Consider the following 57,671-nt stretch of genomic DNA (forward strand, 5'->3'; position numbering starts at 1 on the left):
TAGGCATGTATATTCAAGCTATTCCGGATAGTGTCGTTAAGTTGGCGAATAGCCTGGATTTTCCGCTCATTGTCTTTCAGGAAATAGTACCGTTTGTCGGGATTACACAGGATTTGCATACCGAAATTATTCATCAGCAGTACGATATATTAAAACAGCTGGAAGAATACTCGCAAAAAATAAACAACTATGTGTTGAAAGTAAATGACAAAGTGAGAATTTTGCAGTATATGCAAAAATATTTAAACGTCGACATTTATTTTGAAGTGAACAAGGGGACAAGCCTCGCGATCCCTAATAAAAAGACAGAAAATTGCAAAAACAAAATCGATAGCTTAAACAGCAAGCATAAAGCAGCCATTGATATGAATTTATTTGATCAATTGTACGGAACGGTATATATATATTCCGAAAAAAGGGAAATCACCGAATTGGATATATTGATTTTGGACCGGACAGTTGTTACATTGTCCCAGTTTGTTTTGAGAGATTTATATATTGAGGAAAAGCTTGAAAACGAGAACCGCAAATTTTTCGAGAAATGGCTGGACGGTGAGAACAGCGACAACGAGATGCTTTATTTTATAGATGAAATCGACCAGAAATTGAAGCAAAACGGATGGATGGTTATGATTCACCAGCTGAGAAGGAAAAATATTAAAAACGATTTAACAAATTATAAAATCAATCTTCGCCAGGCATTGCAAAAAGAAGGTTTTTATACATTCATCGTGGAGCAGTCCCAATACTTAATCTTTATATTAAGCGATTTAGCGCAGGAGGCAACATATAAAGAGCGGATGAAGCGCGCGATGAATGAAATCATCAATCAATACAGACTGGATACGCTCATCGCTGTCGGCAAATATGTCGGCCATTATAATGAACTGAAAGAAAGCTATCAAACAGCCCATGATTCATTGCAAATCAGGATGAAAAATATGGAACTTTCCTATTTTTACGATGAATTGGTCCTTTATCATATGGTGAAGGTTTTGCAAAATAACAATAGCCTTATGCAAGCAGCAAAGGAAAAGATTGAAAAGCTAAGTCGGTATGACAGCAGGCATAATACGAACTTGATTCAAACGTTGGATATATATTTTCAGTGCAATGGATTGAAAAAGGAAACGGCCGAGAAATTATTTATTGTTCGTCAAACGCTTTATCATCGCCTTGAAAAAGTTGAGCAAATCATCGGCAATGATTTTATGAATTATGAAAACCGATTATGTTTGGAAATCATGTTATTAATGACAAAGCATAAATATTATGAGGAGCAAAAATTACCTTAATGTGAAATGCATGCAAAAAATGATTTTACACAATGTATAATGCCCTAACAAGTCTCATAAGCGAAAATAGAGGTAAGTTAAGAAACCAAGGAGGGAAATATATGAGCCAATACGTAGAGTATAACTGGAAGGCAAATGACGAAAAGCATGTATGGCATTCGATGAAGCCTTATAACCCGGATGCAACGTTTATAATTGAACGGGCAGAGGGGGCTTGGCTGACAGACATCGATGGCAATAAATATTTGGATGCTATGGCAGGGCTATGGTGTACGAATATTGGTTATGGACGAAAGGAAATCGCGGAAGTAGCTTATGAGCAGATGCTTAAAAATTCATATACACCGCTATCGTATGGGCATACTCCGGCAATTTTGCTGAGTCAAAAAATCAGCGAGCTGCTTGGCGATGAATATGTCGTTTTTTATTCAAACAGCGGTTCGGAAGCAAATGAAGTCGCATTTAAAGTAGCCCGGCAATACCATCAGCAAAAAGGTGAAACGAACCGCTATAAGATCGTCTCCCGCTACCGTGCGTATCATGGGAATACAATGGGCTCCTTAGCGGCAACGGGTCAAGCACAGCGCAAATATAAATATGAACCGCTTGCCCCTGGGTTTTTGCATGTAGCACCACCTGATCAATATCGGAACCCGGAAGAAATTCAAAATGGGGATGCGACGACATTGCCTAGTGTGAAGAATCTGGATCAAATGATGACTTGGGAAATGTCGGAAACGATCGCCGCTGTCATTATGGAGCCCATTATAACGGGTGGCGGTGTCATTGTGCCGAATGATGCCTATTTGAAAGGTGTTCAGGAGGTATGCGAGAAGCATGGTGCATTATTGATCATTGACGAGGTCATTTGTGGCTTCGGTAGAACAGGAAAGGCGTTCGGGTTCCAAAACTACGGGATTAAGCCTGATATCGTAACGATGGCAAAAGGATTGACAAGTGCGTACATGCCATTGTCTGCGACTGCAATCCGCCGGGAAATCTACGAACAATTTATGGCTGAAGGAGATTATGAATTTTTGCGCCATGTGAATACATTTGGCGGTTCACCGGTCGCTTGCGCAGTTGCCTTGAAAAATATTGAAGTGATGGAGCGCGAAAACTTATTTGAGCAGTCAACCCGGCTTGGGGAAGCACTCAAACGGACTTTAGCGGAAAATTTGAATGATCATCCATTTGTGGGCGATGTTCGAGGAAAAGGTTTATTAATAGGCATCGAGTTAGTTGAAAACAAAGAAACGAAAACCCCGCTTGATGTTCAGAAGGTGAATGCTGTTATCGCCTACTGTAAGCAAAAGGGGGTAATCATCGGCAAAAATGGTGTCACTGTGGCGAATTTCAATAATGTATTAACATTATCGCCGCCGCTTTCCATTACAGAGGAGGAAAAGGATTTTATTGCAAATACATTTATTGAGGCGGTTAACAGTATTAAATAAAGGAGGACATTCATAATGACAGAAGCAGTTTCGGTAAAGAGATTGACGCATTTTATAAATGGGGAATTGGCCGAGGGGAAAAGCAGGATCTATTCAAAGGTGTATAATCCTACTACCGGTGAAGTGATTGCTGAAGTGCCGATAGCAACAGCCGAAGAAACACGTGAAGCAATCGCAGCTGCAAAGGAGGCTTTTCCGGCATGGCGGGATTTATCTGTTGCAAAGCGCGCGGAAGTATTAATGCGCTTCCGTTATTTGCTCACGGAAAATTTGGAGAGGCTATTGGAGATCATCTGTACAGAAAGCGGGAAAACATTGGAGGATGCACGCGGCGAAGTTACACGAGCGCTGGAGTCGGTCGATTTGGCTATAGGGGCTCCCCACCTTGTAAAGGGCGAATATTCGGTGAACGTGGGCGGCCAAATTAATGCCTACTCGGCTAAATATCCTTTAGGTGTCGTAGCGGCCATCTCGCCATTCAACTTCCCGATAATGGTGCCGTTAGCGCAAACATCAATGGCGATAGCAGTAGGGAACGCGGTCATTCTGAAAGCTTCTGAAAAGGTGCCGATGACTTCTTTGTTTGTAAGCGAGCTGTGGAAAAAGGCAGGTTTGCCGGATGGGATTTGGACAGTGGTAAACGGCAGTAAAGATGCAGTAAATGAGCTGCTGGAAAACCCGACTGTTCAAGCCATTTCATTTGTCGGCTCTACGCCTGTTGCAAAATATATTTATGAAACGGGTTCAAAATACGGCAAGCGCGTTACTGCTTTAGGTGGCGGGAAAAATAATATGGTCGTCATGCCGGATGCGGATTTAGAGCAAGTGGCGAATGCGTTTATCGGTGCTGCATATGGCGCAGCTTCCCAACGATGCATGGCGATTTCCACAATTATGCCGGTTGGTGAAGAGACGGCTAATCGACTCGTAGCGATTTTGAAAGAGAAAATCAGCAACTTGAAAGTAGGCAGCTATAAAGAAGAAGGCACGGATTTTGGTCCGGTCATTTCGAAAGAGTCGAAAGAAAATATTTTGAAAGCGATCGATTTAGCTGAACGTCAAGGTGCAACGGTTGTAGTTGACGGCCGTGAACTGGATGTCGTGAAAAATTCGGAAGGCTTCTTTGTAGGGCCGACATTGCTGGACAATATTACGAAGGAGATGGAGATTTTCGATGAGGAAGTTTTCGGCCCGGCTCGAAATGTCGTGCGCGTAAACTCACTTTCGGAAGCTATTGATTTCATTAACGGTCAGGATCTGGCGAATGGCGTCACGATTTTCACGAATGATGGTGCGGCAGCACGCAAATTTACAACGGAGATTGATGTGGGTATGGTCGGCGTCAATGTGCCGATTCCAATTCCTGTAGGCTATCATAATTTTGCGGGCTTTAAAGGTTCGCGCTTTGGTGAAGGGCATATGTTTGGTCCGGATCAGGCCCGATTCTTTACAAAAACAAAAACGGTATCAGAACGCTGGCCGGATACAACGGAAAAAACAGCATCGACATTCGCATTTCCTAGCAATAATTAAAATACATGCAAAAAACAGCCTGATTCCGGATGTGGGGACGAGGCTGTTTTTGGTTTTATTAACAGTCGAGGGTACTTTTATTAGAACAATGCGGGCTGATATTAGAAAAAGCAAGCCGGTTATTAGAACAGTTGGGCGGATATTGATTTGGGCTTGGTGGAGGCGGGTTTATATTTTTATTAGAATATTAGCTAAGGATATTAGAAGAAGGGTGCTGGTTATTAGAACAGTTAGGGTGTTTATTAGAAAATGGGGAGGTAATGTGGTTTCCGAATGCCGATTTAGACGGGTGAATAAAAGGGTTCATAGTTTAAATAGAACACTGACAGCGGATATTAGAAGAAACGTAATGGATATTTGAAAATCGGGAGGGGATATTAGAACGTTGCGGACACATATTAGAACAAGAGAACGATATATTAGAAAATCGTAACTTTATTAGAAAAAATAAAAATATATTAGAACATCCGCCGAATATATTAGAAAACTTCCGACAGCAGCCTCCTCTTATTAGAAAACAGAAAAAGAAATACATTATGTTAGAAAAACTTACATATAAACAGCGTATTTCCTTATGAGCTTTAACATTTTGTCTAAAATATTTTCGAAAAAAATTACCTTTTGTATATTAATTTCAGTCGGAATATTCAGTAAATTTATGTATATGCAGGGTTTACAAAGGTTTTATTAACGAAAAATATTTTATTTAAATTTTTTTCGTTAATTATAAATTATGTTACTAATTATTACATATAATAATATATATTAAATTATATGCTTAAAAACTAGTAAATATTCTCAAAAGTTAGTAGTACTAGGATGTGCTTTGGTTTTTCATTTTTTCAAAAGAAATTATTAGAAAAACAGGAGGGTTCGCTATGAAAAAAGTAATTACCGGGGGAACAATTGTTACGGCTACTGATACCTATAAAGGCGATGTGCTAATCGAGGATGGGGTTATCCAGCAAATTGCAGCATGTATTAAAGACGTGGATGCAGAAATCATTGATGCAACAGGAAAGCTTTTATTCCCTGGGGGGATTGATCCGCATACCCATCTCGATATGCCGTTCAACAATACGGTAACAGATGATGACTGGGAGTCGGGGACGATTGCTGCGGCATTCGGGGGAACGACTACGATTATTGATTTTTGTATTAGTGCGGGCTCGCCGACATTGATGGATGCAATTGATACTTGGCATGCAAAATCAAAGGATAAGGCCGTAATTGATTATGGCTTCCACTTAATGATTGGCGATTTAAATGAGCAGCGCCTGAAAGAATTACCGGAAGCATTAGAAAGGGGTGGGATTAGCTCGATTAAAGTATTTCTGGCTTATGCAAAGGAATTTCAGGCTACGGATCGTACATTATTCCAGGCGTTTAAAGTCGGAAGCAAATTGGGCGCAACAATTATGGTGCATTGCGAAAACGGGTCTGTCATTGATGAGCTTGTGGAAGAGGCAAAAGCAAATGGTCAAACTGAGCCAATCTATCATGCATTAACTCGTCCGCCGGAAGTTGAGGGAGAAGCGACAAAGCGTGCGATAGAGCTGGCGAATTTGGCGGGTGCGCAACTTTATGTCGTGCATGTAACGTGCAAAGAAGCTGTTGATGAAATCATCTCCGCACGCAATAAAGGCTACAACGTTTTAGGGGAAACGTGTCCGCCGTATTTAGTATTGGACCAAACAGCGTTGGAAAAGCCGGATTTTGAAGGGGCGAAATATGTATGGTCACCGCCATTGCGCCCTGTAGAGCATCAGGAAGTATTGTGGAATGCATTAAAATCAAAGCAGCTTCAAACAATCGGATCGGACCAATGTTCATTTAGCTTCAATGGCAAGAAAACATTAGGGAAGGATGATTTTTCGAAAATCCCGAATGGAGGACCATTTATTGAAGATCGCTTTTCCGTGCTGTATTCAGAAGGGGTAGTGAAAGGCCGCATCACGGAGAATGAATTTGTTGATATGATTTCAACACAGTCAGCAAAGATTTTCGGCTTGTTCCCGAAAAAAGGGACGATCGCGGTCGGTTCGGATGCGGATATTGTATTGTTTGACCCAACAGTTAGACGGACAATCTCAGCTGAAACACACCATATGAATGTAGATTACAACGCATTTGAAGGGTTGGAGGTCACAGGAGAACCGGTAAGTGTGCTAGTGCGCGGTGAATACGTCATTCAAGACAAAAAGTTCGCCGGCAAGCTTGGAAGCGGCCAATATATTCGCCGCGAAGTAAAGGGCTCAGCTAAAGTAACTTCATAGCGCTGAAAAGTAATAACAAATCAAACTGGAGAGGATTGTTATGAAATGAGTAATAGCTTAGCAAAAAACTTTGAAGAAATATTTGGTGGATTAACAACATACTCGGCAACCGTTGAAGCGAACCGCTGCTTGTATTGCTATGATGCGCCCTGTATTCAAGCATGTCCAACGAGCATTAATATTCCAAGCTTTATAAAGAAAATAGCTTCGAATAATATGAAAGGTTCAGCGCGTGTCATTATGGAATCAAATCCAGTAGGAGCAAGCTGTGCGCGAGTATGTCCAACGATCGAGCTTTGTGAGGGGGCTTGTGTGTTGAACAGCGAGGAAAAACCGATTCAGATTGGTCACCTGCAGCGCTATGCAACGGATTGGCTGCGCGGTTCCAATGTGAATCTGTTTACGCCAAAACCCGCAAACGGCAAGAAAATCGCAATTATCGGAAGCGGGCCTGCAGGATTATCTGCTGCAAGAGAATTGGCGCTATTAGGATATGGTGTGACGATTTACGAAGCAGATGAAAAAGCAGGTGGCTTAAATTATTACGGCATCGTTTCTTTCCGCCTGCCGCAGGATGTTGTGGAATGGGAAGTGCAGCAAGTGCAAAACCTCGGTGTTGAAATAAAGACAAACACGAAAATCGGGGAAAATGTATTGGTTGACGAGCTTCTTGCCGATTTTGATCGCATCATCGTGGCGGTTGGAATGGGGAGGGTGCCAATGCTGGGCATTGAGGGAGAAAACTTAGAGGGTGTATATGATGCGATTGATTTTGTGAAAGAATCAAAAGCTACGTTCACAGATAAAGTGCAAGGCAAAAAAGTAGTGGTAATTGGTGCGGGCAATACAGCGATTGATGCCGCAACATGTTCGGTCAGATTGGGCGCGGAGCAAGTTCAGATTGTTTACCGCCGCACATCAAAAGAGATGACAGCCTATGATTTCGAATTTGATTTTGCCAAGCAGGACGGCGTTGAATTCAGATGGCTATCACTGCCGAAGCGAATCCTGGGCGACGAAAACGGCAAAGTAGTCGGTATGGAATGCGTAAAAATGAAGCTCACTGGCATCGAAAACGGAAAAGGCACTTTAACTGAAATCCCTCATTCTGAATTTGTAATTGAAACAGATGCGGTCATCCGGGCAATCGGTCAATCAAAGCAGCATGAGCTAATCGAACATTTAGGGTTAGCGAATACACGTGGTGTGATCGATGTAGATATGAACAGCTTAAAGACATCGAATCCGAAAATTTATGCTTGCGGCGATGTTATTTACGGCAATGGGTACGGTGAAGCGACAGTCGTATCCGCGGCACAGCAAGGGAAAGATTCGGCATACGCAGTTCATTATGAACTAAACGCAAATTCAGAAATTGCATAGGGGGAATTCAAATGGCAGATTTAAGCATAAATTTTGCTGGTATTAAGTCACCTAATCCTTTTTGGTTGGCATCGGCACCGCCAACAAACTCCGGCTATCAAGTGCAGCGGGCGTTTGAAGCGGGATGGGGCGGCGCAGTGTGGAAAACGCTGGGGGACCCTATTTTAAATGTTTCTTCACGTTTTGCAGCCGTAAGTTTTAATGGTCAAAAGGTGGCGGGTTTCAACAATATTGAGCTCATCACGGACCGTCCGTTAGAAGTGAATTTAAAAGAAATTTACGAAACGAAAAAACGATTTCCAAACAATACGATCATCGCTTCGTTAATGGTGGAGCCGAAAGCTGAAAAATGGCATGAAATTGTGAAAAAAGTCCAGGATGTCGGGGTAGATGGCTTCGAATTAAACTTCGGCTGCCCACATGGTATGGCGGAACGTGGCATGGGTGCCGCTTCGGGTCAAGTGCCTGAACTGGTGGAAAAGCAGACATATTGGGCGAAAGAATATGCTGAAGTACCTGTCATCGTCAAACTGACACCGAATATTACGGATATTACTGTAACAGCGGAAGCGGCCGTGCGCGGCGGTGCAGATGCGATTAGTATGATTAACACAATCAACAGTTTAGCAGGGGTGGATTTGAACTCCTGGAATACAATTCCTCATGTCGGCAACAAAGGCGCGCATGGAGGATATTGCGGTCCGGCGGTTAAACCGATTGCCCTTAATATGGTGGGCGAATGTGCAAGAAATCCTTATGTGAACGTGCCAATTTCGGGAATTGGCGGAATTTCGAATTGGCAGGATGCTGCTGAATTTATATTGATGGGTTCTACAAGTGTACAGGTCTGTACAGCGGCGATGCATCACGGCTTTAGCATTGTAGAGGATATGATTGATGGATTGAGCAATTATTTGGATGAGAAAGGCTTGCGGTCAGTTATGGATTTAGTCGGAAAAACAGTCCCGAAATATTCTGATTGGGGTGATTTGGACTTAAATTACAAAGTGGTTGCAGAAATCAACAATGATATTTGCATTAATTGCAACAAATGCCATATTGCCTGTGAAGATACTTCCCATCAATGCATCGATCTGTATTCGGAAAATGGTCGTCCAATGCTGAAAGTACGTGAAGAGGACTGTGTAGGCTGTAATTTATGTTCAATCGTATGCCCTGCGGAAGGCGCAATTACGATGAAGGAATTGCCACATGCACAACCGCCAATGACGTGGAATGAAAGACAGTCATTAATTGCGGGATTCGCCGCCCTCAAGTAGTATCCGCTAATTGGCTTTGTAAAATCAAATAAGGTGAGGTGGAGCGATGCCAGAATTAAAAGGTTCAAGCAACAATTATTTGAAATCACCTGATTTACTTCCTATTGCACACGAGAATCGCAACATTGGGATGCTCGGTTTCGGCGTAATTTGGGTAGGGATGGCCATTGTATTAGCCGCATTTGCGATTGGTGCGGGTGGAATCATTAATTTAAGTATGCCGATGCTAATAGTAGCGACATTGGTAGGGTCAATTTTGATCGGTATTTTCATGGTCATTATCGGCGATATCGGCGTTGAGCACGGATTGTCGTTTCCGGTTTATATGCGTGCACCATTCGGAACGATCGGAACACATTTGCCGTCATTTGCCCGTGCGTTTACGGCATCATGCTGGTTTGGTATTAATACGTATTTCGGGGCGTTGGCGATCAATGGGATCCTGAATATTATGACAGGCTTCGACAATTGGTTTGTATGCTTTCTTGTATTTGCGGTATTGCAGCTATTCAACGTTTCATTAGGCATTAAATCGATCGAGCGTTTCGCGGATTTTGCTGCACCGATCATCATTTTCATTTCGATTTGGATGTATTTGCAATTATCCGCTGAAGCGAAAGAACAAGGAAAAGCGGTATGGTCTTGGGTCGAAGCGCCGCAGACAGGCTTTGAGCAGTTTACTGCATTTATGATAGTCGCAATGGCGATCATGGGCTTCTGGGCCACTTTGGCTGCGGATATGCCGACACTTTCGCGTTTCTTTAAGGCGCCGAAAAATGAACGGAACTGGTTCAAACGGAATAAAACACAATTATTAGGTTCGCTCGTTGTTCAGCCTATTTTCAATACGCTAATGATTGTTATCGGTGCGGTATGTTATATGGCAACAGGTTCTGGTGATCCAATCAATGCGCTGCAGCAAGCGGCGGGCGGTATTGTGCTCGTTATGCTATTATCGATGATCGTATTGGCTCAATGGTCAACGAATACTTCCGCCAACGTCATTCCGGCAGCAACTATTTTTTCGAATATCGGCGGACCGAAAGTACCGTTCTGGGTAGGTGTAGTAATTGCCGGCATTGTAGGGACGATTGTTCAGCCATGGAGTTTGTTTGATATTTTAAATAGCGTTTTGCTAGTTGTAGGCGGAATTTTATCTTCCATTGTCGGCATTTTATTTGCTGATTATTATTTGCTTCGTAAGCGACGTGTAAATGTAAGGGACTTATATGAGGTGGACGGACAATATCGTTATTTAAAAGGTGTAAATGTGGCAGGAATCATCGCTTGGGTGCTTGGCGGACTGATCGCAAATATTTGGCCGTCATTTTCTTCGCTCGTTGGCTTCTTTGTAGGAGCGGCAATCTATTACGTACTGGCGAAATTCTGGTGGTTCAAAAAGTATCCGCAAGCTGAAATCGTCAATCCTAGCGATGACGAATATTTGGGCATTACAGCGGGACGCAGCTGGGAAATTGATGTGAAGCCCGAACCGATCGGCGTTCAACAAACTGCTTCTACAGATTAAATGGAAACGGGGTGCTATGATGTCGGAATTTCAGTTTGTAGAAAAGGAAATCCAGCAAATTGACGAGCTGCTTGCTGAAAACTATATTTTTAAAAGCATACACGAAAATCTAGAAGGGGCTTTCGTTACTTTTATAAATCCGGAAAACAATGAAGAGCGTTTGCTGCATATTAGAATGGCGGATACGAGAAAATATTTCTCTGCTAGACTATATGAGCAATTAAATGGTTTAAATTTGAATAGGATATATACGAAGTAAATCCTGAAATCTGGAATATTTATTAGGATGCTCGGATAAAACGGGTTCGGTGTTTGTACTGGACCTGTTTTTAATTTTGCCTTCACAAACCTTGAAGGCTAGTAAACAAAAACGGCTGCTTTGCGTAATACTTCGACAAGGATTTACATATTGTAAAAAGGATACAATGGACGGATTGTATTGATTTTCATTCAAACTTTCAAAATGAAGTGGAGGTCTTTTATGGGGGAAGGGAAAGGGACATTTCAAAAATGGAAGAAAAAAGTGAACGAGAAGGTCACTACAATCAGCAGCAAAACATCTCTTGCGGTCGATCGATCTAAAGCGCGAAAACAAATTGGCGTGATTGAAGAAGAGATAAAGGTGCTCAAACAGGAAATTGGGGAAATCGTCAATATGAACCGGAATAGTCTTTTTTCAGTTAGCATGGTGAATTATCAGCTTGCTCAAATTGAGACGAAAGAAAAGGCTATTGCGCTGCTGGAACAGGAAATTGAAGAATTGAATGAACGCAGTAAATTAGCTGGCATCGAGGAGGAAGAAATAGGCGGAACTGTTGAAAATGGCATGAAACAAGACATGCAGGTTTCACAAACATATACTTGTGCAAACTGCAGCGAGCACTACAGAGAACCTATAAAGTTTTGCGGAGAGTGTGGCTGCAAAATGAATTGATGCGGGCTTAAAAAGTAGCGTTGTTAAGTTCTGTATGCTAATAGCTTGCCCAACTTTCTCAGTGCATAGAAAGTTGGGCGTTTTTATTGCATGATTTTCCATGGAAAAGCTGGCCGCAAAGAATCATTCCAATCCTTTGAGCCAGCATTTTCCCGTAGCGGTCCATACTGCCGTTTCTACTTACGATGTTCTACAAGGTCAATTGCGCCCAATACGATATGGGCCAGGCCGAAACCGAAAAGAGTATTGGCGACCATTTTGTTCGTGCCATTTTTTTGTTTCATGACATACCCCGCGGCAGTAACAGCTGATCCAAGTACAGTCGGAATTAAACCTTCACGAATATTGCTCATAAAAGTCCCTCCTTCATCGTAGTAGGTGTATTAACACCATTACTATTGTTTGTCGGTTAGGGGGAGTGTATTCTTATATTTTTCTTTTTCTGCAAGTAAATACTGGATAACTGTAAATTAAATGTATTAATATCGGTTTATGCCAATTATTATTGAGGGGTTAATCGACACATCCGGTCAATGCTTTTTAATCGAAAATCAGTTCGGCATGTTTTTCGCCTGTTGCGCTTGGCCGTACATATTGAGCATCGCATTCATATCCTGCTGTGAAAGCTGAGGCACTTGATAATAGCCTTTTTTGTTTTGATACAATGACAGCTCGTATGCCATTTCAACGCAATTTGGCACAGAGTCCTGCAGCACGCGGCGTACAACAGGATTTGTGCATTCCAATGCAGCGGCAGTCTTTCCTGTGGCGCCCACTTTATGACAGCTGAGCAGGAAACCTGAAATAACCGCATCGTTAATCTCGTTTGCCGAGGTAATCGGTTTTTTCGGTTCACCTGGTTTCAGGCCATATGTCGTGTCATTTCCAAGCTGCATATTATAGCTGCGTGTTGGATGCTGCGGGTCATGGCCTGTTTTATACGCTTCCATCGTAATATTATATTCGTCAAGCATAAACGGGTATTGTCGATCCATAATAGATAGGAGCTCGGGATCCTGCACTTGGTCGCGCAGCAAAACAAATTGATTCAATCCGCCAATCATAGCGCTTAATACTTCATGTACATCCAGTAATTCATGTGCGCCATGATTCATTGAAAGGGGCATTTGGTTGTCTTGAGATTGGGATGATTGGGTAAACATTAAGTAACCTCCATAATAAGAAATTTTGTACGTTCTTATTGTGAGAAACAAAAAAAAAAATATACGCTTTTTTGAAAAAAGAGAGGATGGGGCAAATGTTTAGAAAAAATGAGCGAGGAAGTGCCGTTTTAATTGCGCTTATTGCGATTGTCGCGATAATTGTTATCGCAGCAATGCTAGTAGTGCCGAAATACAACAATTTAGTATCAGGTGAAGAAACGGTGGATGCAGCATGGGCGCAAGTAGAAAATCAATTAAAGCGCCGATTTGATTTAATACCGAATTTAGTTAATACAGTAAAAGGGTACGCTGCGCATGAGGAAGAGATTTTCACGCAAATTGCGGAGGCACGCACACAATACGGCAATGCCAATACAGTTGAAGAGGCGGCAGACGCAAACAATGATTTAGCTTCAGCTTTATCACGATTAATGGTTGTAATCGAGAACTACCCGACATTAAAGGCGGATGTGCAATTTACACGCTTAATGGATGAATTGGCCGGGACGGAAAATCGTTTGGCTGTGGCACGGAAAGATTATAATGATACGGTCCAGCAATTTAATAATGATGTTCGCCGATTTCCGGGAAATTTGATCGCAGGCATGTTCGGCTTTGACCAAAAAGATTATTTTGAAATTAAAGACGGTGTGGAAGAAACACCGGCTGTTGATTTTGGAAAAGGCGATTAAATTAATTTAAAAGTATAATGCAGAAATTTGGCTATCATCATTAAGCATGTTCATAAATAAGAAATGATCGAAGTAATCAAGGAGGTGTCGGCATCGTCCGTAGCTTCTAAAGGGGGACTGCATATGAGAGTGATCGTCTCGCTATTTTTATTGTTAACGCTATTACCGCTTCAGGCAATGGCGGTCATACCTGAAAAACCAGCCTACAACTCATACGTCTATGATTATGCAAATGTATTATCCGACGATGTCGAACAAAATCTCATTCAATCCGCAAAAGCGCTGGAAGGCTCGACAGGCAATGTCATTGTAATGATGACAATCGATACAATCGGAGGGCTGGATCCATATGAATTCGGCACAGAAACGATTCGGAAATGGGGAATCGGTAATTCAGAAACCGATAATGGCATGCTGATTTTTGCCACGACTGAGCAAGGACCAGAGAAAAATGATGTTTGGATTACGGTCGGGGGCGGCTTGGAAGGCGACTACCCCGATGGGAAGCTTGGCGGCATGATTGATGAGTATATGATGCCATATTTAAAAAATGGGGATTATACAAATGCCTTTGCGAATATTTTTTCCGTTTTTTATGAGGAAATGGGTGGTGAAGCGGGAGGCGCTGATTTAGTGAAGCCTGTTTCATCGGATGATGGAGAAGGCATTTCGATAGGGGTCATTATATTTATTATTATTCTCTATCTCATCATTTCGAAAATAGGCGGTGGCGGCGGTCCTGGCGGGCGTCGCAGAACTGCGCGACGTGTATACCGCAGTGGCGGATTCCCGGGAGGCTTTGGCGGAGGTTTCGGCAGCGGAGGTTCGTCAGGAGGCTTTGGTGGCTTCGGCGGTGGCGGCTCATTTGGCGGAGGTGCGGGCAGGAAGTTTTGATCGCTGATTTAATGGCATCTTACTCTTTTTCGGTAAGATGCCATTTTAATGTGGCGATTTTCCGATAAATTTCAAAACATCAAAGTCTTTTATTTCCAACTAGAATTTCGTTGGCTATAATAATGCGAAAAGGGGGAAACGCCATTGATCGTCAAATTTTATTCAAGACCGAACTGCGAGCTCTGCGTGGAAGGTTTGCACACATTGAAAATTGTGCAGGAAGACATCGACTTTGCAATCGAACAATATAATATTGAAGATGATGACGAAATGCACGAAAAATATATGATCATGATTCCGGTCGTTGAACGAGACGGCAAAGTGATCCAATACGGGCAGCTTGATTATGCGACATTGTATGAGGCGCTAGCGGATTAGCTGCTTCCGCCTTTTGTAAAATATTCGTAAATATGCTAGGCTATGTGTTGCAAATCATTATTATTCAATTTATAATAAAGGCAGAAATTATTTTTTTGTCTGCTGTGGGACTAAAAATAATTAAGTGGGGCAAAATATGTCCAACAAACTCAAGTAGGTGATTTTTTGGACAATGTTTCTTTTTTTGAAGCAGAGCGTAAATTAATGCCTGAAATCGATGCACTTTTTCAAAAAAGGTTTCGTGTATTAAAGACATTAGCGACATTTGGGCCGATTGGCAGACGCGCTTTAGGAGAACAGCTTGATTTAACAGAGCGCGATATCCGCAACGAAACAACCGTATTAAGCGAACAGCAATTGATTTCGATTCAGAAAAAGGGCATGATTTGTACGCCAAAAGGGTATGAAGTATTGGAACAGCTTTCCGAATTGTATCGGGAACTGTCGGGTATTGTGGCAATGGAACAACAGCTCGCTAAACGGTTTGGCATCGCACGCGTAATCATAGTTGCAGGCGATGTTGAACAAGATATTGCAGTAATGCAGCAGCTAGGCAAAGAAGCTGTACAAATACTTCTGCAAAAAGCGGAAGGCAAAGACAAAATTGCCGTGACAGGCGGAAGCAGTGTCGCTTCGATGAAAGAATATTTAACGCCGAGTACAGTGCTCAGCGATGCAAAGTTTATTGCAGCCCGCGGCGGTATGGGCGACGAGATGACATTCCAGGCAAATACTGTCGTCTCAAAATTTGCGAAAAGATGCGGCGCGACATATCGGACATTGTTTTTGCCGGAGCATTTAAGCGAGCAGGCGTATGAAGCGATGAAGCATGAGCCGATCATTGAAGAGATGATGACAATGTATGACGAGGTAGATATTGTCGTGCATGGTATTGGCGCAGCACAGGAAATGGCGCTTCGTCGCAATAGTTCACAGCAGGAGCAGCAAACGCTCGAACAAAAAGGAGCAGTTGGCGAGGCTTTTGGCTATTATTTTAATGCGGAAGGCGACATTGTTCATCATATTCGTACAATCGGCATCCAACTTGAGCAAGTGAATAAAGCACGAAACGTGATCGCGATTGCAGCAGGGCTAAACAAGGCGGCTGCCATTCAAGCGTATTTCAAAAACGCTGCAGCACAAACGATTTTAATAACAGATGAACAAACCGCAAAAACAATCATTAAGAACTAAAGTGTTTTTAAAAGTATGTCCATTACACATACTGTTTAAATAATAAAGATATTGGAGGAATTACACATGGCATTACAATTAGCAATTAACGGATTTGGTCGAATCGGACGTTTAGTATTCCGTGAAGCTTTAAAGCACGAGGAATTTGAAGTAGTTGCGGTAAATGATTTAACGGATGCTGGACAGTTGGCGCATCTATTAAAGTATGACTCGGTACATGGAGTTTATGATGCAGACGTTCAAGCAGAAGAAGATGCATTTATCGTAAACGGCAAGCGCATTCAAGTGCTTTCGGAAAAAGATCCTGCAAAATTACCATGGGGTGACCTTGGTGTAGACGTTGTTTTAGAATGTACTGGCAGATGGCGTTCGATGGAAGAAGTATCGAAACATATCGAAGCCGGCGCAAAAAAAGCGATTCTTTCAGCACCAGCAAAAGGCGATATGCCAACATATGTAATGGGCGTTAACCATAAAGATTATGACCCATCGCAAAATGTCATTTCAAATGCTTCTTGTACGACAAACTGTTTAGCGCCGCTTGCAAAAGTATTGGATGAAAAATTCGGTATCAAGCGTGGTATGATGACAACGATCCACTCTTATACAAATGACCAGCGTATCCTTGACTTCCCGCACTCTGACCCGCGTCGTGCACGTGCAGGCGCAGTATCAATGATTCCGACAACTACAGGTGCAGCGGTAGCAGTATCAAAAGTATTGCCGCAATTAAAAGGCAAACTGGATGGCTTCTCGATGCGTGTTCCGACGCCAAACGTTTCATGTGTTGACTTAGTTGTTGAATTGGATAAAGACGTAACTGCAGATTCAATCAACACGGCATTAAAAGAAGCATCAGAAGGCGACTTAAAAGGCATTCTTGCTTACAACGAATTACCGTTAGTATCGATTGACTATAATGGTAACCCGGCCTCATCAACAATTGACGGCTTATCAACAATGGTAATGGAAAACCGCATGGCGAAGGTTGTATCTTGGTATGACAACGAAATCGGCTACTCAACTCGTTTAATGGATTTAGCATTGTATATTGCAGCACAAGGAATGGAAGAAGCGTAATCATTCAGTGCTAGGCGGAAAATCTATTGTGACATACTTTTTCGTAAACGAAGAAAAAATGTGACATATTAATTGTTATTCAACATAAAAAGTATAGCCTTTAATAGGTATACGCCTTATAATATATAAGGGTAAAAGAGCGGCAGGGACTTACCCGACCGCTCTTTTTTTCGGATAATATATAAGGGCATTACAAGACAGCCTTACCAAATTTTGATACTATTTGAACAAGCGAGCATTATAAATCAAATAACATTTTAGTTGAAGAATGATGAAGGAGGATTTTCTTTATGTTTTTAAAGAAATCAATGAATGATGCAGATGTAAAAGGGAAACGTGTATTTGTACGGGTCGATTTCAATGTGCCGATGGAAGAAGGCAATATTACGGACGATACGCGTATTCGTGCAGCCATTCCAACAATTGAACAATTGGTGAATGCAGGAGCTAAAGTGATTTTAGCATCCCATCTCGGCCGCCCAAAAGGCGAAGTGAATGAAGATATGCGCTTGACAGCTGTGGGCGCACGCTTATCTGAACTGATGAACAAGCCTGTGAAAAAGCTGGATGAATCAGTCGGTGCGGAAGTTGAAGCGGCAGTAAACGGCATGCAGGACGGAGACATTATTCTTCTTGAAAACGTGCGCTTCCATAAAGGGGAAGAGAAGAACGACGAAGCATTGGCGAAGGAGTTTGCGAAATTGGCGGACCTTTATGTAAACGATGCATTCGGGGCGGCTCACCGCGCACATGCTTCCACTGAAGGCATCGCAAAGCATGTACCGGCTGTATCTGGCTTGCTAATGGAAAAAGAGCTGGACGTATTAGGGAAAGCATTATCCAATCCGGAACGGCCATTTACGGCGATTATCGGCGGTGCGAAAGTGAAAGATAAAATAGGCGTCATCGAAAATTTATTGGACAAAGTGGATCATTTGATTATCGGCGGCGGCCTCGTATTTACATTCGTAAAAGCGATGGGGCATAATATCGGAAATTCATTGCTTGAAGAAGACAAAATCGAGCTTGCGAAAGGTTTTATCGAAAAAGCGAAAGAAAAAGGCGTTCAGCTGCACATGCCTGTCGATGCAGTCGTGGCAAACGAGTTTTCAAAAGATGCGGCTACAAAGGTAGTGGGAATTGATGCGATTCCTTCCGGCTGGATGGGGCTTGATATCGGACCGAAAACAGCGGCAAACTATGCTGAAGTGATTAAACAGTCAAAGCTTATCATTTGGAACGGGCCAATGGGTGTGTTTGAAATGGAAAAATTCGCAAATGGCACGAAAACAGTCGCTGAGGCAATGGCGCAAACAGAAGGCTACACAATTATCGGCGGCGGAGATTCAGCGGCAGCGGTGGAAAAATTCGAAGTTGCATCACAAATGGACCATATTTCAACAGGCGGCGGTGCATCATTGGAGTTAATGGAAGGCAAGGAATTGCCAGGCATTGTAGCGTTAAACGATAAATAACTTAACTGTTTTCAGTATGTTACCGCACTGATACAAGTTAGGCCCCTGGCGGATATAGTGGATTTAAATGCAATTATGCAGGGGGATAATTGATTAAATGGAGGGATTCTGAAATGCGAAAACCAATCATAGCAGGAAACTGGAAAATGTATAAATCATTTGATGAGGCGGTTGATTTTGTCGAGGAAATTCAACAGGCGATTCCTTCTCCGGAAAAAATGGATGCAGTCATTTGCTCACCGGCACTTTATTTGCCGACTTTAGTCGTGGCGGCGGAAGATTCGTCGCTTGCCATTGGCGCACAAAACATGCATTTTGAAGATGAAGGTGCATTTACGGGAGAAATTAGCCCTGCAATGCTTTCGAATATCAATGTCGATTATGTTATTTTGGGGCATTCGGAGCGTCGCGAACTATTCAATGAAACAGACGAAGCCGTGAATAAAAAAGTGCGTGCAGCATTGAATCATGGCATCGTGCCGATCATTTGCTGTGGCGAAACATTGGAAGAACGTGAAGCCGATAAAACGGAAGCGAAAGTGGCAAGCCAAGTTACGAAAGCTTTAGAGGGCTTTGCAGCAGTTGAGGTAGAGCATATGGTCATTGCCTATGAACCGATTTGGGCGATTGGAACAGGGAAAACCGCAACTGCCGACGATGCCAACAAAGTATGCGGCGCAATCCGTTTAGCAGTAGAAACATTGTACGGAAAAGATACAGCTGAGAAAATCCGCATTCAGTACGGCGGCAGTGTAAAACCCGAAAATATTGAGGAATTATTGTCAAAAGAGCATATTGATGGCGCTTTAGTAGGTGGTGCAAGCTTACAAACAGAATCATTTATGAAATTATTGGAGGCGGCAGCAAATGCCTAAACAACCTGTTGCATTAATTATTTTGGACGGTTTTGCTTTTCGCGAAGAAGTAAAGGGCAATGCCGTTGCACAAGCGAACAAACCGAATTTTGACCGTTATTGGAATGCCTATCCTCACGCTACATTGATCGCGAGCGGTGAATCGGTAGGTCTGCCGGATGGCCAGATGGGGAACTCTGAAGTAGGGCACTTAAATATCGGTGCCGGACGCATCGTCTATCAAAGCTTGACACGCATCCATAAATCGATCCGCGAAGGCGATTTTTTCCGGAATGAATCATTTCTTGCGGCGGTTGAACATGCGAAAGCACATGGTTCAAAGCTCCATTTAATGGGTCTGCTTTCAGATGGCGGTGTTCATAGCCATTATGAGCATCTTTTTGCCTTGTTAAAATTGGCGAAAGCAAATGGTCTGGAGCAAGTGTATGTCCACGGTTTCCTTGATGGACGTGATGTCGGTCCAACGACAGCACTTGGATATATTCTTGAAACAGAAAAACAAATGAAAGAAATCGGGATCGGGAAGTTCGCATCGATTCATGGCCGCTATTATGCAATGGACCGTGACCGCCGCTGGGAACGTGTCGGCTTAACGTACAATGCGTTAGTTGATGGTATCGGTCAAACAGCTTCCACTGCAACAGCAGGTGTCGAGTCTTCGTATGAACGTGAATTGACTGATGAATTCGTCGTGCCGTTTGTCGTGACAGAAGAAGGAAGACCTGCCGCAACGATCAGCACGAACGATGCGGTTATATTCTTCAACTTCCGTCCGGACCGTGCGATTCAATTATCGTCTTTAATGACGAATGAAAAATTTGACGCTATGCAACGCTCTGAAAATCATCCGACGAATCTGAAATTCGTATCGTTTACACATTACAGTGATGACGTTGTAGCGGATGTCGCATACGAAAATGACAACTTAGTCAATACAGTCGGTGAAGTAATCTCAAAAGCAGGAAAAACTCAGCTGCGCATCGCGGAAACAGAAAAGTATCCGCATGTGACATTCTTTATGAGCGGTGGTCGTGAAGATACTTTTGCCGGGGAGGAACGAATTTTAATCGCATCGCCAAAAGTTGCGACATATGATTTAAAGCCGGAGATGAGCGCCTATGAAGTAACGGATGCATTGCTGAATGCAATTGCGGCGGACAAGTTTGACGCGATTATTTTAAACTTTGCCAACCCGGATATGGTCGGGCATTCCGGCATGCTCGCACCGACGATTAAAGCGATTGAAGCAGTAGACGAGTGCCTGGGGAAAGTCGTGGATGCGATTATTGCAAAAGGCGGTCATGCGATTATTACAGCAGACCATGGCAACTCGGATGAAGTAGTGACTCTTGACGATCAGCCAATGACGGCACATACGACAAACCCGGTGCCGGTAATCGTGACAAAGCCTGGTGCCATGCTGCATGAAGATGGAATTTTAGCGGATTTGGCACCGACAATGCTTGATTTGCTGCATATTCCGCAGCCTGCTGAAATGACGGGGAAATCGTTAGTTATGCCAAGCGAAAAGTAATTTTTTGCGCGGTTGATTATATTGCTTGTGTTTTTCGGGCAAGCAACTAATAAATTTATTGACAGAGGAGAATTTTATTATGCCATTCATTACTCAAGTATACGCTCGCGAAGTTTTGGACTCTCGCGGTAACCCAACAGTGGAAGTAGAAGTATTCACAGAATCAGGTGCATTTGGCCGTGCAATCGTGCCATCAGGTGCATCTACTGGCGAATATGAAGCAGTCGAATTGCGCGATGGAGATAAAGGCCGCTACTTAGGTAAAGGTGTTGAAAAAGCGGTAGAAAACGTAAACACAATTATCGCTGAGGAATTGGAAGGCCAATATTCAGTATTGGACCAAGTTGTAATCGACCAAGCGTTAATCGAGCTTGACGGGACAGAAAACAAAGGCAAATTAGGTGCAAATGCGATTCTAGGTGTATCAATGGCAGTAGCGCACGCAGCTGCAGACTACTTGGATATTCCGCTATACCAATATCTTGGCGGCTTCAATTCAAAACAATTGCCATTGCCGATGATGAACATCATCAACGGGGGTGAACATGCAGACAACAACGTAGATATTCAGGAATTCATGGTCATGCCGGTTGGTGCAAAATCATTTAAAGAAGCATTGCGTATGGGTACGGAAGTTTTCCATAACTTAAAAGCCGTTTTAAAAGGTAAAGGCTACAACACAGCAGTAGGTGACGAAGGCGGTTTCGCGCCAAACTTAAGTTCAAACGAAGAAGCGATCACTGTTATTATTGAAGCGGTAGAAAAAGCCGGCTACAAAATGGGCGATGATATTCGTATCGCACTTGACGTTGCCTCTTCTGAGCTTTACAACAAAGAAACTGGCAAATACGTTTTAGCTGGTGAAGGCGTAGAAAAAACTTCTGAAGAAATGGTTGCATGGTATGAAGAATTAACTTCTAAATACCCGATCATCTCAATCGAAGACGGCTTGGACGAAAACGACTGGGCTGGCCACAAACTATTAACAGAGCGTATCGGTGACCGCGTACAATTAGTTGGTGACGATCTGTTCGTAACAAACACGACAAAATTATCGCGCGGTATCGAAGAAGGCGTTGGCAACTCGATTTTAATCAAAGTGAACCAAATCGGTACATTAACAGAAACTTTCGAAGCGATCGAAATGGCAAAACGTGCTGGCTATACAGCAGTAATTTCTCACCGTTCAGGCGAATCAGAAGACAATACAATCGCAGATATCGCGGTAGCAACAAACGCAGGACAAATCAAAACAGGTGCACCGTCTCGTACAGACCGTGTTGCGAAGTACAACCAATTACTGCGCATCGAGGATCAATTGGGATCAACTGGCCGTTTTGAAGGATTGAATTCTTTCTACAATATTAAATAATGGATTATGTTTGAGCACTCGCTTTTGTGGCGGGTGCTTTTTATTGGGAGGGGAAGGGTTGAGTTGCGGGTGCCGGGCAACGGTTTAAGTCAGAGATTGCGGCAAGTTTTTGAGTAAGGCAAGGGCGGAACCGATTTCAATGGGCAAGTGTGCGGGCAAAAGCAAGTTTCTGGGCAGGGCAAGGGCACCTCTTTTATTAGAACAATTGAGCCGGTTATTAGAAGAAGTAAGAGCGGTATTAGAAGAAATTGGCCGGATATTAGAGGTTCCTCTTGTTTAGGATCAATGACAGCTAGATTTGCCGGTGAAATGGGCGAGGAAAAAGCGTGCCTTGATTTTATTAGAACAAATGAGTGGTTTATTAGAAAATGGCAGCAGGATATTAGAACATGTATAAGCTTTATTAGCCCATCCGGAGTACTTATTAGCACATGGGGCAGTTATATTAGAAAACCGGCAATATATTAGAACAAATAAATTTATATTAGAACATTTACAGATATATTAGAAAAACCCTTGAGCCAAGGTAAATCAATAACACGGGTATATATAGAAAAATCCGTTCAATTAAAAATGCCACATCCCTATAACTAGAAATGTGGCGCTGAACATCATTCTGAGTACTTTGTCTTCAACCAGCTCACTTGTTTTTTTGAGCAAACTCCATAGCCTTTCTCAAAATCTCATTCTCTTCTTCCAACGCACGCATTTTTTCTCGTACGCTGCCTTTAATTTCTCCACATCGCTCACTGGAATCAAGTATGAAGCACCTTCGCTTTGCGACTCGTGATATTGTTTCACCCATTTATGAATGGTAGAAGGGCCGACTTCGTATTGACCTGCTAAATCCGAAATTTTTGCCTCATCTTCCACGACGGATTTAATGATGAATTCTTTAGTTTATGCATCTAACCGCTTTCGGCTTTGTTTTTCTTTCATTGGCGTCACTTCCTTTAATTTCATTGTAAAATTCCCGCAGCTTTCCATCTACTCAAACCTCTCCGGAATCAAATAATACGTCCCTTTATTCACCCCGTGCTTTTCCAATCCTGCTTTCGCCAGTAGTTTCGAAGCGATATGGATACAGGGAATACTAAAAAACTCTCGGAACTCTTTATTCGTGATCCGGGGGCCGACTAAAATTCGGTATTGCAGAAAAGTTTCGTATAATGCTTCTTTACTTTTCATTCCGCAAACCGGACAGATAAAATAACCTTGCCTATAATGCATTTCATTGACATAGTCGCACTGTTTACAGAGAACGCCATTGCGAAGCCGGTGCTTTTCGATTGTCCTGCGAGGGGGAAGCTGTTCATATAATTGCTCTAATTGATTTTGCAGAAAAGTAATGTTCGTACGAGGATTTGTGTGCTGCTTATATAGTTTTTCGATAAATCTCGGGATGCCGCTCAAATGCATAATCGGGAAACTGGTAAGGGAATGATCGAGTGTGGCGCGGTAATTTGCCAGAACGACAATGTGGTAAACGGGAATCGAAATTTGCCATGCTTTGAATTGGTGTTCCAAAAAAAGCTGGTGACGATACGCTTGGTCAAAAGGATTGGGGAAATTTTCACTGACATTGTCCTGTACACGGGAAAATTCATGCAAGGCGGGTTTGTAGAAAAGGGTACCGGACATTTGTTTGACTTCCATGACGACGACAAAATTCGGTGTGATGAGCAAGGCGTCCATTTGGTGAGTGAAGCCTTTTGTATTGATACATTCAAAATTATAGAAAATATGGGAAGCTGTTTTAAAATGATAGTCCGAAAGCAACCTTGTTAACTTTTGTTCTCCCGATAATCCAGCCTCTAGTCGGTAAAATTCCTGCTCGATTGCGGGTGAGTCAAAATCATCCTTTTTAATGCGGTTCATCAATGTTTTGACAAATAAATAATGCCTTGATTGCTGCAATTTTTCACCTCCTGTCTTTACTATAGCAAGTGCAAATCTCTAAGAAAACAGAATGCCTGAAAATATCTTTTTCCAATGAAAACGGAAAAAGGTACTACCCTTTTTCAGATCGGGAAAAGAAGCGGCCACCGTGGTTTCGGTAGTAGGTTTGATTGTTCATTCTTCATGAAGAAGAGTAAGCCGGCTGGACATTAAAAAAGAGAACTCCCGAAATTTTTTGGGAGCTCTCTTTGTATTATTAAAAGCAAAAATTTAATAAAAATTGCATTCAGTTTCTAAAACCTAATTGAAGGGAAATTTCCTTAGCTGTTATACTGAGTTTTTCTGCCAGCCCAGATTGAATCCAATCCAAAGTGATACGGCTGCAAGGACCGGAAACACTGAAACTGGCAACGATTTCACCTGAAAAATCATAAATCGGCACTGCTATACAACGAATCCCCTCTTCGTTTTCTACATCATCCAATGCAAAGCCTTGTCGCCTGATTTGAAATATTTCCTCGATAAATTCATCATATGTAATAATTGTATTTGGCGTTTTTTTGATAAATTCAATTCGACCCGCAATATCAAAAACATCTTCATCTGTTTTACCCGATAAAATCATTTTACCGACCCCAGTACAGTATAGAGGGGCACGGCTTCCAATTCTTGATGACATGCGTATCGTCTGATTGCTTTCGATTTTATCGATGTAAACAACTTCCTCATGCTCCACAACACATAAATGTATCGTTTCATTGATGTCTTCAACTAACTTTTGCAAATATGGTTTGGCAGTGGCGATTAAACTTGATGTATTTATTAAATTCCTCGATAAATACAAAGCTCTATAGCCAATTGTATAGCGCTCTGTATCCATGTCCTGCTTTACATATTTAAGCTCGATTAACGTTGAAAGCAAACGGTGAACTGTACTTTTGGATAAGCCAGTTTCCTCGGCCAATCGTGTAATCTGCATGCCATGAGGATGGCCGGACAAGTGCTCCAAAAGATTAAAAGCGCGTTCAATTGATTGTACAGTTGCCAATGTTGACCCACCTTCCTTATAAATTCCATTTACCTAATATCATATTCGAAGTTAAATTCCTTTGTAAACTTTATACTAACTCAATAAATTTGCAATTAATATATTCAGAATAAAATATTTATCTTGAAAATTACGAAAATAATAATATAATTAAAATATATTTGGAACTTAGTTCTACATTGTGGAACAAGTGAAAGCGTTTACTATTATTTGAGGGGGATTTAAAGTGAGAATTCTTTATGCACACCATCCAGAAGATTTTAAACAATATACGACAGAGAAGCTGCGTGACCAATTTATGCTTGAAACGGTTTTTGTTGAAGATGAAGCGAATTTCGTCTACAGCCATGTGGACCGCATCATTTACGGAGGGGTTATGCCAGTCGGAAAAAGCGTAACATTGGACGCCGGCAAAGAGTTGGCGGCACAGTATTTTCTAGAGCGCCGGGAAATGGGCGTTATTAACATCGGCGGTCCTGGTCGTATTAAATGCGATGGGGAAATTTATGAAATCAACAATAAAGAGGCACTTTACATAAGCCGTGGCACACGTGATTTAGCTTTTGAGTCAAGTGATCCCGGGCATCCTGCAAAATTTTATGTGAATTGCTGTCCAGCGCATAAAGCGTATCCTACAACAAAAATCGGTTTTGAAAAAGCAATAAAGCGTCCGATGGGGACATCCGAGAATATGAACAAACGTGTTATTAATCAATTTATTCATCCGGACGTACTGGAGACATGTCAATTAAGCATGGGGATGACGGTGCTTGAAGAAGGCAGTGGCTGGAATACGATGCCGTGCCATACACATGAGCGCCGCATGGAAGTTTATTTCTATTTTGACATGGAAGAGGATACACGGGTATTTCACCTAATGGGCCAGCCGGATGAAACACGCCATTTAGTAGTTGCCAATGAACAGGCTGTACTATCGCCAAGCTGGTCGATTCACTCTGGAATTGGCACAAAAAACTATACATTTATTTGGGGAATGTGCGGGGAGAACTTAGATTTTGATGATATGGATCATGTTGCGATGAAAGATTTGAAATAAGGAGGCACACATGGTGAAAGTTATTATTTCCGATTGTGATCACGCAAGCATTGAAATTGAACGATCAATTTTAGATGAAGCCAAAATAGAATTTGAGCTTCAACAAAATAAAACAGAAGAAGATGTCATCCAAAACTGTAAGCAAGCCGTTGTCATTATAAATCAATACGCACCTTTTACTGAAAAAGTATTGGCGAGTTTACCGAACTTAAAGCTTATTATCCGTTATGGGGTCGGTGTAAATAATATTGATTTAGAAGCGGCAACAAAGCATGGCATCCAAGTTTGCAACGTTCCTGATTATGGGACACATGAAGTAGCTGACCATGCACTGGCATTAATGTTAGCGCTTACTCGAAAAATACCGTTTATGAATGGCCAAGTGAAAAATGGTCAATGGGATTATCAAACGAGCATCCCGATTTTCAGACATAGCGAGCAAACAGTAGGCATAGTCGGTTTGGGCAGAATTGGCAGCGCTTTTGCCAAAAAAATTCACGGTCTTGGAATGAAGGTCATTGCATTTGATCCATCCAAACAACAAAAAGCATTAGCCGGGGATCTGCAGTTTGTTGAATTTACATCTTTCGATCAATTAATACAAACAGCGGATATCATCTCGATTCACTGCCCTTCCGATGGTGCATACCATATGTTTAATAAAGAAGTGTTCAAGGCGATGCAGCCACACAGTTATTTAATCAATGTTTCCAGGGGTGGGATTATTGATGAAGCAGCTTTATATGAAGCGATCGTAAACAGGGAAATCGCAGGGGCGGGATTGGATGTCAGCGAAACAGAGCCAATCGACCTGAAATCCCCATTGCTTCAATTGGATGAAGTAATAGTTACACCTCATATGGCTTGGTACTCTAAACAAGCTGCACAAGAATTAAAAAGGAAAGTTGCTAAGGAAGCGGTCAGATATTTGGAAGGACAAGAAGTACATTATCCGGTCAATTCAATAAAATAAATTTAAAGGGGATAGGAAAAATGTCAAAATTCACGAAAAAGTTTTGGACGTTAAGTTTATTTGTTTTAATTTTAGCAGTATTAACGGCTTGCGGGGACAGCGATGATTCAGGCGAGGCCGGGGCATCGGAGAAATCAGGCAAGGGGGAAGTATTGAAATTAGCGTTCAATCAGCCAGAGAATCATCCGCAGTATAAAGCGATGAAGGAGTTCGGCGAGAAATTCAATGAACGTACAGATGGCGCCTATTCTGTGGAAATTTTCCCGAATGAATTGCTAGGGGCTCAGCGCGAAACAATTGAGCTTGTGCAAACAGGAACAATTGCAATGTCTCTAGTGGCAGGAAGCTTATTGGAAAACTTTAACGAAGACTTCTCGGTGTTCAATTTGCCATACGTTTTTGATTCAGCTGAGCATCAAATGGGAGTGCTGAACGACCAGGAAGTTGTTGGCGATCTATACGGTTCATTAAAAGATCAAGGGCTATTTGTTGCCGGGGCTTTCCACTCTGGTGTACGCAATGTTTATAACAAGGAAAAGCCAGTTAATACACCGGAAGATTTAAAAGGCATGAAAATCCGAATTATCGAATCTGACACAAATATTCAAATGATGAGCCAAATGGGCGGGACAGGCACACCAATGGGACAAGGTGAAGTATATACAGCAATTCAATCAGGTGTCATTGAAGGCGGAGAAAACAACGAATTGATTTACTCGAATTTAAAGCACGCGGAAATCGCGCCATACTATTCTTACACAAAACATTTAATGTTCCCGGATTATTTACTAGTAAACTCTAAATTATTTGATGGTATGTCGGAAGAACACCAGGAAATTTTTAAAGAGGAGCTTTTAGTGGCGATTGATCGGGAAGTTGTAATGTGGGATGAAGATGTGAAAAAGGCGATTGCAGATGCTGAAGCAGCAGGGGCGATTTTTAATGAAGCGGATGTAGAAGCTTTCCGTGAAGCAACAAAGCCAGTTGTCGAATCAAAATTAGTAAGCGAAAATGCGAAAGCTTTATACGAAAAAGTTCAAGCAGCGAGAACACAATAATAGGTGGTGGCTTGATTGGAATTACTAAAAAAAGTATTGGATAAAATACTTTCAACAATATGTATCATTTTATTTGGCGCATTGGTTTTACTTGTAACATGGCAAGTATTCACCCGATTTGTTTTAAACGATCCAAGTGCTTTTTCCGAGGAATTGGCGAAATATTGTTTTGTTTGGCTTGTCATGTTCGGTGCGGCATTTGTATTCGGAGAAAATGGGCATATGCGCATCGAGTTTGTCCAAGATAGCATGCCAAAAAAAATCCGGATGACTGCCCAAGTATTTATTGAAATAAGTATTATTGCTTTCTCGGCGCTCGTATTAATTTCAGGTGGATTAACAACGACGAAAATTGCATGGACACAAATGTCTGCAGCGTTAAATGTACCAGTTGGCTATTTATATGCAGTTATGCCTGTAAGCGGATTCTTTATTATCTTTTACTGCTTATACAATATTTACGTCATTGCAAAAACAAAGAAACCATTGGAAATTATATAGGGATACGTTGGGGGGAGATCAATTATGGGGACAGCAGGGATAGCAGGTTTAATATTATTTCTCGGTGTCGCATTTTTCTTAATCATTGGAGCACCTATCAGCATTAGTGTTGGTATTGCTTCTGTACTTGCGATGTTTTCGATACTAGGACCTGAGAATGCATTACAAACATCTGCACAACGAATGTTTACGGGGATGAATTCATTCACATTGTTGGCGATCCCATTCTTCATTTTAGCCGGAGTCATTATGAATAACGGCGGGATTGCGATGCGGCTAGTAAACTGCGCAAAAGTATTGGCTGGACGTATGCCAGGATCGCTCGCACAAACAAATGTACTGGCAAATATGATGTTTGGCTCGATTTCGGGTTCAGCGGTAGCTGCCGCTGCTGCAGTAGGCTCTACAATGGCGCCTATGCAGGAAAAAGAAGGGTATGACAAATCATTCAGTGCGGCCGTAAATATTGCATCAGCACCGACTGGTATGCTTATTCCTCCAAGTAATACATTGATCGTCTTCTCATTGGTCAGTGGTGGAACTTCTATTGCGGCATTATTTATGGCCGGTTATGTACCGGGTATTTTATGGGGAATCGGCTGTATGCTTGTTGCTTATTTTATCGCAAAGAGAAAAGGCTATAAGAGCGATGAAAAAGTGCCATTTAAAGTAGCCTTAAAAGTTTTCGTCGATGCGATTCCGAGTTTACTATTAATCGTGATTGTTATCGGCGGGATTATTAAGGGGGCATTCACGGCAACAGAAGGCTCGGCAATCGCAGTTGTTTATGCACTGCTGCTTTCATTTTTATACAGGACAATCAAAGTGAAAGAGCTGCCGAGGATTTTACTGGAATCGACACGCACGACAGCCATCGTAATTTTCCTTATTGGTGTATCAACAATCATGTCATGGGTAATGGCCTTTACAGGAATCCCGCAATTGATTGCGGATGTTCTATTAGGATTTACTGATAATATGATTGTCATTTTAATCATTATGAATATCGTGCTGTTAATCGTTGGGACATTTATGGATCCGACACCGGCGATTTTAATCTTCACGCCAATTTTCCTGCCGATTGTTCTGCAATTCGGCATGGATCCGGTGCACTTCGGGATCATGGTGGTGTTCAACTTGAGTATTGGTACGATCACACCGCCGGTAGGTCCAGTATTATTCGTTGGGGCACGTGTCGCGAAACTGAAAATAGAACAAGTGATTAAACCGTTAATTCCATTTTTCTTAGTTACAGCGGCGGTATTGTTATTAGTAACATATATTCCATCACTTTCATTGTGGTTACCAACTTTATTAGGATTTATTAAGTAATGATGGAGGGGCTGTCTAATGGGTATTAAAGACAGCCTCTTATTTTAATAATGGAGGATAGTTTATGAAAGCAATTGTCTATGAAAATCCGCAAGTCGTGGAATATCGTGAAGTTCCAAAGTCGGAAATACCGGAAAACTATGTATTATTGAAAAATGCGTTTGCTGGAATATGCGGAACGGATTTGAATATTTTTGCAGGGACACATCCAAGGGCCAAAGCACCGCTAATAATCGGACATGAATTTTCTGCAACAGTGGCAAGTGAACATCCGCATTATCCGATCGGGACAAAGGTGACGGTAAATCCGCTTCTCAGCTGCGGTGAATGTATTCCTTGCTTATCGGGACAATCCCATGTATGCGATGATTTGAAGCTAGTTGGCATAGATGTGGATGGCGGAATGGCAGAATATGTTGCTGTCCATGAAGATAAATTAATTGAATTGCCGAAAGCATTATCGCTAAAAACAGGTGCCTTGGCTGAACCTGTCGCAGTGGCGGTGCATGCCGTAAGAAAGGCAAGGTTTTTGGCCGGGGATCGTGCAGTTGTATATGGTGCAGGGACAATTGGCTTATGTGTAGCTCTAACATTGCGTGCATATGGGGCTTCTGAAATCGTCGTCATTGAAAATAATGAACTGCGATTAAAAAAAGCGGCAGAGCTAGGGTTTACAACATTAAACCCTAGTAAAGACGATGTGGAATATGCAATCGGCCAGTTAACAGATCAATCAGGAATCGATTATGTATTTGATTGCGCCGGACATCCTGCAGTATTGGCACAGTTGACGGAAATTGTGAAAGTACAAGGTACGGTTGTCATTGTGGCAGGCTATAAAAAACCGGCAGAGCTAAATTTGCTGCAAGGAATGTTTAAAGAATTAACGATGCAATTTGTCCGTGTCTATACGAAGAGGGATATCGAACTTGCGCTGGATTTGCTCGTGAAAAATAAACAATTTGAGGAAATCATTACACATACATTACGTGCTGAACAAGCAAAAGAAGGATTCAGCTTATTAACTACGCCAACAGATGCGATAAAAGTGCTGTATGCATTTGGGGAGGACAGCAATGAAAACGAACTTGTTTAATTTGAAAGGCAAAAATGCAGTAGTAACGGGCGGGAGCCGAGGTCTTGGCAAAGAAATCGCCATTGGGCTTGCCAGCGCCGGAGCGAATGTCGCGATCATTTCCCGTACTGAATGCCCGGAAGTTGTGCAGGAAATTGAAGCATACGGTGTAAAATCGGTTTCTGTACCGTTCGATATTTCAAACATTGGCGAGCATGAACAACTATTTGAACGAGTGACTGCCGAGATAGGCGGAATTGACATTCTGGTAAATAATGCAGGTGTCCAAAAACGGCATCCAGCAGTGGACTTCCCTCAGGAAGATTGGGATTTTGTGATGAATGTAAATGCAAATGCTGTATTTAGTTTATGCAAAGTATTCGGCAAACCGATGCTTGAGCGCGGCTGCGGAAAAATTATTAATATCGCTTCACTTTTATCGTTCCAAGGCGGGTTAACAGTACCGGCATATGCAGCAAGCAAAGGCGCCGTTATGCAATTTACAAAGTCTTTAGCGAACGAATGGGCATCTAAAGGTGTCAATGTAAACTGTATTGCACCAGGCTATATGGCGACAGATATGAATGAAGCTTTGATGGATGATGCCGTTCGAAGCCGTCAAATAATGGAGCGCATCCCTGCAAACCGATGGGGGAATGGGCAAGATATGCAAGGCGCGGCCATCTTTTTAGCATCTGATGCATCAAATTATATCCATGGTTTTACAATCGCTGTGGACGGTGGCTGGCTAGGACGATAGGGAGGGCTTAATATGGCGAATAAAAAGGCGTATTCAGTGCTGATTATGGTCATGTTTGTTTGGGGGGTGAATGTACCCGCAATCAAGTACTTAACGACCCAAGCTTCGCCAATCTCCATGACGTCCATCCGAATTTTCATCGCGGCCATTGTCGTATTTGCAATATTGAAAGCGATGGGGCTAATAAGGCGCTTAACAAAAAAAGAATGGGGCTACATACTTATCGGAGCCTTGTTGAACGTAGCGATTCACCATTCTCTAATGGCTATTGGGGTAAGTATGACGACAGGCGCAAATGCTAGCCTGATCATTGGTACAGGGCCAATGTTGACGGCTGTGCTAGGTTCGCTGCTTCTGAAAAACATGCCTACTATTATTCAATGGCTCGGTTTCGGGATAGGGATGGCGGGGATTTCTATAACCGTACTATTATCCGGCGGTGAAGTTGCCGCATTTTCAGTAGGAGATTTGCTTGTATTTCTATCAATATTCTCGCAAGTTTTCAGTTTCATTATTATTTCAAAAGCATCAAAAACAATAGATCCCAGACTTTTGACAGCGTATATGTTTTTAGTAGGATCGATTATTTTGGCAATTACAGGAATGATCTTTGAGCCGAATGGATTCAGGGAAATGCCTTATACAAATACAGCATTCTGGATCGTGCTTATCATTTCAGGTGCACTCGCAACAGCTGTGGGACATATGCTTTACAACAATACAATCCCGCAGGTCGGGGCAGCGAAAGCCGCTATATTTATAAATTTTAATACACTTTTTGCATTAGTTGGATCTGCACTTATTTTAGGGGAGCCAGTAACGTATGTGCATGGGATTGGACTAGTTTTAATCGTCATTGGCGTACTTTTCGGTTCTGGTTCATTTGAATACTTTTTAAATAGGAAGGAAGTAAAAGAATAATGGGCTTTCAATTTGATTATTTCTCGTTAAAAGGCAAAACGGCATTGGTCACAGGTGCCCGCACAGGAATAGGACAAGCAATTGCAATAGGCTTGGCATCTGCAGGCGCGCATGTTTTATTAGTTGGGCATCAAGATAATATGCAGCATACACAATCTCAAATTACAGAACTAGGCGGCACATTTGAAACATTTTTAATCGATTTAAGTGATATCTCAACACTGCGCGAAAAAGTGCAGCCAATTATAAAAAATAACCGCATTGATATTTTAGTGAACAATGCCGGAATTATTCATCGCGAGCCAGCAGCGGATCATGCAGATGCACAATGGCATAATGTCATGAATGTGAATATTCATGCTGTGTTTGCATTATGCCAGGAAATCGGCAATCAAATGATCGAGAATGGCAGCGGCAAAATTATAAATATTGCATCTCTTCTATCATTCCAAGGCGGTATTAATGTACCGGGATATACGACGAGTAAGCATGCGGTAGCTGGCTTGACGAAGGCATTGGCAAATGAATGGGCAGGGAAGAATATTCAAGTGAATGCCATTGCGCCTGGATACATTTCCACAAATAATACAGAAGCGCTGCGTAATGACGAATCGCGTAACCAGTCAATTTTGGAGCGTATTCCAGCAGGACGATGGGGCCAAGGAGAGGATATCGCAGGGGCGGCTGTATTTTTAGCATCGAAAGCGTCCGATTATGTATCAGGTCATGTATTAGTTGTTGATGGTGGCTGGATGGGTCGCTAATTTTAAGACAGTGAGGGAGAAGTATGGACATTATTACAATTGGGGATGGCATGATTACTTTTGACCCTACAGCAAAGGGACCGCTGCGTTTCGTTCACCAATTCGAAAGAAAAATCGGTGGAGCAGAATTGAACGTCATGATTGGCTGTGCTCGCCTAGGTGCAAAAGCGGGCTGGATTAGCCGACTCGGGAAAGATGAATTTGGGCTTCATATTTTGAATACGGTTCGTGGTGAAGGCATTGATATTTCGGAAGTGAAATTGATGGAAGACTATGCCACTTCATTGAATTTTAAAGAAATTCAAGAATCAGGTGACAGTAAAACATTTTACTACCGCCAAAAATCGCCGACAGAAACATTGACGGTAGAAAATCTGCCGTTGGACTATATCAAAAATGCTAAAATCCTTCATGTTTCAGGGGTATTCCCGGCAATTACAGAGCAAAACCGTCAAGTGATTCTTAAAGCGATTCAATTTGCAAAGAGATCTGGCGTGAAAGTAGCCCTTGACCCGAATATTCGTTTGAAACTATGGTCAAAGGAGCAGGCGAGACAGACGCTCATTCAGTATTTGCCTTATGTGGATTATTTACTGACGGGTCGCGAGGAGCTGGAAATCCTATTTGATACAGATGAAGATGCCAGACTATTTGAATGCTTGGCGGGTTATAATTTTGAGCATGTAATAGTAAAGGAAGGAGCAAAAGGGGCTTCTTATTTTGAAGATAATAAGTGGATTATTGTCCCGGGGTTCCCTGTCAATAAAGTCGTTGATACAGTTGGCGCAGGAGACGGTTTTGGCGCAGCATTTTTGTACGGGAAACTGCAGGGCTGGGACATAGAGAAAATCATGAAATTCGCCAATGCGGTAGGGGCGATGGTCGTACAAGTACAAGGTGATAATGAAGGATTACCTTATTATGAGGAAGTAGAAATATTTTTAGGAAAACGTGAATTGATTGAGAGGTAGTTCGACATGTTATATAACGAATTGAAATCAGCGAAATTAATCCCGGTTTTACGAAAAATACCTTATGAAACGAGCCAATCTTTAATAGAAGCGCTCATTTTAGGCGGCATTAAAGCACTTGAAATAACGATGGATACTGAAAAGGCGACAGAAATCATTAAGGAAACACGTCAGCAATTCAGCGATCAAGTAATTGTTGGCGCAGGTACGGTGCTAACTGTAGAGGACTGCAGGAAAGCTGTTGATGCAGGCGCACAATTTATCGTTTCACCTTCATTGAATTTGGATGTTGTGGAGTACAGTCTGAAAAATGGCCTGGCCGTCGTTCCGGGCGTATTTACACCAACCGAAATGCAAACAGCGTACATGGCTGGTGCAGAAATGATTAAATTATTCCCTGCTTCGGCATTAAGTCCAGGCTTCATTAAAGATGTCAAAGGCCCGCTAAGTCATATCGCCATTATGACAACAGGGGGAATCACACTGGCGAATGCGAATAGCTACCTGGAAGCTGGTGCCTCGGTAGTAGGAGCGGGAAGTGATCTAATCAATAAAGAGTTCGTGAAAAACGAACAATGGACAATGCTTCAAAAAGAAACAGAGCGATGGATTGAACAGTTGTCGTAATGGCGGAATTAAAAGAATACGATCGAACTTTTAGCGTTTTGTAACAACTATAATCATGGCATAAATAAAAACACCTTTCGTTGAAATTGGGCATGGGCTCCCAAAAAATCAATGGGAGGTGTCTTTTTTATGACGGAGAGGGAATTATTCAAAATATCGCAAATGACTTGTATCCACTGAAAGGGATCTGCTTATAAATCATCCATTTCAATTTGCTTCATTAATAGCTGCGACAAATAATGACTCGATTTTTGCCCACCCTGATTTTTGGCAAAGGCTGTATATTACCTTTGATATGAAACTATTTCCAGTAAACCTCGTTAAAATATATAATGATGTCCCACACCCACAGTAATGAGAGGAGCATAATATTGAGAAGATTTTTTTTCCCCATTATTTTTATAGGCGAGTGGATTTTATTTTTTTACGTTTCACTTTTGATTTTAATTCTTACCATAATCAATTTAGCTAATGTTATTTATGTTGATATGTCTTGGGAAGAGCCTATTACTATAATATCATCAACAACAGCTTTTATTCAGTTAGTATTACTCGTAGCAGGACTTTCTATTGTCTGCTTCCTCTATATAAAGCATTTCGCTGGTGAAGGGCTATATAAAAGGGTCAAAGCAGCTGCATGGGGAATTCTATTTTCTTTAAATCTTGTAAGCTGTATAAGCTACTTGCTAATATGGTACCGGCATAACGAATTTGATATATACAATATTGAATTGATTTTACTGTTATTCATTATTTTAGTTAGTGTATTTCTAATGCTGCATATCATTAAGAAATCTAATGAATAAATTCTGAGAATGCGCCAAGTAGCGATGAAAGTTGTTGCGTCGATGTTTTATACAGCTTTTTATGCACAATTGTTAAAAGTTAAAGGCTGCATCGCTTTAGAAACATTGTTAAATCACTACGTCCAATAAAGGGAAATTCAGATAAATAATTAAAAAGGCGGCTGATTTTGGTGGATATAGAGCATGATATTACACGCATGAAAAAGCGTGCTAAATGGGGATGTCTAATATGGGCTTTTATTTTGTTTTTTGGACCAATCATTTCATTTGCCGGCTATTTTTATTACCATATGGAGATAAAAGAGCGCACGCTAGTATTAAGCCATTCACCGGATAATACGAATACAATTGAAATTGTAGAAAAAGGTGAACCTGCTTTTTTTGGTCCTTCTTCCGTCAGAATTAAAGCCGGGAATAAGAAGATTGATCGAATCATTAGCAATGATGGAAAAAGGCTAAATGAGTCGAATGCATTCGTGGAATGGATAAATGATGATTCTGCCCGTATTACATTAGTAGGAGAAGAACAATACCCGGAAATTATCGAGTTCAATAAAGGAAAACGCAAACCTTTCAAAACTGTTCAAGTTGAACTCGACTACTAAACGTTAACTGTATCCCTTAACCAAACAAGAGTGATTGAACTCATAGAAACACTTAGATTCCAAGGCGAAATTTTATAGGATGGTTTACGGCGATGATGGTAGAGGGGATGCGGAAAAATGGCTGGAGCTATGTCCACGGAGAGGTTCTGCCTAAAAATGAAATAGATCAATTAAAGGGAAGAAAATTAAATGGAACTAAAAACACCGTGGTACTTAAAGAAAAAAACGTTATATTTTTTCTGTATTGTTACGCCGCCAATAGGTTATGTTGTTTTAATTATGAATCTAAAAAAGTTTGAACATACTCAAAAACTCGAGTATTTGTTTATAGCAACTATTATGATGGCGATCTGGTTGTTGAAGTTTTTACCTGAAAAGTTAAATAACTATGTATGGGCAATTATAATAACGCTTTTAGTCGGTAGTGCTATTATCAAAATTTTAAAGAATAGAAAGCATGAGTAGAAATTCCTTGATTAAGATGTGGTTTATAAAGCAACAAATGTTGTGGGGTAATTTTTGGTATTTATCTATAACAAGTCTTATTGGGCTATGTTACGCTTAGCCGGAATAATAAGCGGCATTCATATTTTGAACAACCGAGCCGGATTGTGAGTACTGTGTTTGTGACATGAAAACAGAATGTGAAACGCGGGAGAGTAATATTATTAAAATTTTACTATGGGGGTACTTATGAAAACTCACTATTATTTAGGGTGGTTCAGCAACTTTTTTCCGGGGAATCTGGCTAGGGTGCTGCAGGAGGACATAACGGATAGAAAATCGCTTGCTATGATTATGCGAATCCCTATTTTAATGAAGATGATGGTGCTGCTGAGCGCTCATGGCTTGACCAGGCCGGCATTATGTTTGATGAATACCATCTGATTAATTATCACGTACAGAAGGAAAATGCCCAAACATTAATTGAAAAGGCTTCAGCCATTTTCTTACTGGGTGGAGATACTATTAAACAAAATGGCTTTTTGATGGAATATGAATTGTCGGATCTGATTAAAGAAAGCGGAGCCGTTGTGATGGGGGCAAGCGCTGGTGCAATCAACATGTCCGCTAAATGGTTATGCTCGAAAAACTTTGGATATAAAGTTGAAACAAGCTCTTTTTACGACGGAATCGGGCTAGACGATTTTTCTGTCCTGTCTCATTTTGATCTTGAAAATAATATGGCGCTCGTTCAAGCAGAGTTGTCTTCTTTATCGGAAGAAATGAATATTTATGCCTCGAATAAAGATTGCGCTGTACGTACAAAGGGAGACAAAATCGACATTTTTGGCGATGTATATTTAATTTCCCGTTTAAAGGTCCAGAAATTAGATGAGACAATCCTGTAGTTACCCGTTGTTCTTAGTTATTCTACAATCGGACACATTTCTTTAATAGGGAGTGTGTCTTTTTCAATTTTAAAGCGATTTAATCATAAAGAATTTGATGGACTAGCGATGTAATTTAATAAGATGAATATGGTTGTTTTACTATACGGGAGGGATTTCTCATGAATAATACAAAAAATAAATGGAGCATTGCCGAAGTGAAGACAAGCTATTTTGTATTTTCTGGAGCTGCAATCGGTGCTATTTTAGGGTTAATTGCTTATGTGAATAATTGGTTGTGAGAAAGTGGGCAATCTATTAATTAACCTTTATTCCTCAAACGGCCGCGATTCTGTAATAAAGACCAGCGCTCGTTTTTCTGTAAAGGGCAAATGAATAAAAGCTCATTAAATTAATCGTTTATTTGGAGAATATTGTATAATTGAAGAAGCGTTCCGTTATATAGGGTACCTTAAATAAATGCAAATTTTACTTTTATTGAATTTCAGCACATAAAATGAGGGGAGATGGAAATGAATTTACATGAACATATTCGAGGCAAATGAAGCTTGCAAGGAGATTGATGGAGTAATGATTCTCAAAGAAATCTCTTTAAGCATTTTCCAAGGTGAAAAAGTAGCGATCACCGGAAACAATGGGTCCGGAAAAAGTAGCCTTTTAAAGCTTATTGGAGGCATATTTGAGGAAACTGCCGGGCAAGTGAAGAGATCTTATATTAATGTAGGATACGTACCTGAACATTTTCCGGAAAATATCCGATTCAAATTACAGGACTATTTAATATTGGTCGGTAAAATGACGTGTAAATCGGATGAAGATATTTTAAAAAGAATTGGGAATTATGCGGAGCTGTTTGCAATTACAGACTTTTTAACGACCCCCTTGAATCATTGTTCAAAAGGGACAAAGCAGAAGGCGGGAATTATCCAAGCATTATTGAAGAAACCGGATTTATTATTATTGGACGAGCCGCTTACCGGGTTAGATGATAATGCAAAAATTGAGCTTTTGAATCAGCTGAATTCTCTTCAAAGAGAAAAAACGATTATTTTTACTGCACATGAACCACTGCTCATTGAAGGATTAGCTGATAGAGTTATAACTGTAGAGAGCGGAAGAATTATTTATGATGCTAAAACAAACAAAAAGGAAAAATTTATATATATAAAGGCGAAAATCCCCACTAGAGAGATAATAGGGCCTTCACCAAAAGTTGTGGATGACAAAACTTCATGCCAAGGCGAGTTGATTGGAATGGAGGAGAGGCGACTCCAGCGGGAACAGAACGAGGGAGAGACTACAGGCTCGAGCCGTGCCCGCGGAAAGCGTCCGAGCCGCAATGGAAATCAACCCCATGTTATGGTGATGAATCAAATAATAGAAGAGATTCCAGCTGTTACATATAAGTTTATAGGGCCGGATTCTGTTGAAATAATTGTTCCAGCTCAAGAGTCTGATGAGATTTTGGCTATGTTGCTTAAAAGGGGATGTTCAATATTCGAATTAACAGAGAAGAGGTAGTAAGTTGTCAGCTTTTATCCAATACCAATTAATAAGCTTTGTTCGTTCATTAAAATTTATCCCGCCCTTTATTGCTTTTTTTGTATGGGTATTTATTTTATATGCCTATAAAAATGTGCCGATTCTCAGCAGTTATGGCGCATCTTCAATAGCAATGTACTTAATTATGACTTGGATTACAATGTCCATTTTCACTTTGGATGAAGAAAGTGAAAAGCATATCTTAATATCCCATCTTAAAAGAAAAGTTAGTTATTTATTTGGCAAATGGCTAACTATTCTAGTAGTAATGCTTCCATTACTTTTGTTTGCAATTTTTTTCCCGATCATTACAGAAAGCTTCAAAGGGAATATGTCGCTTATGCTATATGCTTATGCATTCTACAGCCACTTGGTCTTTATGACATTTGGGATATTAGTGGGTACCCTATTTTCGGCTACAAAACTTGCCACAAAAAAATACGCCTGGCTTTCAGCTGTATTAATAATCGTAATTTCCCTCTCCGCAAAATCAATTATTGAAATATCATTATTTTTTAAATGGATTCTATGGGTCTTCCCGCCTGTGTTCAAAGTGATCGGGTATATGGAAGGAGAAGATCAAGTACTAATAAATATACCAGTAATACTTGATAGTGTTTTTGTCGTTATTTATATAATCATCGGAACCGTTATATTAATATCTCTTTTTATGAAAAAAGAGAGGTAGCAGCTTTACTGACTCATAAATATGTTGAAATCTATACGATGTATAAAGGGCGTAATTCTTGATGCGACACGTAGGAATGTCAACATTAAACTGGATAAAAACTATCAAAGCAGAGTAGTTAAAATAAATCAAATATCGTCAGGGGTAATGAAAAAATGCTAAAAGCAATCCCTGTCTTACCGGAAGATAAAAGAATCGCAGGGGTACATTGTGTTCCATTAATGGCAGATGGCTCTATAGTTATGGCCTGGGACAAAGAAGAGCAATTATTGACTACAATCGGAGGAAGATTAGAAAGTGAGGAGAGTATTGAAGAAGCGTTAGAACGTGAGCTAATGGAAGAAGTAGGCTTGACTATTAGTTCTGAGAAAATGGTGTTTGCCTCCTGGTACTGGGAGTCTACTGATAGTTATACAATATGGTTTTTAGTAAAAGCTAATAAATTTTTACCTTATACTTTTGATTTTGAGAAATCTGGCTATGTAATCTTTAACTTTGAAACAGCCAAACAAATAATTAATAAATTGGAACCAAACAATAACAATAGAATCAGTATTCTTAATTTGGCTTATGACAAAGCTAAACAAAATAATACCCGATTTATTGAACAGGAGAAAAAGTAAAGCCTCTATAAGATGTCATATTAAAGTTTCAGAGTATTTTAAATTGTCGGCGGCTGAATTTAATAACAAACTTCCGCAATCAGCCGCTTTTTTTCGATATGGAATTTAAGTGCATATTTGAATTGTAGATAATGCGTACAATTTGAGATGCAACAATCTGTGGGGAAGATGAGAAAGATACTAAAAAGTGAGAAATGAATTTAGCGGATTTTTACTGAATTAGAGATCTACTCCCATAAATAGATCTGGGAAAAGAGGTGTTCGATTTGACAGTCTCTTTTCCATTTTAATATAAGCGATTAACCGTAGCTCTGAACATAAAGCCCGTTTTCCTCAGACCATTCAGCATAATATATTTTTTTGATATCCTCATATCCTTCTTCTTTTAATAGGCTAATCACCCATTGCTCATCCTTTTCAATTTTGGCCAAGGCTCTTTTTTCAATTTGACCCTCGTCGATAAGCAGGTGGGTCAGCACACCACTTGTATCTTGCTCGGATGACTCCTTTTTTAACATACTGATTTGCCCGCCAGGTTCTAAAAGTGCATATTTTACTTTTTGCATAGAAAAAACCCCTTGCTGTCGCAGCAAGGAACGGAGCTGTTCGGATTCCATTTTATTTTTCTTTAATTCTTCTATATTAAGGGTACCATTATTTACAAGAATGGATGGCTCCCCTTTAATGACCGGGCGCAGCTTTTCAAATTTCCTGACAAGAAGATTTATTATAAGGTTTAATGCAGTCCATAATCCGATAGTATAGAGAACATCCCAAACCCGTACCTTGTCGTCATATAGAGATTCTTCAAGAATTCCTCCCAGCATTACTATAAAGATAAAGTCGAAAGGGGTAACTTCAGCGAGCTCCTTTTTCCCTATTAATCGGATAACAAGCATAAGAGCTAAAAAACCAGCAATGATTTTAATTGTAATAGTTGTTATCATTTCCTCTTCACTCTCCTGACTCATCCTTTGAATACCCTGAAGATTGTCAGTTAAATCTGGTTATTATTACCTGGATGGAGGTGGGCCGCTATTAACAGTTGGAAGATCCGTTTAAATTCCCGCTCCCATTAATAGACGGAAGGATTCCCCTTATTTAGAAAATATAATAAAAAACAGCCTTAATAGACGGAGAAATTCCGCTTATCGATCCGGAAAACATGCAAATGGTGAATTTTTCTTCGCATACACGGAAAATCTCCGCTTATTTCCCCCGAAGCAAGGCCTTTGCGAAAATAACCGGAAAACTTCCGCTTATGTTCCCTCATCACTTAATGAAGAGCCGCAATCTCTGTCAGTAAATCTGAATTTTATCCAAGATGAGAGAGGGATTTTAAATAACCGCAGTTTTTCAGCGTCCTTTGCAAAAGTGGTGGAACGTTTACTTTTGTGTCGAGTCCTCCAATGTCTTTCGGAGTTGAACAGGTACTTTAGCGCTTTCATTCTTGTTTGAAGTGAAATATTCAATAAAAACATTATAAAATTCAACATAAATTTATTGTAATTCGATAAAATATATATTAAAATCAAAATCAGAATAATTAAATGAGGTGTTTTTAATGGAAAAAATAACAACATTGTTTTTAAAAATAGCAGTTATTCTTTTAGGAGTCCCGGTTCTTGCTATATGCATCTTTTTGGTGCCTGAAATGGCGAATGTTGCAGCAAAATTGCTTCCCGATTTTGCTTTTATAAAATATCCTGTTTTCATCATACTTGATGCATCGGCGATCCCTTTTTACTTTGCTTTGTATCAGGCTTTCCAGCTCTTACGCTATATTGACAAAAATAAAGCATTCTCTGATTTATCGGTAAAGGCTTTAAAGAAAATTAAATACTGTGCCATTACAATCAGTATTTTGCATGTGCTAGTATGGCCGCTTTTCTATATCTTTGCGGAAGTAGACGACGCACCGGGGGTTATCTTTGTCGGATTGATTGTTCCTTTTGCTTCGATGGTGATTGCAGTGTTTGCGGCTGTGCTCCAAAAACTTTTACAAGAAGCGATTAAGATCAAAACAGAAAATGATTTAACGGTCTGAGGTGAATAGCAATGGCAATTATAATCAATATCGATGTGATGTTAGCAAAAAGGAAAATGAGCGTAACAGAACTTTCGGAAAGGGTTGGAATAACGATGGCGAACCTTTCTATATTGAAAAATGGAAAGGCAAAAGCGATCCGATTAACGACTTTGGAGGCAATTTGTAAAGCTTTGGAATGTCAGCCTGGAGATATTTTAGAATACAGAAGTGACGAACATAGCTAAACATTGTGGAGAAAACTTAACTATTAGGGGAGGTATAACGATGGACGTTAACAATTTGATTATTGAAAATATAACTAACCCTCATGAGTTGGAGAGAATGTATAGAAAAGACCCGAAAGCTTTTAAAAAGTCATTCACACAAGCACGGGAACAAAATCCTAATTCTAAAGTGCTTGATGTCTGGTATGAAAGATTGCATTTCAACGAAAAGGCAAATACAGAAAAATCTTCATTGTTTCAAAATGGTTTCATTTTTATGGGTATTTTAGCGATCATGGCAGGGATAAGTACAAGAATCATTTTCCATTTTGTCGAACAGGAAGCTATTGCTCCGATTAATCTGGCGTTTGGTATCATTCCCTTTATTGCTGCCTACTTTGTTTACAAGAATACTCCGAAAAAAAGTATTATTTATTCCCTTGCAGCATTGTTCCTGATTTCCGGGATTTATGTTAATATGCTGCCATTAAATTATAATGACGATAGTATTATCTTAGCTTATTTGCACTTTCCCATTTTCTTATGGGTATTGGCAGGGCTTTCATATACAGGAAATGACTATTTGAAAAGCAGCACAAGATTGGCTTATATTAAATTTAATTTAGAATATGGTATTCTCTACGCCAGCATGGCAGTTAGCGGAATGGTTCTGGCATTATTAACGATGCAGTTATTTAGCTTTATCGGCTTGGATATAGAGGAATTTTATTTTAGTAATGTCGTTTTATTTGGTGCTGCCGCTCTTGCTATTGTCGCTGTGCACCTCGTATCAATGAATCTTAAACTCGCTAAGAATGTTACCCCATATATAGCCAAAATTTTTAGTCCGCTTGTCTTGGTCACGTTGTTGGTTTACCTTGTAACGGTAATATGGGTCGGGAAAAATCCGTTCTTGGACCGCGATTTCCTGATCGCCTTCAACGGAATACTCCTAGGTGTATTGGCCGTTACTATATTTTCAATTACTGAGAGCGATTCTGACGAGAAAAAGAATATTTCAGATTATATCAATTTTGCCTTAATCGTCCTTGCGCTCATCATTGACAGTGTTGCTTTGTCAGCCATCGTGTTCAGACTTTCTTCTTATGGGATTACGCCTAATAGAATTGCTGTTTTAGGAGTGAACATACTGATATGGGCAAATCTAATATGGATTATGTTCTCCTATATGCGTTTTCTGCAAGACAGATCCGGGCCTTCCACTATCCAGGATGCTGTAACTAAGTATTTGCCGGTGTACGGACTTTGGGCTGCTTTCGTCATATTTACTTTCCCTGTAATTTTTAATTAAAAAGACTTTGTTAATATAGATGTAGCGCAAAGCTAATTTTCTATAGCGTATAAAACCTTTAAAGCCGATATTATGCAGCCTTTTATACAGAACTGCATAGTGTCGGCTTATTTTCATCACTAAGATGATGTTAGTTGAGGCGGAAATAAGTATAAGTTACTGTGAATAATTAACTCAGCTAACGGCGCTTTTCTATATTAAGGAAAGCGCCTTTTTCAGGAATAATGACAAATACGCTATTCATATATTCCGGAATATACGTAATGCTGCAATTTGGAAAAGAAAGATACGTATTTTTGGAATTGAATAAAAAACAGCTTTTCAAATATTGATTTTTCATAGATTAGTTAAATTATTCCAATGTTCTGTTTTTATGGTATATTTAAGGAATCAAATTTAAAGGAGAGAGGAATATGACAGTCATTACTTTTACGATCATAAATGAATCGGAGGGTATGTTGGTTTAATCTAATCTTGTCACTTATTCTCCGATTCGAGGATTAATATTTGCTCGATAGCATCGGAGGTCATCAATTTGAACATTAAAACCGTTTATTATTTATTGACGAGTTCTCGCTCGTTTTGTATTCAAATCGTTTTTACACTGAATGCTATTTACTATGTGTCTCAGGCAGGTCTGAATCCACTCCAGTTAGTATTGCTTGGGACGATTATGGAATTGGCTGTTCTATTATTTGAAATACCTACAGGATTAGTTGCTGATATTTTCGGTCGTAAAATGTCACTTATCATCGGGACTTTCATTATCGGTTCTGCTCATCTTTTGGAAGGCAGCATTCCTTCGTTTTGGGCAATTGCTATCGGCGCTGCTTTGTGGGGCATTGGATGGACGTTTATTAGTGGCGCAGAAACGGCTTGGATTGCTGATGAATTAGAAAACAAAAAACTTGATACTGTTTTATTGAACGGAGCCAAATTCAGCTCCTTAGGCAGTTTTTTTGGCATTATTGTCAGTGTGCTTGTCGGTATTATTTTCACAGTGCAAATTGCCATATTAATTGCTGGAGGCTTGCTTATTTTAATTGCGGCTATTTCGTCTAAAGTTATTACTGAAACGAAATTTATAAGTATTACACGTGAAGACACTTCTAGTATCAAACAAATGAAAAGCGCAATAAAAGAAAGCCTTTCTTTAATAAAAGGGAATACTATTTTACTTGGTCTTGCCGCAATTACATTGTTTACTGGTTTAGCTAGTGAAGGCTTTGATCGACTTTGGGGCGCGCATTTTATTGAAGGCTTCCAAATGAATGAAGAAGATGCAGTTTATTGGTTCGGTGCATTTTATGCAATTGCCTTTTTGTTGAACATCGGCCTACTGAAGATTGTTGAAACATATGTAAAGGAACGTTTTGCCATTGTTTTAGTATTGCTTAACAGTGTCCTTGTTGTCATGATGATATATTTCGCGATGATTGAGCAATTTTTAATAGCTGCTGTTTTATACTGGGGAATTGCATCACTTCGAGCGGTGAACTATCCACTAGTAAATGTTATGACCAATAAACATTTACATTCAGAAGGGCGAGCAACTACGCTTTCGATGTATGGGCAACTGGATGCGTTTGGACAAGTAGCCGGTGGACCATTAGTTGGAGTTATTGCACTTTATACATCGGTTCAAGGGGGAATCATTACCTCTGCCCTTTTAATTATCCCTACATTGTACTTTTTATGGAAATTAAAAAACATCGCTTAAAAAAGCTGTCTTGCAGAGATAGGGCGCTGAGAGAGATTTTGGCTTTCAATTGAGTGATGAGAAAATAAGCGGAGATTTTCCGGTTATTTGCGCAAGAGGGCTCATTTCTGGGGGAATAAGCGGAGATTTTCCGGTTATCCAAAGGAAAATCCTCCATTTTCTTATTTTTCGGGTCAATAGGCGGAATTTCTCCGTCTATTTAGGCCATTTTCGATTGTATTTTTTAAATAAGCGGAATTTTGAGACTGTCGATTAATTGGATTTTACATTGGTAGCCAAAAAAATTTGGGTAAACTAAAGCAACTAAAATCAAATTAACCACAAAAACAAGTGGAATATACAAGATAATTAACAATTAAAAGTGTTCACTTGCTGAATTTAAATTGATTAAAATTTCAAAACAGAGTTAATCGACACTCTCATTTTTCCGTCTATTTATTAAAGAGGCACTTAAACGGATCTCGCAACCGTTAATAGCGGCCCTCTCTTCATCCCAGTTGCGGGAATCAACCTCTACTTCATCATCTTGCCGCTTCGCTTTAAATACACCTGGATTTCCCCGGGGATATTCAGCTGGCGAATAAAATAAACAGAAATAATACTTGAAGAAACGAGTCCGATTGTTGTGCCAGTAGAAAACCTGTTAATTGAAACGGAAGTCCTTAATAAAGAAGACAAATTTTCAGTGCCCTCTTGCATAGATAGATCCTTTTCATCTATGAATGATAGTTGTTGGATATTTATGTTAAAGTGGAGGCGGGATTATGAAAGTTTGAACTTAGACAAATGTTTGGGGATTGACTTTATAGAGCGGAAATCGAGGTGAGTGATAATGGGCTTATTTTTTGAAAAGGCTAGCAGTCAAAGCAAGAAGCAAAAGCTGATAATAAATGCATTTATAGTTTTAATCGTAGTAGATGCTATAAATAATTTTTGGCTGCATTGGTCTTCGTTTCATGTAATTTCTATTTGTTTATACATTGTATTTATATTACTTTTCATAATGGAAATCATGAAGAGAAAATACGATAATACGTAATATTTAAATCATATGATTAATTTCCGCAATCGGGCGCTTTCCTGGGAGTAGGGGAAGGGCCTTTTTCTGCTTATTAATCTGTTGCTAAGAGTTTTGACAATTTAACATATTGTTATTCCAATTGATATTCATCACAACAGCCACCTCAACCTATAGTGAGGCGGCTATTGGCTATAAGTAATTAATTTTGAATAATATGGTCATTTACAAATGCTTTTATGAAAAATAATTCATCATCATTTGGATTTCTTTTATTCTCTAGCTTGAAAGACTCTATTGCATTTTCCAATGAAGATGATTTCGCTGCCTCGCTGGCCGCTTTTAACTCTTTCCAGAAATTCTCCATTTCATTCGAATCGCAAATAGATTCATGGCCAAGTATGAATGTTTCAGCATTATACTTTTGTATGTCTTCAATCATAGGCAATAACAATGAATGCTTGTAATGAAATATAGAATTTGTCGTTGTACTATACACACAATCACCTAAAAAAATGACTTTTTCATCAGGGATATAAACGATTGTAGCGTCATCTGAATGGGTACTGTTGATTTTTTCAAGTATACAAATTTTATTGCCCAGATCAAGAGTTAACGTTTTTTCAAAGATTATATGTGGAGAGTTTAACTTAAAACTATCTCTATTTGGAATCTCTGCTTGTATAATCTCTATACACTTATCGCTCATCGATTTAGTCTGCGCATACGTTTGGAGTGAACTGTCATCAAATGTATAGCTTTGCCATGTTTTCAACAATTCATTTGTTTGACTGTTAGCGATAACGGTTGCATCAAATTCATTCATGCCAAGGAAATGATCCCAATGCGCATGGGTGATTACCACATATTTAACTGGAGGTACATTTAGTTTTTCGATTTCTAGTAAAAAATCCTTCGCATGCTGAACAGAGTTACCACAGTCGATTATTAAACTGTATTGGTCGCCGCAAACGAGCCCTAATGTCGGTCGATCTTTTTCATCCTGATTAGGCATATAATAAATAGTTTCGCTGAATTTATTTAACATGTTTTATTTTCCTCTTTTCCGGATTGCTGGAGTATGAAAGAGAAAACCTGCATGCTTATCCTGTATTTAATAAAATAATTTAAGGTTTTCCCGGATTATTTGTTTACCATTGGACTCGTGCCTCCTTTTACGATATGGAAAAGTATAACATATTTATTTAGCTGATGGAAAACGCATAACCACGCCCTGAACTGGAACGGGGTTATGGTTGTTAGGGCTTTTAAATCAAAAAAAGTTAATTTCATTTTGCGGCAATAGAAGGAAATAGAAATATCGAAAGCATCCTTTTGCGTGAAAAATGAAAAAAATGTTTCCCAATCGGAAATTCGGGAAAACTAAAGCAAACATCAAGGGAGGCAAAAAATTCATGAAATTAAAAAAATACTCTACGCTAATGGCGGCGCTGTTATTGTCACTTTCGCTCGCAGCCTGCAATGACGACGACGATACGAATATTGACAACAATATTGATGATGACAACAATGACGGCCTACTCGACGACAACAACGACGATAATGATGTAGATGTGGATTTAGATGTGGATGACGAAGAAGGAAATAATGAAAACGAAAATGATTAAGCTAAAAAAGCATGGGGCTCGAATGTGCAATTCGGGTTTCCATGCTTTTACATAAAAAGAATAAATGATGGTCAGTATGTGTTTGAATGAGAATAAAATTTGCCGTTCTTTCCCGACAATTATTGTAAAGAGGCGATCATTTTGCTATACTATTTTGTATTGTGACGTCCATGTCTAGGAGGTGGAGCAAATGCATACGTTATTTACAGTATTACTTATTATCGTAGCTTTAGCCTTAATCGTTGTTGTATTATTGCAATCAGGTAAAAGCGCTGGTTTATCAGGTGCCATCTCTGGTGGAGCTGAACAACTATTCGGGAAACAGAAAGCTCGCGGGATGGATCTAGTATTACACCGCACAACAATCGTTCTTTCTGTTGTATTCTTCGTATTGGCATTAGCCATTACGAAATTCTAATCGATTGAAATCAGATTGAAATTAAACGCCTAACCAAGCATTTAATCATGCATGGTTGGGCTTTTTCTTTTAGTGCGGCGGAAAACACAGTATAATAGAAAAAATGGAAAGTATTTCTCGATTTATAGGTGTGTACAGATCGGATTTTCATATATGCTGAAAACGTTAAAGCGCCTGTTTAGCCCCGATAAGCTTTGGAGCAGCCAGCCAGAAAGTAAAGGCTCCATCACTTTCGACACCGGATTCGAAAATGTCGGGGGGCCGGCGTTTTAGCCAATATAAAAAAGACAGGAGCCATGAGCATGAAAACAGCTTTGTCTTCACCGTTCTTCTTTCAGGCAGGACAAAGGGCGGTCTTATTATTACACGGATTCACAGGAAGTTCGGCAGATGTGAGGATGCTAGGGCGCTTTTTGGAAAAGCATGGCTACACATCACTTGCACCGCATTATAAAGGACATGGTGTGCCGCCGGAAGAGCTAATCGTCTCGAATCCCGGGGAATGGTGGCAAGACGTAATAAATGGGTATACTAAATTAAAGGAAGCAGGCTATGAAGAAATCGCCGTTGCTGGGCTGTCTCTCGGTGGGGTGTTTTCATTGAAGCTTGCGACGGGTCATCCGGTGAAAGGCGTTGTCACAATGTGTTCGCCGATGACGATGCGCACGACGGACATTATGTTTGAAGGCGTACTTGATTATGCAAAACAATATAAAAAACAACAAGGGAAAAGTGAACAGGAAATAGAATTGGAAATGGAAGCGATTAAGCAGCAAGGCATGAAGTCATTACCTGAACTGCAGCAGCTTATAAACGATGTAAGACAATCGATTGACCTATTGTATGCACCGATTTTAGTCATCCAATCGCGCAACGACAAAGTCATCAATCCCGATTCGGCCAACATCATCTACAACACTGTCGAATCGATTGACAAGAAAATCAGCTGGTATGAAAATTCGGGGCATGTCATTACACTCGACAAAGAAAAAGACAAGCTTCATGAAGAAGTTCTCACGTTTTTAAATACGTTAGATTGGATAGTCTAATGATGTGATAAATATTTTCTGTTCAAAGGAGGGAAATACGTGACACAACAAACTGAATTACAAAAACGCATCCTTGATCTGATGAAGGATGACAGCTATAAACCAATGACCGTATCAGAAATAGAAGATATATTTGAATTGGAAGAAGCGGATGAGTTCCGTGAATTAGTGAAAACACTCGTAAAAATGGAGGCGCAAGGGCAAATTGTACGCTCCCGCTCGAATCGATACGGATTGCCGGAGCGCATGAATCTGCTGCGCGGCCGCTTTATCGGAAATGCAAAGGGCTTCGGCTTCGTTGCACCGGAAGAAGAAGGCATGGACGATATTTTCATCCCCGCACACGAAATCAATGGTGCATTAAATGGAGATACCGTGCTTGTTCGCGTATTAAAGGAACAATCCGGTGACCGCCGTGAAGGCACGATCGTAAAAATTGTTGAGCGCAGCAAAACATCATTTGTTGGTACATACCAGGCAAATCGCGGTTTTGGTTTTGTTGTTACAGATGATAAAAAATTGAATATGGATATCTTTATCGCAAAAGAGGACGCATTGGGCGCAGTCGACGGACATAAAGTCGTAGTAGAAGTAACGCACTGGCCAGATGCAACGAAGTCGGCGACAGGGATGATCACGAAAATACTAGGCCATAAAAATGATCCGGGTGTGGACATTTTATCGATCCTTTATAAATATGATATTCCGCCAGAGTTTCCGGAAGAGGTGGTCCAGGCGGCAATCGATGTCCCGGACGAAATTTCGGAGCAGGACCTTGCCGGACGCCGGGATTTGCGAAATGAAGTGATCGTGACAATCGACGGTGCGGACGCGAAGGACTTGGACGATGCAGTCACTGTTGTGAAAAATGGTGATGGCACGTACAAATTGGGTGTCCATATTGCCGATGTCAGCTATTATGTCACACAAGGCTCGGAGCTCGACAAGGAAGCATATGACCGCGCGACTTCCGTATATTTGACAGACCGCGTGATTCCGATGATCCCGCACCGCCTTTCAAACGGGATTTGCTCATTGAACCCGCAAGTGGACCGTTTAACATTGTCTTGCGAGATGATTATCGACGGTGCGGGACATGTTGTAAGGCATGAGATTTTCCAAAGCGTCATTAAGACGACAGAGCGCATGACATATACGGACGTTTATAACATTTTGGAGCATCCGGACGAAAACCCGGAGCTGATGGAACGCTATGAATCATTAGTGCCGATGTTCAAGGACATGGCCGAATTAGCGCAAATTCTGCGCAATAAGCGTATGGCGCGCGGGGCGATCGACTTTGATTTCAAGGAATCGAAAGTGCTTGTCGATGAAGAAGGTTGGCCGACTGATATCGTATTGCGCGAGCGCACGGTGGCAGAGCGTCTGATCGAGGAATTCATGCTTGCGGCGAATGAAACAGTAGCCGAGCATTTCCACTGGATGGAGCTGCCGTTCATCTATCGTATTCACGAAGATCCGAAGCCGGAAAAATTGCAGCGCTTCTTTGAGTTCGTGACGAATTTCGGTATTATGATTAAAGGTACAGGAAACTCTGTGCACCCGAAAGCATTGCAGGAAGTCATCAAATCGATTGAAGGCTTGCCGGAGGAGCCGGTCATATCGACGATGCTGCTAAGATCGATGCAGCAGGCGAAATATTATGCGGAGTCTTTAGGCCACTTCGGTTTATCGACAGAATTTTATACGCATTTCACATCGCCAATACGCCGTTATCCGGATTTAATCGTCCATCGTTTAATTCGCACATATTTAATAAACGGTGATACATCGAAGGAAACGGTCGTGCAATGGAGTGCGGTCATGGATGAAATTGCGGATCATACATCAGGTCGCGAGCGCCGCGCAGTCGAGGCAGAGCGTGATACTGATGCATTGAAGAAGGCGCAATTCATGTCAGACAAAATCGGCGAGGAGTTCGTCGGGATTGTGTCGTCGATTACGAATTTCGGTATTTTCGTGGAGCTTGAAAATACGGTGGAAGGGCTTGTGCATATTTCGAATATGACCGATGACTATTACCGTTTCGAGGATCGTCATATGATGATGATCGGTGAGCGTACAGGCCGCCAATTCCGTATTGGGGATGAAGTAAAAATCCGTGTAGCGAATGTCGTGATCGAGGAATCCTCAGTCGACTTTGAGATTGTCGACATGGTGAGCAGTCCCCGCCCGGCGCGTCGCCAAACATCAAAGGTCATCCATGCAGGACGCAGGGAAGGCCGCCGCAAAGATGATGAGCGCACAGGCGAAAAGCGCGACCGCAAAGCCCGCGGCGAAAGCAAAAAACGTCCGGAAAAGGGAGATAAGCGTTCAAGCAGTTCAGACCGTGACCCACGCGGACGCCGTAAAGACGGGAAATCGAGCGATAAGCCAAAGTTTTACGAAGGTATCGCAAAAGGCAAAAAGAAAAAAAGTAAAAAACGAAAATAAGGCATGGAGCTATGATGTCAATCGGCATCATAGTAGCCTTATGGTGAAAATAGAGGTGTTAGAACGATGGCAAAAGGCGCAGGGAAGGTTTTGGCCCAAAACAAAAAGGCTAGCCATGACTACTTCATAGAAGAAACAATTGAAGCGGGCATGGTGCTGACAGGTACGGAGATTAAATCTGTAAGAGGTGCCCGTGTGCAATTGAAGGAAGCGTACATTAGCATTCGCGACGGTGAAGCGTGGGTTCGAAATATGCATGTTTCCCCATTTGACCAGGGCAACCGTTTCAATCATGACCCATTACGTGAACGCAAGCTGCTCTTACATAAAAAGCAAATCAGCGAGCTGCTCGGCTCAGTCAAACGTGATGGCTATACAATCGTTCCTCTTAAAATTTATATTAAGGACGGCTATGCAAAGCTTTTAATCGGCTTGGCAAAGGGTAAAAAGGATTACGATAAGCGTCATGATATGAAGAAGAAAGAAGCAAAGCGCGATATGGAACGTGCCTTCAAGGAACGTCAGCAATAGTAAAAAAGGCGGGTGTACACATGATGTATGCCCGTTTTTTATAGTTAATTATGTTTATTTGATGCGAAAGGTTTAAAGTGACTTGTTCCCACATGCATTTTTTTACAAATTACTGTAAAATATAGTGCAGGAATAGGGGGAAGTCATTAAATGGATCGGTTACGCAATGCAGAAATAACGGATAAAGTCGTTTTTTTAATAGAAAGACATATTGATAGTCATCACTGCTTGGCAAAAGTAGAGGCGATTGTTCTAGAAAAGTATCCAAATTATATAGCGGTGTTTGAGACACAAGTAGGGATGCCACCCGATGAATATATGACGAAAGTTCGTCTGCATAAAGCGGAAAAACTACTAGCGCAAACAAATATGGATTTTAAAGAAATTTCAAAGGCAATCGGCATGAACGGCTATTTTGAATTTACGGAAGTCTTCAAGCGCTTCTATGGCATGACCCCAGGCGGCTACCGTAACCAGCTTTTTAAATGAGTTTAAGAAAATATTGGAACTGTGTTTGGAAGCTTATTCACTTGCAAGCTTTTTCTTTTTGTCATATAATCTAGTATACAAGCCAGTGTATGCCTACTCATACGGCATACTTTTTGAGCGTTTTGCTCATGCCGAAACTTAACTCGGGTTTACTACTACTCGGGGACGTTACGGATTCGACAGGGGTGGTTCAAGCTCTGGTCGCGCGTCGGAGGTCTCGTCTTCGTCAACAACGGAAGTTATATAATAACTGGCAAACAACAAAACTTCGCTTACGCAGCTTAATCGCTCGTAGCACTCAGCCTGTCTATCGCCCATGTAGACTACGCTGGGTTAACCTTTAGTGGGATACGATCGTTGGTGCCACCTGAGTCAACGGTAAGAGATTTCCAGGTTAGCGATTCGGACGCCTGTTTGTCGGCATAAGAACTCGCGAATTGCAAGTAGACAAACTACACGCGTAGAAGCCGGCGTATTGGAGCTTCTGGACGTGGGTTCGACTCCCACCGTCTCCATACATAAAGTGGCTACAAACGTAGTCATATCAACGATTTTCAAGATTAGGGATATTGAACGGGAGTTGAACTCTTGTTGAATATCCCTATTTTCATCCCTACATATTTTTACGATAATTTGGCTCTTAGACCTTCTAATTCACACTATGTATTGGGAGGTTTTTTATATGTCTAAAGGACGTAAACACGGCATATTTGCTGTAAGTGGTGATGTAGTAGTAATGTCTACAAAGAAGAAAGATGAAAGGAAAGACGCTTTAGCACTAGAAGTAGCTCTAAAGACTGTGTTTCAGCAGATGCAAATAGCAGGGAATAGACCACGTACTATTGATAGTTACTCGTACATCTTTGAACAGTTTGCTTCTGTATGTTGTATCGAGTATGTGGAGGATATTAACCTAGATAAGCTCTATCACTATTTAAATGTTCTAGAGGTTACTCCCGCTACTAAATTGATACGCTTAAAGTCGATTAAGGCAGTTCTAAGCAAGTTCTATAACAATGGATGGGTTATAGACCGTTTTTGGAGCAATATCCATATCAAGATAGATAAGGAAGTGAAGAAGGGGGCTAAGGAAAGTGACATTGATAAGCTCCTAGAACTCATTGACCAAACTACCTTTATAGGTTTTAGAGATGCCGCCGCCGTTAAATTAATGTACAAGACAGGGATTCGTATTCGTACTCTAGGAGAGCTTAGAGAGCGTCATATAGACTTTGAAAGCCTATCTTTAAACTTAGATGGTTCTACATTAAAGAATCACAAATTCCTGAAGCTCCCACTCGATGAAGAACTATGTGAAATGCTTAAGATGCTTCTAAAGCTTAATGAAGGAATCCGTTCTTACTATGGTACAGATAATCACAATGTCTTTATCACACAGAACGGTTTACCTATGAATACGAGTAAATCCTCAAATTGTGCTATATCTAAGCAATTGAACAAGTATTCAAAGCGATTTGGACTAGCGAATATCAATGCACACGCTATTAGAAGAGCATACGCAAAGAGTTTACATGATAAGGGGGCAAGTCATTGCCTTAATCAGTAAAGCCTTAGGACACAGCGATTTAGCGGTAACAACACAGTACTTAGATTTAGATGTTGAGGAAGTTGCTAGTGATTTAAGGGAGTACCTATAGTTTTGATATGAACCGTGGTAATAAGTGGGTAATAGATAAAAAGTAAGAGCATGAATGAGGAGTCACTGTTAAACAATTTGATTACTGTCTAATTGTATTGACCTGATGCTCGTTCCGCTTCGCTTCACTCACAACAGGTGGTGCTAGCTTTGCTAGCCCCCGTTTCTTTGATTTATTTGTTATTCCTATATTTTTATTACTAAATGGTACTAATTCGAGGAAACAAACCACCCCTTATAAAAGGGATGGTGATACTAATTCTGAGGTATCTTCATAACATTCAACGTGCCCAGGTGTAGCTTTACCACGTATATTCTAAATAACTCTGTTATGCCACCTAGCCAAAAGGCTACTACGACGGTGTGTTCTGGGAAAGGAATAACACCCACAACGGTGAATCACCGCTTAGTAAGGCGGGCTAGTTTTTAACGTGTTCTCCTAGTAAATACCACGGATAAAGCAGATATATTGTTAGTTTATGTAGACAGCTCCTAGAATGCAAAAGAGGAGCGGCAATATGTAAACAGTAAGGGAGTGGGGAGTAACTCCTAAACTGGTAGTACCTCGTTAATTTCCTTCTCTGTAATACCGTAGCCGTATTTAGTGTTTTCAACACCGTTATTAGGTTCAGGTACTTTTTTCTCACAGTTATAGTAACGAAAAGAGCTACTTTGTTAACTAGATATAATCCATAATGCAATTAACTTCACGCTCGCTTAAACCAAGCTTATAAAGATAATCATGGAATGAGTCTCTAGTAATAGCATATTCATAATCACTGAGTATTCTATCGTCTGAAACAGTTTCTAACTCTTTGGCGTTAATGGCTCGATGAATTATAGAACTGCTGTATCCTAACTTCTCCATAATCCTTTCTGCTAGCTCTACTCTAATCATTACTGATTCCCCCCATATACTGCTGAATGAACTAAATTAGCATCTAGCCTACATTCATTAATTAAATATTCTTCCAGGCTTTGTACGTCTACTAAGTAATTAAAGCTAGTGTTATAGTGGTGGCTAGGACGCTCAACTTTCTTTAACTTTCTGTCTACTAACCGTTTAGCCGAATCCGTTGTAAAGCCCATGTTTAGCCTGTTTAAAACTCTGCTTACCTGTTCTACTGTATAACTCATATTCATTTTTTGTTTCCTCCTTCAATGTATTTAGCAAGTTGTTCAGTGTCAAAACGTATTACTGAACCGCCAATTGTGTAATGTGGTAATTTACCGCTTTTACACCACTTATAAATAGTCATTGGGTTCACTGACAGTAATTCAGCGACCTCGTTTACTGATAAGAACTGTTTCATGCCTATTCCTCCTTCTTCTGTATCTATAAGAGAATATAAGAAAATATAAGTGGTTATATAACGAGATAAGGAAATATAGCAAGATATAAAATAAAATATTTTGCTATTAGACATGGGGAGAAAGCACGGCTAAGTAAAAAGCTAGTTTTAGCGGAGGTATCTGAAATATTTGCAAAAATTTCATACGCGTATTAGGAGCCTTACCCTATCATCTATCGCTTAAAGTCAATCATTCGGCACGGGGTGGGGTCTAATGAAACAAACAATAGAGTAGTTAGAACCTACTCTGATTGTCGTTATAAGCATAAGTTATACAGCTTGCTTTAGTGTTATTCCCTTTTCGTTCCCGTTTGTTCCCTATCGTTCCCTATTACACAATATGTAAATTAAATGGTTCTTTGTGGTAATATAGTAATAACTACTAGTATAGGGAAGGTATCTTATGAAAAAGAAACTACAAGTGTTTATTTCTTCAACTTATGAAGATTTGAAAGAGGAGCGACAAGCAGCAGTAGAATCGGTACTTAATGCAGGGCATATACCTGCGGGAATGGAACTATTTAAATCAGACGATAAGTCACAAAAGGAAATTATTAAAAGGTGGATTGATGAGTCCGACGTTTATATGCTTATCTTAGGTGGCAGATATGGCTCTATAGATGAAGAAACGGGATTAAGCTATACACATTGGGAATACAATTATGCAGGTGAGGTTGGAAAACCGAGGTTTGCAGTAGTTATAGATGAATCTGCATTAGAGGAGAAAGTGAGAAAGCAAGGTACTTCGGTAATTGAAAGAAACAATCCTACATTGTACGAGGGATTTAAAGGTGATGTGCTTTCGAAAATATGCAAATTTTATAATGATTTGAAAGATATTAAGA

The 57,671-nt window shown here is 40.6% G+C and carries 57 protein-coding genes, 1 other RNA gene and 1 pseudogene (2 of these 59 cut by a window edge); 49 read left to right on the plus strand and 10 right to left on the minus strand.

What is annotated here, in order from left to right; translation table 11 throughout:
- The 9 genes from ACTHOQ_RS08810 to ACTHOQ_RS08850 all read left to right on the plus strand — a co-directional run.
- Positions 1–1,295, plus strand: the 3' portion of a protein-coding gene (locus ACTHOQ_RS08810) for a PucR family transcriptional regulator (RefSeq protein WP_440495555.1). Its footprint begins 247 nt before the window's first position; the window shows 1,295 of its 1,542 coding nt (coding positions 248–1,542); its start codon lies beyond the left edge, outside the window; the stop codon is at positions 1,293–1,295.
- Between the two features lie 101 nt (positions 1,296–1,396).
- Positions 1,397–2,752: an aspartate aminotransferase family protein gene (locus ACTHOQ_RS08815; protein WP_440495556.1), complete on the plus strand. Its 1,356-nt coding sequence runs from the start codon at positions 1,397–1,399 to the stop codon at positions 2,750–2,752.
- A 15-nt stretch (positions 2,753–2,767) separates the two neighbouring features.
- Entirely contained in the window at positions 2,768–4,285 is a 1,518-nt protein-coding gene (locus ACTHOQ_RS08820; RefSeq protein WP_440495557.1) for a CoA-acylating methylmalonate-semialdehyde dehydrogenase, read from the plus strand.
- A gap of 878 nt (positions 4,286–5,163) precedes the next feature.
- The gene (gene hydA, locus ACTHOQ_RS08825; RefSeq protein WP_440495558.1) at positions 5,164–6,561 is read left to right on the plus strand and encodes a dihydropyrimidinase; all 1,398 of its coding nucleotides are present in this window, start codon (positions 5,164–5,166) and stop codon (positions 6,559–6,561) included.
- A 45-nt stretch (positions 6,562–6,606) separates the two neighbouring features.
- On the plus strand, positions 6,607–7,944 hold the full coding sequence (locus tag ACTHOQ_RS08830; RefSeq protein WP_440495559.1) for an NAD(P)-dependent oxidoreductase: 1,338 nt from the start codon (positions 6,607–6,609) through the stop codon (positions 7,942–7,944).
- Between the two features lie 11 nt (positions 7,945–7,955).
- Positions 7,956–9,224: an NAD-dependent dihydropyrimidine dehydrogenase subunit PreA gene (gene preA / locus ACTHOQ_RS08835; RefSeq protein WP_440495561.1), complete on the plus strand. Its 1,269-nt coding sequence runs from the start codon at positions 7,956–7,958 to the stop codon at positions 9,222–9,224.
- 46 nt (positions 9,225–9,270) lie between these two features.
- Positions 9,271–10,752, plus strand: coding sequence for an NCS1 family transporter (locus ACTHOQ_RS08840; protein WP_440495563.1), 1,482 nt, complete (start codon positions 9,271–9,273; stop codon positions 10,750–10,752).
- A 19-nt stretch (positions 10,753–10,771) separates the two neighbouring features.
- Positions 10,772–11,011 (plus strand): hypothetical protein, encoded by a 240-nt coding sequence (locus tag ACTHOQ_RS08845; protein WP_440495564.1) that lies wholly within the window; start codon positions 10,772–10,774, stop codon positions 11,009–11,011.
- A gap of 222 nt (positions 11,012–11,233) precedes the next feature.
- On the plus strand, positions 11,234–11,686 hold the full coding sequence (locus ACTHOQ_RS08850) for a nucleotide-binding protein (protein WP_440495565.1): 453 nt from the start codon (positions 11,234–11,236) through the stop codon (positions 11,684–11,686).
- Between the two features lie 176 nt (positions 11,687–11,862).
- On the opposite strand, the gene ACTHOQ_RS08855 is transcribed toward ACTHOQ_RS08850, so the two are convergent.
- Positions 11,863–12,039 (minus strand): asparagine synthase, encoded by a 177-nt coding sequence (locus tag ACTHOQ_RS08855; protein WP_440495566.1) that lies wholly within the window; start codon positions 12,037–12,039, stop codon positions 11,863–11,865.
- Positions 12,040–12,237: 198 nt separating this feature from the next.
- Complete coding sequence (locus ACTHOQ_RS08860; protein WP_440495568.1) at positions 12,238–12,849, minus strand: spore coat protein; 612 nt, start codon at positions 12,847–12,849, stop codon at positions 12,238–12,240.
- A 95-nt stretch (positions 12,850–12,944) separates the two neighbouring features.
- On the opposite strand from ACTHOQ_RS08860, the gene ACTHOQ_RS08865 reads away from it, so the two are divergent.
- The 9 genes from ACTHOQ_RS08865 to eno all read left to right on the plus strand — a co-directional run bounded on the left by ACTHOQ_RS08865 (position 12,945) and on the right by eno (position 22,343).
- A complete protein-coding gene (locus ACTHOQ_RS08865; protein ID WP_440495569.1) occupies positions 12,945–13,541 on the plus strand; it encodes a LemA family protein in 597 nt (198 codons plus the stop codon).
- 123 nt (positions 13,542–13,664) lie between these two features.
- Positions 13,665–14,435, plus strand: coding sequence for a TPM domain-containing protein (locus tag ACTHOQ_RS08870; RefSeq protein WP_440495571.1), 771 nt, complete (start codon positions 13,665–13,667; stop codon positions 14,433–14,435).
- A gap of 144 nt (positions 14,436–14,579) precedes the next feature.
- Positions 14,580–14,813: a glutaredoxin family protein gene (locus ACTHOQ_RS08875; RefSeq protein WP_440495572.1), complete on the plus strand. Its 234-nt coding sequence runs from the start codon at positions 14,580–14,582 to the stop codon at positions 14,811–14,813.
- A 165-nt stretch (positions 14,814–14,978) separates the two neighbouring features.
- The gene (locus tag ACTHOQ_RS08880) at positions 14,979–16,007 is read left to right on the plus strand and encodes a sugar-binding transcriptional regulator (RefSeq protein ID WP_440495573.1); all 1,029 of its coding nucleotides are present in this window, start codon (positions 14,979–14,981) and stop codon (positions 16,005–16,007) included.
- A 66-nt stretch (positions 16,008–16,073) separates the two neighbouring features.
- Positions 16,074–17,087: a type I glyceraldehyde-3-phosphate dehydrogenase gene (gap, locus tag ACTHOQ_RS08885; RefSeq protein ID WP_440495575.1), complete on the plus strand. Its 1,014-nt coding sequence runs from the start codon at positions 16,074–16,076 to the stop codon at positions 17,085–17,087.
- A gap of 290 nt (positions 17,088–17,377) precedes the next feature.
- Complete coding sequence (locus ACTHOQ_RS08890; RefSeq protein WP_440495577.1) at positions 17,378–18,562, plus strand: phosphoglycerate kinase; 1,185 nt, start codon at positions 17,378–17,380, stop codon at positions 18,560–18,562.
- Positions 18,563–18,675: 113 nt separating this feature from the next.
- Positions 18,676–19,437, plus strand: a complete 762-nt coding sequence (tpiA, locus tag ACTHOQ_RS08895) for a triose-phosphate isomerase (protein ID WP_440495579.1) — start codon at positions 18,676–18,678, stop codon at positions 19,435–19,437.
- Positions 19,430–20,971, plus strand: coding sequence for a 2,3-bisphosphoglycerate-independent phosphoglycerate mutase (gpmI, locus tag ACTHOQ_RS08900; protein WP_440495581.1), 1,542 nt, complete (start codon positions 19,430–19,432; stop codon positions 20,969–20,971). The genes tpiA and gpmI overlap by 8 nt, the downstream gene beginning before the upstream one ends.
- A 79-nt stretch (positions 20,972–21,050) precedes the next feature.
- Entirely contained in the window at positions 21,051–22,343 is a 1,293-nt protein-coding gene (gene eno, locus ACTHOQ_RS08905) for a phosphopyruvate hydratase (RefSeq protein ID WP_440495582.1), read from the plus strand.
- A gap of 675 nt (positions 22,344–23,018) precedes the next feature.
- On the opposite strand, the gene ACTHOQ_RS08910 is transcribed toward eno, so the two are convergent.
- The 3 genes from ACTHOQ_RS08910 to ACTHOQ_RS08920 all read right to left on the minus strand — a co-directional run bounded on the left by ACTHOQ_RS08910 (position 23,019) and on the right by ACTHOQ_RS08920 (position 25,290).
- Positions 23,019–23,231, minus strand: coding sequence for a transposase (locus ACTHOQ_RS08910; protein ID WP_440495633.1), 213 nt, complete (start codon positions 23,229–23,231; stop codon positions 23,019–23,021).
- A gap of 99 nt (positions 23,232–23,330) precedes the next feature.
- A complete protein-coding gene (locus ACTHOQ_RS08915) occupies positions 23,331–24,260 on the minus strand; it encodes a nuclease-related domain-containing protein (RefSeq protein WP_440495583.1) in 930 nt (309 codons plus the stop codon).
- Positions 24,261–24,528: 268 nt separating this feature from the next.
- A complete protein-coding gene (locus ACTHOQ_RS08920; protein WP_440495584.1) occupies positions 24,529–25,290 on the minus strand; it encodes an IclR family transcriptional regulator in 762 nt (253 codons plus the stop codon).
- A 226-nt stretch (positions 25,291–25,516) separates the two neighbouring features.
- Between ACTHOQ_RS08920 and kduI the strand changes: the two genes are divergently transcribed.
- The 18 genes and pseudogenes from kduI to ACTHOQ_RS09010 all read left to right on the plus strand — a co-directional run bounded on the left by kduI (position 25,517) and on the right by ACTHOQ_RS09010 (position 40,945).
- On the plus strand, positions 25,517–26,347 hold the full coding sequence (gene kduI, locus ACTHOQ_RS08925) for a 5-dehydro-4-deoxy-D-glucuronate isomerase (RefSeq protein ID WP_440495586.1): 831 nt from the start codon (positions 25,517–25,519) through the stop codon (positions 26,345–26,347).
- Positions 26,348–26,357: 10 nt separating this feature from the next.
- Positions 26,358–27,320, plus strand: a complete 963-nt coding sequence (locus ACTHOQ_RS08930; RefSeq protein WP_440495587.1) for a C-terminal binding protein — start codon at positions 26,358–26,360, stop codon at positions 27,318–27,320.
- Between the two features lie 20 nt (positions 27,321–27,340).
- The gene (locus tag ACTHOQ_RS08935; RefSeq protein WP_440495588.1) at positions 27,341–28,378 is read left to right on the plus strand and encodes a TRAP transporter substrate-binding protein; all 1,038 of its coding nucleotides are present in this window, start codon (positions 27,341–27,343) and stop codon (positions 28,376–28,378) included.
- A gap of 15 nt (positions 28,379–28,393) precedes the next feature.
- The gene (locus ACTHOQ_RS08940; protein WP_440495589.1) at positions 28,394–28,879 is read left to right on the plus strand and encodes a TRAP transporter small permease; all 486 of its coding nucleotides are present in this window, start codon (positions 28,394–28,396) and stop codon (positions 28,877–28,879) included.
- A gap of 24 nt (positions 28,880–28,903) precedes the next feature.
- The gene (locus ACTHOQ_RS08945) at positions 28,904–30,211 is read left to right on the plus strand and encodes a TRAP transporter large permease (protein WP_440495590.1); all 1,308 of its coding nucleotides are present in this window, start codon (positions 28,904–28,906) and stop codon (positions 30,209–30,211) included.
- Between the two features lie 64 nt (positions 30,212–30,275).
- Positions 30,276–31,307, plus strand: coding sequence for a zinc-dependent alcohol dehydrogenase (locus ACTHOQ_RS08950; RefSeq protein ID WP_440495591.1), 1,032 nt, complete (start codon positions 30,276–30,278; stop codon positions 31,305–31,307).
- Positions 31,288–32,046, plus strand: a complete 759-nt coding sequence (locus tag ACTHOQ_RS08955) for an SDR family oxidoreductase (RefSeq protein ID WP_440495593.1) — start codon at positions 31,288–31,290, stop codon at positions 32,044–32,046. The genes ACTHOQ_RS08950 and ACTHOQ_RS08955 overlap by 20 nt, the downstream gene beginning before the upstream one ends.
- Before the next feature lie 12 nt (positions 32,047–32,058).
- On the plus strand, positions 32,059–32,967 hold the full coding sequence (locus ACTHOQ_RS08960) for a DMT family transporter (RefSeq protein ID WP_440495594.1): 909 nt from the start codon (positions 32,059–32,061) through the stop codon (positions 32,965–32,967).
- The gene (kduD, locus tag ACTHOQ_RS08965) at positions 32,967–33,731 is read left to right on the plus strand and encodes a 2-dehydro-3-deoxy-D-gluconate 5-dehydrogenase KduD (protein WP_440495595.1); all 765 of its coding nucleotides are present in this window, start codon (positions 32,967–32,969) and stop codon (positions 33,729–33,731) included. The genes ACTHOQ_RS08960 and kduD overlap by 1 nt, the downstream gene beginning before the upstream one ends.
- Before the next feature lie 23 nt (positions 33,732–33,754).
- Positions 33,755–34,702, plus strand: a complete 948-nt coding sequence (locus ACTHOQ_RS08970; RefSeq protein ID WP_440495596.1) for a sugar kinase — start codon at positions 33,755–33,757, stop codon at positions 34,700–34,702.
- A 6-nt stretch (positions 34,703–34,708) separates the two neighbouring features.
- Entirely contained in the window at positions 34,709–35,329 is a 621-nt protein-coding gene (locus tag ACTHOQ_RS08975; protein ID WP_440495598.1) for a bifunctional 4-hydroxy-2-oxoglutarate aldolase/2-dehydro-3-deoxy-phosphogluconate aldolase, read from the plus strand.
- A 371-nt stretch (positions 35,330–35,700) separates the two neighbouring features.
- Complete coding sequence (locus tag ACTHOQ_RS08980) at positions 35,701–36,135, plus strand: hypothetical protein (RefSeq protein ID WP_440495599.1); 435 nt, start codon at positions 35,701–35,703, stop codon at positions 36,133–36,135.
- A gap of 170 nt (positions 36,136–36,305) precedes the next feature.
- On the plus strand, positions 36,306–36,740 hold the full coding sequence (locus tag ACTHOQ_RS08985; RefSeq protein WP_440495601.1) for a hypothetical protein: 435 nt from the start codon (positions 36,306–36,308) through the stop codon (positions 36,738–36,740).
- Positions 36,741–36,929: 189 nt separating this feature from the next.
- Positions 36,930–37,205, plus strand: coding sequence for a hypothetical protein (locus tag ACTHOQ_RS08990; protein ID WP_440495602.1), 276 nt, complete (start codon positions 36,930–36,932; stop codon positions 37,203–37,205).
- Between the two features lie 228 nt (positions 37,206–37,433).
- A pseudogene (locus tag ACTHOQ_RS08995) lies at positions 37,434–38,092 on the plus strand (Type 1 glutamine amidotransferase-like domain-containing protein).
- A gap of 570 nt (positions 38,093–38,662) precedes the next feature.
- Positions 38,663–39,613 (plus strand): ATP-binding cassette domain-containing protein, encoded by a 951-nt coding sequence (locus ACTHOQ_RS09000; protein ID WP_440495603.1) that lies wholly within the window; start codon positions 38,663–38,665, stop codon positions 39,611–39,613.
- A 4-nt stretch (positions 39,614–39,617) separates the two neighbouring features.
- Complete coding sequence (locus ACTHOQ_RS09005) at positions 39,618–40,322, plus strand: hypothetical protein (protein ID WP_440495605.1); 705 nt, start codon at positions 39,618–39,620, stop codon at positions 40,320–40,322.
- A gap of 155 nt (positions 40,323–40,477) precedes the next feature.
- Positions 40,478–40,945: an NUDIX hydrolase gene (locus ACTHOQ_RS09010; protein WP_440495606.1), complete on the plus strand. Its 468-nt coding sequence runs from the start codon at positions 40,478–40,480 to the stop codon at positions 40,943–40,945.
- A 299-nt stretch (positions 40,946–41,244) separates the two neighbouring features.
- Here ACTHOQ_RS09010 and ACTHOQ_RS09015 read toward each other — a convergent pair whose 3' ends face one another.
- Positions 41,245–41,892 (minus strand): DUF421 domain-containing protein, encoded by a 648-nt coding sequence (locus tag ACTHOQ_RS09015; protein ID WP_440495608.1) that lies wholly within the window; start codon positions 41,890–41,892, stop codon positions 41,245–41,247.
- A gap of 617 nt (positions 41,893–42,509) precedes the next feature.
- On the opposite strand from ACTHOQ_RS09015, the gene ACTHOQ_RS09020 reads away from it, so the two are divergent.
- From ACTHOQ_RS09020 to ACTHOQ_RS09035, 4 genes are all read left to right on the plus strand, one after another.
- The gene (locus ACTHOQ_RS09020) at positions 42,510–42,992 is read left to right on the plus strand and encodes a DUF2975 domain-containing protein (RefSeq protein ID WP_440495609.1); all 483 of its coding nucleotides are present in this window, start codon (positions 42,510–42,512) and stop codon (positions 42,990–42,992) included.
- A gap of 11 nt (positions 42,993–43,003) precedes the next feature.
- Entirely contained in the window at positions 43,004–43,219 is a 216-nt protein-coding gene (locus ACTHOQ_RS09025; RefSeq protein ID WP_440495610.1) for a helix-turn-helix domain-containing protein, read from the plus strand.
- A gap of 40 nt (positions 43,220–43,259) precedes the next feature.
- A complete protein-coding gene (locus ACTHOQ_RS09030) occupies positions 43,260–44,510 on the plus strand; it encodes a DUF4153 domain-containing protein (protein ID WP_440495612.1) in 1,251 nt (416 codons plus the stop codon).
- 535 nt (positions 44,511–45,045) lie between these two features.
- Complete coding sequence (locus ACTHOQ_RS09035; RefSeq protein ID WP_440495613.1) at positions 45,046–46,230, plus strand: MFS transporter; 1,185 nt, start codon at positions 45,046–45,048, stop codon at positions 46,228–46,230.
- A gap of 1,220 nt (positions 46,231–47,450) precedes the next feature.
- Here ACTHOQ_RS09035 and ACTHOQ_RS09040 read toward each other — a convergent pair.
- Positions 47,451–48,296, minus strand: a complete 846-nt coding sequence (locus tag ACTHOQ_RS09040; protein ID WP_440495615.1) for an MBL fold metallo-hydrolase — start codon at positions 48,294–48,296, stop codon at positions 47,451–47,453.
- A 367-nt stretch (positions 48,297–48,663) separates the two neighbouring features.
- Between ACTHOQ_RS09040 and ACTHOQ_RS09045 the strand changes: the two genes are divergently transcribed.
- The 8 genes from ACTHOQ_RS09045 (at position 48,664) to ACTHOQ_RS09080 (ending at position 55,384) form a co-directional block, all read left to right on the plus strand.
- Positions 48,664–48,876, plus strand: coding sequence for a hypothetical protein (locus ACTHOQ_RS09045; protein WP_440495616.1), 213 nt, complete (start codon positions 48,664–48,666; stop codon positions 48,874–48,876).
- Positions 48,877–49,066: 190 nt separating this feature from the next.
- Entirely contained in the window at positions 49,067–49,294 is a 228-nt protein-coding gene (gene secG / locus ACTHOQ_RS09050) for a preprotein translocase subunit SecG (protein WP_440495618.1), read from the plus strand.
- A gap of 302 nt (positions 49,295–49,596) precedes the next feature.
- Positions 49,597–50,343, plus strand: a complete 747-nt coding sequence (locus ACTHOQ_RS09055; RefSeq protein WP_440495619.1) for an alpha/beta hydrolase — start codon at positions 49,597–49,599, stop codon at positions 50,341–50,343.
- A gap of 81 nt (positions 50,344–50,424) precedes the next feature.
- Positions 50,425–52,797 carry a ribonuclease R gene (gene rnr / locus ACTHOQ_RS09060; RefSeq protein WP_440495634.1) on the plus strand — a complete coding sequence of 791 codons (2,373 nt, stop codon included), beginning with the start codon at positions 50,425–50,427 and terminating at the stop codon, positions 52,795–52,797.
- Between the two features lie 66 nt (positions 52,798–52,863).
- Positions 52,864–53,328 (plus strand): SsrA-binding protein SmpB, encoded by a 465-nt coding sequence (gene smpB, locus ACTHOQ_RS09065; protein ID WP_440495620.1) that lies wholly within the window; start codon positions 52,864–52,866, stop codon positions 53,326–53,328.
- 150 nt (positions 53,329–53,478) lie between these two features.
- A complete protein-coding gene (locus tag ACTHOQ_RS09070) occupies positions 53,479–53,817 on the plus strand; it encodes a helix-turn-helix domain-containing protein (protein WP_440495622.1) in 339 nt (112 codons plus the stop codon).
- A gap of 161 nt (positions 53,818–53,978) precedes the next feature.
- Positions 53,979–54,335, plus strand: a transfer-messenger RNA (tmRNA) gene (ssrA, locus tag ACTHOQ_RS09075).
- A gap of 164 nt (positions 54,336–54,499) precedes the next feature.
- On the plus strand, positions 54,500–55,384 hold the full coding sequence (locus ACTHOQ_RS09080; protein WP_440495624.1) for a tyrosine-type recombinase/integrase: 885 nt from the start codon (positions 54,500–54,502) through the stop codon (positions 55,382–55,384).
- A gap of 769 nt (positions 55,385–56,153) precedes the next feature.
- On the opposite strand, the gene ACTHOQ_RS09085 is transcribed toward ACTHOQ_RS09080, so the two are convergent.
- From ACTHOQ_RS09085 to ACTHOQ_RS09095, 3 genes are read right to left on the minus strand one after another with little or no spacing between them, the layout of a single operon-like run.
- Positions 56,154–56,372 (minus strand): hypothetical protein, encoded by a 219-nt coding sequence (locus tag ACTHOQ_RS09085; protein ID WP_440495625.1) that lies wholly within the window; start codon positions 56,370–56,372, stop codon positions 56,154–56,156.
- On the minus strand, positions 56,372–56,617 hold the full coding sequence (locus ACTHOQ_RS09090) for a hypothetical protein (protein ID WP_249660880.1): 246 nt from the start codon (positions 56,615–56,617) through the stop codon (positions 56,372–56,374). The genes ACTHOQ_RS09085 and ACTHOQ_RS09090 overlap by 1 nt, the downstream gene beginning before the upstream one ends.
- A complete protein-coding gene (locus ACTHOQ_RS09095) occupies positions 56,614–56,787 on the minus strand; it encodes a helix-turn-helix domain-containing protein (RefSeq protein WP_440495626.1) in 174 nt (57 codons plus the stop codon). Before ACTHOQ_RS09095 ends, ACTHOQ_RS09090 begins: the two co-directional genes overlap by 4 nt.
- 442 nt (positions 56,788–57,229) lie before the next feature.
- On the opposite strand from ACTHOQ_RS09095, the gene ACTHOQ_RS09100 reads away from it, so the two are divergent.
- On the plus strand, positions 57,230–57,671 hold the beginning of the coding sequence (locus ACTHOQ_RS09100; RefSeq protein WP_440495627.1) for a DUF4062 domain-containing protein. 581 nt of this gene lie beyond the right edge of the window; only the first 442 of its 1,023 coding nucleotides appear in the window; the start codon lies at positions 57,230–57,232; its stop codon lies off the right edge, out of view.

Origin of the sequence: Solibacillus silvestris (genome assembly GCF_051967575.1) — a bacterium.
GTDB classification, from domain to species: domain Bacteria; phylum Bacillota; class Bacilli; order Bacillales_A; family Planococcaceae; genus Solibacillus; species Solibacillus silvestris_B.

Coding starts and splice junctions, on each gene's coding strand:
- ACTHOQ_RS08815 (WP_440495556.1), top strand. CDS start 1,397: ATGAGCCAATACGTAGAGTATAACTGGAAGGCAAATGACGAAAAGCAT.
- ACTHOQ_RS08820 (WP_440495557.1), top strand. CDS start 2,768: ATGACAGAAGCAGTTTCGGTAAAGAGATTGACGCATTTTATAAATGGG.
- hydA (WP_440495558.1), top strand. CDS start 5,164: ATGAAAAAAGTAATTACCGGGGGAACAATTGTTACGGCTACTGATACC.
- ACTHOQ_RS08830 (WP_440495559.1), top strand. CDS start 6,607: ATGAGTAATAGCTTAGCAAAAAACTTTGAAGAAATATTTGGTGGATTA.
- preA (WP_440495561.1), top strand. CDS start 7,956: ATGGCAGATTTAAGCATAAATTTTGCTGGTATTAAGTCACCTAATCCT.
- ACTHOQ_RS08840 (WP_440495563.1), top strand. CDS start 9,271: ATGCCAGAATTAAAAGGTTCAAGCAACAATTATTTGAAATCACCTGAT.
- ACTHOQ_RS08845 (WP_440495564.1), top strand. CDS start 10,772: ATGTCGGAATTTCAGTTTGTAGAAAAGGAAATCCAGCAAATTGACGAG.
- ACTHOQ_RS08850 (WP_440495565.1), top strand. CDS start 11,234: ATGGGGGAAGGGAAAGGGACATTTCAAAAATGGAAGAAAAAAGTGAAC.
- ACTHOQ_RS08855 (WP_440495566.1), bottom strand. CDS start 12,039: ATGAGCAATATTCGTGAAGGTTTAATTCCGACTGTACTTGGATCAGCT.
- ACTHOQ_RS08860 (WP_440495568.1), bottom strand. CDS start 12,849: ATGTTTACCCAATCATCCCAATCTCAAGACAACCAAATGCCCCTTTCA.
- ACTHOQ_RS08865 (WP_440495569.1), top strand. CDS start 12,945: ATGTTTAGAAAAAATGAGCGAGGAAGTGCCGTTTTAATTGCGCTTATT.
- ACTHOQ_RS08870 (WP_440495571.1), top strand. CDS start 13,665: ATGAGAGTGATCGTCTCGCTATTTTTATTGTTAACGCTATTACCGCTT.
- gap (WP_440495575.1), top strand. CDS start 16,074: ATGGCATTACAATTAGCAATTAACGGATTTGGTCGAATCGGACGTTTA.
- ACTHOQ_RS08890 (WP_440495577.1), top strand. CDS start 17,378: ATGTTTTTAAAGAAATCAATGAATGATGCAGATGTAAAAGGGAAACGT.
- tpiA (WP_440495579.1), top strand. CDS start 18,676: ATGCGAAAACCAATCATAGCAGGAAACTGGAAAATGTATAAATCATTT.
- gpmI (WP_440495581.1), top strand. CDS start 19,430: ATGCCTAAACAACCTGTTGCATTAATTATTTTGGACGGTTTTGCTTTT.
- eno (WP_440495582.1), top strand. CDS start 21,051: ATGCCATTCATTACTCAAGTATACGCTCGCGAAGTTTTGGACTCTCGC.
- ACTHOQ_RS08930 (WP_440495587.1), top strand. CDS start 26,358: ATGGTGAAAGTTATTATTTCCGATTGTGATCACGCAAGCATTGAAATT.
- ACTHOQ_RS08935 (WP_440495588.1), top strand. CDS start 27,341: ATGTCAAAATTCACGAAAAAGTTTTGGACGTTAAGTTTATTTGTTTTA.
- ACTHOQ_RS08945 (WP_440495590.1), top strand. CDS start 28,904: ATGGGGACAGCAGGGATAGCAGGTTTAATATTATTTCTCGGTGTCGCA.
- ACTHOQ_RS08950 (WP_440495591.1), top strand. CDS start 30,276: ATGAAAGCAATTGTCTATGAAAATCCGCAAGTCGTGGAATATCGTGAA.
- ACTHOQ_RS08955 (WP_440495593.1), top strand. CDS start 31,288: ATGAAAACGAACTTGTTTAATTTGAAAGGCAAAAATGCAGTAGTAACG.
- ACTHOQ_RS08960 (WP_440495594.1), top strand. CDS start 32,059: ATGGCGAATAAAAAGGCGTATTCAGTGCTGATTATGGTCATGTTTGTT.
- kduD (WP_440495595.1), top strand. CDS start 32,967: ATGGGCTTTCAATTTGATTATTTCTCGTTAAAAGGCAAAACGGCATTG.
- ACTHOQ_RS08970 (WP_440495596.1), top strand. CDS start 33,755: ATGGACATTATTACAATTGGGGATGGCATGATTACTTTTGACCCTACA.
- ACTHOQ_RS08975 (WP_440495598.1), top strand. CDS start 34,709: ATGTTATATAACGAATTGAAATCAGCGAAATTAATCCCGGTTTTACGA.
- ACTHOQ_RS08990 (WP_440495602.1), top strand. CDS start 36,930: ATGGAACTAAAAACACCGTGGTACTTAAAGAAAAAAACGTTATATTTT.
- ACTHOQ_RS09000 (WP_440495603.1), top strand. CDS start 38,663: ATGATTCTCAAAGAAATCTCTTTAAGCATTTTCCAAGGTGAAAAAGTA.
- ACTHOQ_RS09010 (WP_440495606.1), top strand. CDS start 40,478: ATGCTAAAAGCAATCCCTGTCTTACCGGAAGATAAAAGAATCGCAGGG.
- ACTHOQ_RS09015 (WP_440495608.1), bottom strand. CDS start 41,892: ATGATAACAACTATTACAATTAAAATCATTGCTGGTTTTTTAGCTCTT.
- ACTHOQ_RS09020 (WP_440495609.1), top strand. CDS start 42,510: ATGGAAAAAATAACAACATTGTTTTTAAAAATAGCAGTTATTCTTTTA.
- ACTHOQ_RS09025 (WP_440495610.1), top strand. CDS start 43,004: ATGGCAATTATAATCAATATCGATGTGATGTTAGCAAAAAGGAAAATG.
- ACTHOQ_RS09030 (WP_440495612.1), top strand. CDS start 43,260: ATGGACGTTAACAATTTGATTATTGAAAATATAACTAACCCTCATGAG.
- ACTHOQ_RS09040 (WP_440495615.1), bottom strand. CDS start 48,296: ATGTTAAATAAATTCAGCGAAACTATTTATTATATGCCTAATCAGGAT.
- ACTHOQ_RS09045 (WP_440495616.1), top strand. CDS start 48,664: ATGAAATTAAAAAAATACTCTACGCTAATGGCGGCGCTGTTATTGTCA.
- secG (WP_440495618.1), top strand. CDS start 49,067: ATGCATACGTTATTTACAGTATTACTTATTATCGTAGCTTTAGCCTTA.
- ACTHOQ_RS09055 (WP_440495619.1), top strand. CDS start 49,597: ATGAAAACAGCTTTGTCTTCACCGTTCTTCTTTCAGGCAGGACAAAGG.
- rnr (WP_440495634.1), top strand. CDS start 50,425: ATGAAGGATGACAGCTATAAACCAATGACCGTATCAGAAATAGAAGAT.
- smpB (WP_440495620.1), top strand. CDS start 52,864: ATGGCAAAAGGCGCAGGGAAGGTTTTGGCCCAAAACAAAAAGGCTAGC.
- ACTHOQ_RS09070 (WP_440495622.1), top strand. CDS start 53,479: ATGGATCGGTTACGCAATGCAGAAATAACGGATAAAGTCGTTTTTTTA.
- ACTHOQ_RS09080 (WP_440495624.1), top strand. CDS start 54,500: ATGTCTAAAGGACGTAAACACGGCATATTTGCTGTAAGTGGTGATGTA.
- ACTHOQ_RS09085 (WP_440495625.1), bottom strand. CDS start 56,372: ATGATTAGAGTAGAGCTAGCAGAAAGGATTATGGAGAAGTTAGGATAC.
- ACTHOQ_RS09090 (WP_249660880.1), bottom strand. CDS start 56,617: ATGAATATGAGTTATACAGTAGAACAGGTAAGCAGAGTTTTAAACAGG.
- ACTHOQ_RS09095 (WP_440495626.1), bottom strand. CDS start 56,787: ATGAAACAGTTCTTATCAGTAAACGAGGTCGCTGAATTACTGTCAGTG.